This window comes from Streptomyces sp. CNP082, from assembly GCF_059570535.1.
The window spans coordinates 1-57482 of record NZ_JCANSZ010000044.1 but is presented as its reverse complement, the minus strand read 5'-3'; the positions used below and the strand labels follow the sequence as shown (position 1 = coordinate 57482).

46 protein-coding genes and 2 pseudogenes (1 of these 48 running past the window's edge) are annotated in these 57482 nt (G+C 73.6%); 27 read left to right on the top strand and 21 right to left on the bottom strand.

The window, feature by feature from the left end; all coding sequences use genetic code 11:
• On the bottom strand, nt 1–1566 hold the 5' portion of the coding sequence (locus tag B124_RS27940) for an NAD(P)H-dependent oxidoreductase subunit E (RefSeq protein ID WP_496505748.1). It extends 120 nt beyond the left edge of the window; only the first 1566 of its 1686 coding nucleotides appear in the window; it begins with the start codon at nt 1564–1566; its stop codon lies off the left edge, out of view.
• 166 nt (nt 1567–1732) lie between these two features.
• On the opposite strand from B124_RS27940, the gene B124_RS27935 reads away from it, so the two are divergent.
• From B124_RS27935 to B124_RS27925, 3 genes are all read left to right on the top strand, one after another.
• Nucleotides 1733–3583: a glycoside hydrolase family 2 protein gene (locus B124_RS27935; RefSeq protein WP_496505747.1), complete on the top strand. Its 1851-nt coding sequence runs from the start codon at nt 1733–1735 to the stop codon at nt 3581–3583.
• 127 nt (nt 3584–3710) lie between these two features.
• Entirely contained in the window at nt 3711–3905 is a 195-nt protein-coding gene (locus B124_RS27930; protein ID WP_496505746.1) for a hypothetical protein, read from the top strand.
• A gap of 112 nt (nt 3906–4017) precedes the next feature.
• Nucleotides 4018–6342, top strand: coding sequence for a WD40/YVTN/BNR-like repeat-containing protein (locus B124_RS27925; protein WP_496505745.1), 2325 nt, complete (start codon nt 4018–4020; stop codon nt 6340–6342).
• Here the strand turns inward: B124_RS27925 and B124_RS27920 are convergent.
• The gene (locus B124_RS27920; RefSeq protein ID WP_496505744.1) at nt 6318–6962 is read right to left on the bottom strand and encodes a hypothetical protein; all 645 of its coding nucleotides are present in this window, start codon (nt 6960–6962) and stop codon (nt 6318–6320) included. The two genes, B124_RS27925 and B124_RS27920, sit on opposite strands and share 25 nt — an antisense overlap.
• A gap of 105 nt (nt 6963–7067) precedes the next feature.
• Here B124_RS27920 and B124_RS27915 point away from each other — a divergent pair, with 105 nt between their 5' ends.
• Nucleotides 7068–7577: a GNAT family N-acetyltransferase gene (locus B124_RS27915; RefSeq protein WP_496505743.1), complete on the top strand. Its 510-nt coding sequence runs from the start codon at nt 7068–7070 to the stop codon at nt 7575–7577.
• A gap of 127 nt (nt 7578–7704) precedes the next feature.
• On the opposite strand, the pseudogene B124_RS27910 reads toward B124_RS27915, so the two are convergent.
• A pseudogene (locus tag B124_RS27910) lies at nt 7705–8354 on the bottom strand (phenylacetate--CoA ligase family protein); the annotation flags it as partial.
• A gap of 95 nt (nt 8355–8449) precedes the next feature.
• Nucleotides 8450–8959 carry a hydroxyphenylacetyl-CoA thioesterase PaaI gene (gene paaI, locus B124_RS27905; RefSeq protein WP_496505742.1) on the bottom strand — a complete coding sequence of 170 codons (510 nt, stop codon included), beginning with the start codon at nt 8957–8959 and terminating at the stop codon, nt 8450–8452.
• A 98-nt stretch (nt 8960–9057) separates the two neighbouring features.
• On the opposite strand from paaI, the gene B124_RS27900 reads away from it, so the two are divergent.
• From B124_RS27900 to B124_RS27880, 5 genes are all read left to right on the top strand, one after another.
• Nucleotides 9058–9960, top strand: coding sequence for a 3-hydroxyacyl-CoA dehydrogenase family protein (locus B124_RS27900; protein ID WP_496505741.1), 903 nt, complete (start codon nt 9058–9060; stop codon nt 9958–9960).
• 230 nt (nt 9961–10190) lie between these two features.
• Nucleotides 10191–11816 carry a DMT family transporter gene (locus B124_RS27895; protein WP_496505740.1) on the top strand — a complete coding sequence of 542 codons (1626 nt, stop codon included), beginning with the start codon at nt 10191–10193 and terminating at the stop codon, nt 11814–11816.
• Nucleotides 11713–12624 carry a glutaminyl-peptide cyclotransferase gene (locus B124_RS27890; protein ID WP_496505739.1) on the top strand — a complete coding sequence of 304 codons (912 nt, stop codon included), beginning with the start codon at nt 11713–11715 and terminating at the stop codon, nt 12622–12624. Before B124_RS27895 ends, B124_RS27890 begins: the two co-directional genes overlap by 104 nt.
• A gap of 136 nt (nt 12625–12760) precedes the next feature.
• Nucleotides 12761–13117 carry a YciI family protein gene (locus B124_RS27885; protein ID WP_496505738.1) on the top strand — a complete coding sequence of 119 codons (357 nt, stop codon included), beginning with the start codon at nt 12761–12763 and terminating at the stop codon, nt 13115–13117.
• A gap of 73 nt (nt 13118–13190) precedes the next feature.
• Nucleotides 13191–14528, top strand: a complete 1338-nt coding sequence (locus B124_RS27880; RefSeq protein WP_496505737.1) for an RNA polymerase sigma factor — start codon at nt 13191–13193, stop codon at nt 14526–14528.
• A gap of 148 nt (nt 14529–14676) precedes the next feature.
• Here the strand turns inward: B124_RS27880 and B124_RS27875 are convergent, their stop codons facing one another.
• The 3 genes from B124_RS27875 to B124_RS27865 all read right to left on the bottom strand — a co-directional run bounded on the left by B124_RS27875 (nt 14677) and on the right by B124_RS27865 (nt 18292).
• Nucleotides 14677–15876 carry a S8 family peptidase gene (locus B124_RS27875; RefSeq protein WP_496505736.1) on the bottom strand — a complete coding sequence of 400 codons (1200 nt, stop codon included), beginning with the start codon at nt 15874–15876 and terminating at the stop codon, nt 14677–14679.
• A 129-nt stretch (nt 15877–16005) separates the two neighbouring features.
• Nucleotides 16006–17130, bottom strand: coding sequence for a helix-turn-helix transcriptional regulator (locus B124_RS27870; protein ID WP_496505735.1), 1125 nt, complete (start codon nt 17128–17130; stop codon nt 16006–16008).
• Between the two features lie 145 nt (nt 17131–17275).
• Entirely contained in the window at nt 17276–18292 is a 1017-nt protein-coding gene (locus B124_RS27865) for a sigma-70 family RNA polymerase sigma factor (RefSeq protein WP_496505734.1), read from the bottom strand.
• Between the two features lie 142 nt (nt 18293–18434).
• On the opposite strand from B124_RS27865, the gene B124_RS27860 reads away from it, so the two are divergent.
• The gene (locus tag B124_RS27860) at nt 18435–19439 is read left to right on the top strand and encodes a DUF6528 family protein (RefSeq protein WP_496505733.1); all 1005 of its coding nucleotides are present in this window, start codon (nt 18435–18437) and stop codon (nt 19437–19439) included.
• A gap of 159 nt (nt 19440–19598) precedes the next feature.
• Here B124_RS27860 and B124_RS27855 read toward each other — a convergent pair whose 3' ends face one another.
• Entirely contained in the window at nt 19599–20369 is a 771-nt protein-coding gene (locus tag B124_RS27855; protein WP_496505732.1) for a MerR family transcriptional regulator, read from the bottom strand.
• Between the two features lie 178 nt (nt 20370–20547).
• Here B124_RS27855 and B124_RS27850 point away from each other — a divergent pair, with 178 nt between their 5' ends.
• From B124_RS27850 to B124_RS27840, 3 genes are read left to right on the top strand one after another with little or no spacing between them, the layout of a single operon-like run.
• A complete protein-coding gene (locus B124_RS27850; protein WP_496505731.1) occupies nt 20548–22170 on the top strand; it encodes a flavin-containing monooxygenase in 1623 nt (540 codons plus the stop codon).
• Nucleotides 22167–23231 carry an alpha/beta fold hydrolase gene (locus B124_RS27845; RefSeq protein WP_496505730.1) on the top strand — a complete coding sequence of 355 codons (1065 nt, stop codon included), beginning with the start codon at nt 22167–22169 and terminating at the stop codon, nt 23229–23231. Before B124_RS27850 ends, B124_RS27845 begins: the two co-directional genes overlap by 4 nt.
• Nucleotides 23228–24136: an SDR family oxidoreductase gene (locus B124_RS27840; RefSeq protein ID WP_496505729.1), complete on the top strand. Its 909-nt coding sequence runs from the start codon at nt 23228–23230 to the stop codon at nt 24134–24136. The genes B124_RS27845 and B124_RS27840 overlap by 4 nt, the downstream gene beginning before the upstream one ends.
• A gap of 75 nt (nt 24137–24211) precedes the next feature.
• Here the strand turns inward: B124_RS27840 and B124_RS27835 are convergent, their stop codons facing one another.
• Entirely contained in the window at nt 24212–24406 is a 195-nt protein-coding gene (locus B124_RS27835; protein WP_496505728.1) for a hypothetical protein, read from the bottom strand.
• Between the two features lie 86 nt (nt 24407–24492).
• Nucleotides 24493–27963 (bottom strand): S41 family peptidase, encoded by a 3471-nt coding sequence (locus B124_RS27830; RefSeq protein ID WP_496505727.1) that lies wholly within the window; start codon nt 27961–27963, stop codon nt 24493–24495.
• Between the two features lie 279 nt (nt 27964–28242).
• Here B124_RS27830 and B124_RS27825 point away from each other — a divergent pair, with 279 nt between their 5' ends.
• Nucleotides 28243–28995: an MOSC domain-containing protein gene (locus tag B124_RS27825; RefSeq protein ID WP_496505726.1), complete on the top strand. Its 753-nt coding sequence runs from the start codon at nt 28243–28245 to the stop codon at nt 28993–28995.
• A gap of 31 nt (nt 28996–29026) precedes the next feature.
• On the opposite strand, the gene B124_RS27820 is transcribed toward B124_RS27825, so the two are convergent.
• The gene (locus B124_RS27820) at nt 29027–30250 is read right to left on the bottom strand and encodes a hypothetical protein (protein ID WP_496505725.1); all 1224 of its coding nucleotides are present in this window, start codon (nt 30248–30250) and stop codon (nt 29027–29029) included.
• 319 nt (nt 30251–30569) lie between these two features.
• Between B124_RS27820 and B124_RS27815 the strand changes: the two genes are divergently transcribed.
• Complete coding sequence (locus B124_RS27815; RefSeq protein ID WP_496505724.1) at nt 30570–31757, top strand: PQQ-dependent sugar dehydrogenase; 1188 nt, start codon at nt 30570–30572, stop codon at nt 31755–31757.
• A 136-nt stretch (nt 31758–31893) separates the two neighbouring features.
• On the opposite strand, the gene B124_RS27810 is transcribed toward B124_RS27815, so the two are convergent.
• The 4 genes from B124_RS27810 to B124_RS27795 all read right to left on the bottom strand — a co-directional run bounded on the left by B124_RS27810 (nt 31894) and on the right by B124_RS27795 (nt 36935).
• A complete protein-coding gene (locus tag B124_RS27810) occupies nt 31894–32745 on the bottom strand; it encodes an EamA family transporter (RefSeq protein ID WP_496505723.1) in 852 nt (283 codons plus the stop codon).
• Nucleotides 32742–33236, bottom strand: a complete 495-nt coding sequence (locus B124_RS27805) for a YbaK/EbsC family protein (protein ID WP_496505722.1) — start codon at nt 33234–33236, stop codon at nt 32742–32744. The genes B124_RS27810 and B124_RS27805 overlap by 4 nt, the downstream gene beginning before the upstream one ends.
• A 95-nt stretch (nt 33237–33331) precedes the next feature.
• Nucleotides 33332–35056: a penicillin-binding transpeptidase domain-containing protein gene (locus B124_RS27800; RefSeq protein ID WP_496505721.1), complete on the bottom strand. Its 1725-nt coding sequence runs from the start codon at nt 35054–35056 to the stop codon at nt 33332–33334.
• Nucleotides 35057–35153: 97 nt separating this feature from the next.
• Nucleotides 35154–36935, bottom strand: coding sequence for a dolichyl-phosphate-mannose--protein mannosyltransferase (locus B124_RS27795; RefSeq protein ID WP_496505720.1), 1782 nt, complete (start codon nt 36933–36935; stop codon nt 35154–35156).
• Nucleotides 36936–37171: 236 nt separating this feature from the next.
• On the opposite strand from B124_RS27795, the gene rsmI reads away from it, so the two are divergent.
• The 7 genes from rsmI (at nt 37172) to B124_RS27760 (ending at nt 45655) form a co-directional block, all read left to right on the top strand.
• The gene (rsmI, locus tag B124_RS27790) at nt 37172–38029 is read left to right on the top strand and encodes a 16S rRNA (cytidine(1402)-2'-O)-methyltransferase (RefSeq protein ID WP_496505755.1); all 858 of its coding nucleotides are present in this window, start codon (nt 37172–37174) and stop codon (nt 38027–38029) included.
• A 121-nt stretch (nt 38030–38150) separates the two neighbouring features.
• Nucleotides 38151–38414, top strand: a complete 264-nt coding sequence (locus B124_RS27785) for a hypothetical protein (protein WP_496505719.1) — start codon at nt 38151–38153, stop codon at nt 38412–38414.
• Between the two features lie 113 nt (nt 38415–38527).
• Nucleotides 38528–39379, top strand: coding sequence for a TatD family hydrolase (locus B124_RS27780; protein WP_496505718.1), 852 nt, complete (start codon nt 38528–38530; stop codon nt 39377–39379).
• A 40-nt stretch (nt 39380–39419) separates the two neighbouring features.
• Nucleotides 39420–40313 carry a 16S rRNA (adenine(1518)-N(6)/adenine(1519)-N(6))-dimethyltransferase RsmA gene (rsmA, locus tag B124_RS27775; RefSeq protein WP_496505717.1) on the top strand — a complete coding sequence of 298 codons (894 nt, stop codon included), beginning with the start codon at nt 39420–39422 and terminating at the stop codon, nt 40311–40313.
• Nucleotides 40310–41263, top strand: a complete 954-nt coding sequence (locus tag B124_RS27770) for a 4-(cytidine 5'-diphospho)-2-C-methyl-D-erythritol kinase (protein ID WP_496505716.1) — start codon at nt 40310–40312, stop codon at nt 41261–41263. The genes rsmA and B124_RS27770 overlap by 4 nt, the downstream gene beginning before the upstream one ends.
• 654 nt (nt 41264–41917) lie before the next feature.
• Nucleotides 41918–43765: an ABC-F family ATP-binding cassette domain-containing protein gene (locus tag B124_RS27765; protein ID WP_496505715.1), complete on the top strand. Its 1848-nt coding sequence runs from the start codon at nt 41918–41920 to the stop codon at nt 43763–43765.
• 123 nt (nt 43766–43888) lie between these two features.
• On the top strand, nt 43889–45655 hold the full coding sequence (locus tag B124_RS27760; protein ID WP_496505714.1) for an outer membrane protein assembly factor BamB family protein: 1767 nt from the start codon (nt 43889–43891) through the stop codon (nt 45653–45655).
• Between the two features lie 1876 nt (nt 45656–47531).
• Here B124_RS27760 and B124_RS27755 read toward each other — a convergent pair.
• Entirely contained in the window at nt 47532–47972 is a 441-nt protein-coding gene (locus B124_RS27755) for an ATP-binding protein (protein ID WP_496505713.1), read from the bottom strand.
• Nucleotides 47973–48223: 251 nt separating this feature from the next.
• Here B124_RS27755 and B124_RS27750 point away from each other — a divergent pair, with 251 nt between their 5' ends.
• Together B124_RS27750 and B124_RS27745 are read left to right on the top strand one after the other, a co-directional pair.
• Entirely contained in the window at nt 48224–49111 is an 888-nt protein-coding gene (locus B124_RS27750; RefSeq protein WP_496505754.1) for a helix-turn-helix domain-containing protein, read from the top strand.
• Nucleotides 49098–49307 carry a DUF397 domain-containing protein gene (locus B124_RS27745; protein WP_496505712.1) on the top strand — a complete coding sequence of 70 codons (210 nt, stop codon included), beginning with the start codon at nt 49098–49100 and terminating at the stop codon, nt 49305–49307. Before B124_RS27750 ends, B124_RS27745 begins: the two co-directional genes overlap by 14 nt.
• Before the next feature lie 52 nt (nt 49308–49359).
• Here B124_RS27745 and galK read toward each other — a convergent pair whose 3' ends face one another.
• The 3 genes from galK to galT form a co-directional block, all read right to left on the bottom strand.
• Nucleotides 49360–50646, bottom strand: coding sequence for a galactokinase (gene galK / locus B124_RS27740; RefSeq protein ID WP_496505753.1), 1287 nt, complete (start codon nt 50644–50646; stop codon nt 49360–49362).
• Between the two features lie 35 nt (nt 50647–50681).
• On the bottom strand, nt 50682–51713 hold the full coding sequence (gene galE / locus B124_RS27735; protein WP_496505711.1) for a UDP-glucose 4-epimerase GalE: 1032 nt from the start codon (nt 51711–51713) through the stop codon (nt 50682–50684).
• Nucleotides 51714–51948: 235 nt separating this feature from the next.
• Nucleotides 51949–53037, bottom strand: coding sequence for a galactose-1-phosphate uridylyltransferase (galT, locus tag B124_RS27730; RefSeq protein WP_496505710.1), 1089 nt, complete (start codon nt 53035–53037; stop codon nt 51949–51951).
• 266 nt (nt 53038–53303) lie between these two features.
• Between galT and B124_RS27725 the strand changes: the two genes are divergently transcribed.
• Together B124_RS27725 and B124_RS27720 are read left to right on the top strand one after the other, a co-directional pair.
• Nucleotides 53304–54974 (top strand): sodium:solute symporter family protein, encoded by a 1671-nt coding sequence (locus tag B124_RS27725; protein ID WP_496505709.1) that lies wholly within the window; start codon nt 53304–53306, stop codon nt 54972–54974.
• 12 nt (nt 54975–54986) lie between these two features.
• Nucleotides 54987–55397, top strand: coding sequence for a hypothetical protein (locus tag B124_RS27720; protein WP_496505708.1), 411 nt, complete (start codon nt 54987–54989; stop codon nt 55395–55397).
• Nucleotides 55398–55507: 110 nt separating this feature from the next.
• Here B124_RS27720 and B124_RS27715 read toward each other — a convergent pair whose 3' ends face one another.
• Entirely contained in the window at nt 55508–56203 is a 696-nt protein-coding gene (locus B124_RS27715) for a response regulator transcription factor (RefSeq protein WP_496505707.1), read from the bottom strand.
• A gap of 359 nt (nt 56204–56562) precedes the next feature.
• Here B124_RS27715 and B124_RS27710 point away from each other — a divergent pair, with 359 nt between their 5' ends.
• On the top strand, nt 56563–57327 hold the full coding sequence (locus B124_RS27710; RefSeq protein ID WP_496505706.1) for a LuxR C-terminal-related transcriptional regulator: 765 nt from the start codon (nt 56563–56565) through the stop codon (nt 57325–57327).
• A 15-nt stretch (nt 57328–57342) separates the two neighbouring features.
• Here B124_RS27710 and B124_RS27705 read toward each other — a convergent pair.
• A pseudogene (locus B124_RS27705) lies at nt 57343–57482 on the bottom strand (IS5/IS1182 family transposase); the annotation flags it as partial.

Genomic DNA, 57482 nt, shown 5'->3' with positions numbered 1-57482 from the left:
CCACTCCCCTGCGGGCGGGACGCCCGCGGCGGCCAGCTCCAGCCCGCGGTGCGCGCCCACGCGGCACGGCGAGCAGGCGCCGCAGCTCTCTGCTGCCGCGAACTGCCAGATGTGCCGCAGCACTTCCTCCGGGGCCACGCGGCCGTCGAAGGCGACGAGCCCGGCGTGGCCGAGTGCGGCGCCACGGGCCGCGAGGCCGGCGGCGGACAGGGGCACGTCCAGGTCGTCCGGGCCGAGGAAGCCGCCGAGCGGCCCGCCGACCTGCACCGCGGCCGGCAGGCCGCCGTCCTTGAGGCCGCCGCCCAGCTCGGTGACGATCCGCAGCAGCGGCGTGCCGAGTTCGACCTCGTACGCGCCCGGGCGGGCAAACCGCTCCGACAGGCACACCAGCTTCGTCCCGGTCTCGCCCGGCACCCCGCGACGGGCGTACGCCTCCCCGCCGCGGGCGACGATCCACGGGACGGCCGCCAGGGTCTCGACGTTGTTCACCACCGTCGGCGCGTCCCACAGGCCGCGCTCGGTCGGATACGGCGGACGCGGCCGGGCGCAGCCCCGGTCCCCTTCCAGACCCGCGATCAGCGCCGTCTCCTCGCCCGCGACGTACGATCCGGCGCCCCGGGCCACCGTGACGTGCAGGGTGACGTCCGTCCCGTGCACGGACGGGCCGAAGTGCCCGTCGGCGTAGCCCCGTTCGACTGCCGCCCGCATCCGCGCCAGTGCGTACGGATACTCCGAGCGCACCAGCACCACGCCCCGCTCGGCCCCGCAGGCGAAGCAGGCCAGCGCCAGGCCCTCCAGCACCCGCTCCGGGTCCGTCTCCAGCAGCAGCCGGTCGGCGTAGGACCCGGGGTCGCCCTCGTCGCCGTTGGCCACCACCACGTTGCCGGGTGCCCGCCCTGCCGCCTGCCACTTCGCGGCGACCTCGAACCCCGCGCCCCCGCGGCCCCGCAGCCCGGAGGCGGCCACCCGCGTACGGACCTCGCCGGCGGCGCCGGCGGTGACGGTCCGCGGCCACACCCGCCACGGCGGCTCGCCGGCCACCGCACCGGCCAGCACCACGGGGTCGCCGGTGTCGTCGGCCGCCGGGATCTCCGGCGCCCGGGCGGGCGCACCTCCGGTGAGCTGGCGGGCGAGGGACGGGCCGGTGCAGGGGGTGTCGCCGTCGAGCGCGGCGGGGCCCGCGTAGCAGTACCCCAGACAGCGGACGGACTGCAGCGACGTCCCCCCGTCCGGCGAGACCCCGCCGGCACGCACGCCCAGCGCCTGCTCCGTCTCGGCGAGATGGCGGCCGGCCCGGGCGGCGAAGCACGCCGTCGCCGTGCAGACGCGCACGTGCCGGCGGCCGTGCGGGGCGGCGAGGTCCTCGTAGTACGTCGCAGGGCCGAGCCCGGCGGCGGCGGGCAGCCCGCTGCCCGTGGCGACGGCCGGGGCCCAGGCCCCGGGGTCCTGCGCCGTACCGGCCCTGGTCGCGGCCAGGGACTCCAGCAGCCGGTGTCCCGGCCGTCCGCGGCGGCCGGCCAGTGCGCGGAAGGCGTCGAAGCGGTCCGCGGGACCCGTGGGAACCATGCCCTCATCCTGGCGTCGGCCGCAAAGTCCCGCAATCGTGACAAAAGGTGCCGATGGTGGTGCGGCGGCCGGCTCCGGGTGTGGTTTACAACGTTGCATCTTGGTGTTGTGATGGCTCGGACGCCCTTCGTCCGCCCCGACGTCCCCGCCCAGGAGCCCCTTCGCCATGCCCGATTCGTACGTCCCCGCCCCCGCACCCGCGGGGACTCCCCGGCCCGAGTACCCCCGGCCCAGCTTCGTCCGTACGGACTGGCTCAACCTCAACGGCACCTGGCAGTTCGCCCGCGACCCCGGTGACAGCGGGCTGGAACGCGGGCTCGCCGGGGCCGAGCTGCCCGAGCGCATCGTCGTGCCGTTCTGCCCCGAGTCGGAGCTGTCCGGGATCGGGGACACCGACTTCCACCACGCCGTCTGGTACCGCCGCACCGTGCGGATACCCGGCGCGTGGGCCGGGCGGCGGGTCCTGCTGCACTTCGGGGCCGTGGACCACGACGCCACCGTGTGGGTCAACGGGCGCGAAGTCGTCCGGCACAGCGGGGGGTTCACGCCGTTCAGCGCCGACCTCGGCGACGTCGTACAGGCCGGTGAGGACGCCGTCGTCGTCGTACGGGCGCGGGACGCGGCGCGGGGCCCGCAGGCGCGGGGGAAGCAGTCGACCGCGTACGGCAACCACGCCTGCTTCTACACCCGCACCACCGGAATCTGGCAGACCGTCTGGCTGGAGCCCGTCGCGGACACGCACTTCAAGCGGCCCCGCATCACCCCCGACCTGGCCGCCGGCTGCTTCCACCTCGAAGTCCCCCTCGCCGGCCGCCGCACCGGGCACCGCGTCCGCGCAGAACTGCGCGACGCGCACGGCGTCGTCGCCGAGGCGGACGCCGCGGCGGACTTCGACCTCGCGCCGCGCCTCGTCCTGCCCGTACCCGACGGCCGGCGCCGCCCCTGGTCCCCCGAGGACCCGCACCTGTACGAGCTGACGCTGGAACTCACCGGCCCCGACGGCACGGTGACCGACCGCGCCGTCTGCACCGCCGGCCTGCGCGCGGTCACGATCGACGGGAAGCGGATCCTGCTCAACGGCAGGCCCGTCTTCCAGCGGCTCGTGCTCGACCAGGGCTGGTACCCCGACGGCCTCATGACCGCCCCCGACGACGCCGCCCTCGTCCGCGACATCGAACTCTCCCTCGCCGCCGGCTTCAACGGCGCCCGGCTGCACCAGAAGGTCTTCGAGGAGCGCTTCCTGCACCACGCCGACCGCCTCGGCTACCTGGTCTGGGGCGAGTTCGGCGACTGGGGCGCCAGCACCGGCGGCCCCGTCGGGCCCGGCAACCAGCAGCCCACCGCCGGCTTCGTCGCCCAGTGGCTGGAGGCCGTCGAACGCGACTACTCCCACCCCGCCCTCATCGGCTGGTGCCCGCTCAACGAGACCCGGCAGGAGCTGACCGACCGGCAGAGCGTGCTCGACGACGTCACCCGCGCCATGTTCCTCGCCACCAAGGCCGCCGACACCTCCCGGCCCGTACTCGACGCCTCCGGCTACGCCCACCGCGTACCGGAGACCGACGTGTACGACGCGCACTGCTACGAGCAGGACCCGGCGGTCTTCGGCGAGCTGATGGCGGGTCTGCGCGCCGGCACGCCCTTCGTCAACCCGCAGGACGAGGCGGCGGGCAGCACCTGGTCGCTGCCGTACGGCGGGCAGCCCTACTTCTGCAGCGAGTTCGGCGGCATCTGGTGGAACCCGCAGGACGCCGCGGCGGCGGGGGCGGACCGGCGGGTGTCGTGGGGATACGGCCGGCGCCCGCGCGACGAGGAGGAGTTCCACGAGCGGTTCGCCGGTCTTACGGGGGTGCTGCTGGGGGATCCGGACATGTTCGGGTACTGCTACACGCAGTTGACGGACGTCTTCCAGGAGCAGAACGGGATCTACCGGTTCGACCGGTCGCGGAAGCTGGACGTGGAGCGGGTACGGGCCGCGCAACTGCGGGCGGCGGCGTTCGAGGCCGAGAAGGGATAGGGCGCGGCCCGGGGCGTACGAACCGGAGGGAACTCCCGGGTGCGTACGGCCCGTTGGGACGGATGTTCGCAGCGTTGCTTCAGGTGCGCCCACCCCGACCGGTTACCGTCACGGAAGGCCCCCAACCATGGCTCCGAACCGCTCCCGACTCTCCCGCCGCCTGCTGCTCGGCGCCGCCGCCGGCGCGACGCTCACGGCCGCGACGGCGGCCGGCTCCGCCTCCGCCTCGGCCCCCGCCGACCGCGGCTCCGGCTGGCGCTTCACCTCTCCGCAGGAGCCGGACACCACCTTCAGCGCGGTGGCGGTCCCGCTGTCGAATTAGTTCGATTCTGTACGCATCTTGACCTCTCTCCGGCGGCGCCGCCATTCTGGGAGCGCTCTCGGGAGCGCTCCCACGCGGCGCCGCAGCCAACCCGTGGAGAGGACCCCCCAACGTGCGCAGGATCAGACTCGCCGGATCGCTCGCGCTCGCCGTCGGCCTGCTCGTCACCGGGCCAGCCGCAGCCGAGCCGTTCTCCGCAGCCGGACACCGCCCCGAGAACGCCGCGGCCGTCACCGCCGACACCGCCGCTGCCGTCCCGTACGACTGGCGCAACGCCCGTATCGACGGCGGCGGCTTCGTCCCCGGCATCGTCTTCAACCGCACCGAGCCCGACCTCGCCTACGCCCGCACCGACATCGGCGGCGCCTACCGCTGGCAGCAGTCCAGCAAGTCGTGGACCCCCCTCCTCGACTCCGTCGGCTGGGACGACTGGGGCCACACCGGCGTCGCCAGCATCGCCTCCGACCCCGTAGAGCCGGACAACGTCTACGCCGCCGTCGGCACGTACACCAACGACTGGGACCCCGGCAACGGCGCCGTCCTCCGCTCCGCCGACCGCGGCGCCACCTGGAGCAAGGCCGACCTGCCCTTCAAGCTCGGCGGCAACATGCCCGGCCGCGGCATGGGCGAGCGCCTCGCCGTCGACCCGCACGACAACGACGTGCTCTACCTGGGCGCACCCAGCGGCCACGGCCTGTGGCGCTCCACCGACGCCGGCGCCACCTGGGCCGAGGTGACCGCCTTCCCCAACCCCGGCAACTACGTCGAGAACCCGGACGACTCCAGCGGCTACGCCTCCGACAACCAGGGCGTCGTCTGGGTCACCTTCGACGAGTCCACCGGCTCCGCCGGCAGCCCCACCGGCACCGTCTACGTCGGCGTCGCCGACCTGGAGAACTCCGTCTACCGCTCCACCGACGCCGGCGCCACGTGGGAGCGCCTGCCGGGCCAGCCCACCGGCCACCTCGCCCACAAGGGCGTCCTCGACGCCGAGAACGGCTACCTCTACCTCGCGTACAGCGACAAGGGCGGGCCGTACGACGGCGGCACCGGCAAGGTCTGGCGCTACGCCACCGCCACCGGCGAGTGGCTCGACATCAGCCCCGCCCCCGCGGCCGACACCTACTTCGGCTACAGCGGCCTGTCCGTCGACCGCCAGCACCCCGGCACCGTCATGGTCACCGGCTACAGCTCCTGGTGGCCCGACACCCAGATCTTCCGCACCACCGACAGCGGCGCAAGCTGGACCCGGGCCTGGGACTACACCTCGTACCCCGACCGCGAGAACCGCTTCACCATGGACGTCTCCTCCACCCCCTGGCTGTCCTGGGGCGCCAACCCGCAGCCGCCCGAGCAGACCCCCAAGCTCGGCTGGATGACGGAGGCGCTGGAGATCGACCCGTTCGACTCCGACCGCATGATGTACGGAACGGGCGCCACGATCTACGGCACCGAAAACCTCACCGCCTGGGACACGGGCGCGAAGTTCACCGTCACACCGATGGTCCGCGGCCTGGAGGAGACCGCGGTCCTGGACCTGATCTCACCGCCCTCCGGGGCCCCGCTGCTCAGCGCGCTCGGCGACATCGGCGGCTTCCGGCACACCGACCTGACCCAGGTGCCGGACCTGATGTACACCCAGCCCAACTTCACTACCACGACCAGCCTCGACTACGCAGAGACCCGCCCCGATACCGTCGTACGCACCGGAAACGCCGACACCGGCCCGCACGTCGCGTTCTCCACCGACAACGGCGCGAACTGGTTCGCCGGCCAGGACCCGGGCGGCGTCACCGGCGGCGGCACGGTCGCGGCGGCGGCCGACGGCAGCCGGTTCGTATGGAGCCCGCAGGGCGCCGGCGTCCACACCACCACCGGCTTCGGCACCTCCTGGACCGCCGCCACCGGCATCCCCGCGGGCGCCACCGTGGAGGCCGACCGCGTCGACCCGCAGACGTTCTACGGCTTCGCCGCCGGCACGTTCTACGTCAGCACCGACGGCGGCGCGACGTTCACCGCCCAGCCGTCGGCCGGCCTGCCCGCCGCGGGCAACGTGCGCTTCAAGGCCGTCCCCGGCCGCGAGGGCAACGTCTGGCTCGCCGGCGGCAGCGGCGACACGTATGGCCTGTGGCACTCCACCGACGCGGGCGCGACCTTCACCGCCGTCCCCGGCGTCGACGAAGCCGACACGATCGGCTTCGGCAAGGCCGCGCCGGGCGCGACGTACCAGGCGCTCTACACGAGCGCCAAGATCGACGGCGTACGCGGCATCTTCCGCTCCACCGACGCCGGCGCCACCTGGGAGCGCATCAACGACGACGCCCACCAGTGGGGCCGGACCGGCGAGGCCATCACCGGAGACCCGCGGGTCTTCGGCCGGGTGTACGTGTCGACCAACGGACGGGGGGTCGTCTACGGCGACGCCTCCTCGAAGTAGGCGTCGAGGGCCGACTCCAGGCCGGCCGCCCACTCCTTGAGCGTCGCCTTGTCCGGGGCCTCCACCTCGGCCGGGCAGATGCCGCGGCTGTCGTGGACGCTGAGGACGAGGCGGCGGCCGAACCGGGAGGTCTTGTACTCGACGGCGCCGATCTCCGGCCACGTGAACTCGGCCTCGGTGTCGTCGAGCTGGAAGCGGACGCCGGTGCCGTCCACGATCACGGAGCCGCGGCGGTCGGCGGCCTCGAAGACGGGGCCGTCGCCGGCCGCGGACTTCCCGTCCGCGGCTTCGTCCGCGTCCTTGTCCTTACCGCCGTCGCCGTCGCCGTCGCCGTCCGCGGAGTCAGCGGCGGCTTCCCCGGCCTCTTCGGCCTCTTCGGCGTCTGCGCCGTCTGCGCCGTCCGCGCCGTCTGCGCCGTCCGCGCCGTCTGCGCCGTCCGCGCCGTCTGCGCCGTCCGCGGTGTCCGCGGTGTCCGCGCCGGGTTCGATCTTCTCGTCGGTCGTTGGTGCTTCGTCGTTCTCCTTCTCGTCCAGCGGCGACGATACGAGGCCGGGCAGAGCGGCCGGGTCCGTCGCGGCGGCGTTCACGGGCGTGACGTTGAGACCTTTGTTCTGCTCCACGGTCCCAAAGTATGGCTGCTGGCCCCCCTCGCGGTCTCCGGGTCCGGCCACCTGCACCGGGATGCCCGGTTCGGCACCCGGCGGCGGCTTCGTACCATTGCCGCCATGGAGATCGTCACCGTGCCCTACGACCACCCCGACGCGGTCATGCTCAACGACCGGGTCCAGATCGAGTACGCCGAGCGGTACGGCGAGGGGGACCACACGGTGATGGACCCGCTGCAGTTCACGCCCCCGCAGGGGCTCTACCTGCTCGCGTACGACGCCGACGGCACCCCGCTGGCCACGGGCGGCTGGCGGGCCATGGACGCGACGCCGGAGGGGCACCGCGCCGGCGACGCGGAGCTGAAGCGGATGTACGTGGTCCCGGAGGCCCGGGGGCGCGGGCTGGCCCGGCGGATACTCGCGGCGCTGGAGGAGAGCGCGCGGGCCGCGGGGCGGATACGTATGGTGCTGGAGACGGGCATGAAGCAGCCGGAGGCGATAGGTCTCTACCGGTCCGAGGGATACGAGCCGACGGAGAAGTTCGGCTACTACCGCTTCGAGCCGGACAGCCGCTGCTTCGCGAAGCCGCTGCGGGCGGTGTGGGTCGGCCAGCAGCGGGAGGGCGGGTAGACGCAGGGCGCCGCAGCGCGCTGAGCGGAGGCGGCCCCCCGCGCTACGGGCCACACCCCCGGCCGGTACGCCGGCGCGGCCTTCCCGCCCGTACGGCCGCACGCCCCGCCCCGCGTCCCGGTGCCCCCAACCGCTCCTCGATCTCGTGGCGCATCTCCTCCGTCCACGGCTCGGCGCCGAAGATGCCGACGCGCAGCGAGCTGGTGCGCGGGTCGATGCCCTGGCGCTCGAACTCGTCGATGATCGTGAGCATGCAGGAGGGCGTGACCATGATGACCTCGGGCTCGAAGTCCCGGATGAGCCGCACCTGCCGCGCGGTCATCCCGCCGGAGGCGGGGATGACGGTGCAGCCGAGGCGCTCGGCGCCGTAGTGGGCGCCGAGGCCGCCGGTGAACAGGCCGTAGCCGTACGCGACATGCACCCGGTGGCCAGGCCGCCCGCCCGCGGCGCGGATGGAGCGGGCGACGAGTCCTGACCAGGTGTCGAGGTCGGCCGCCGTGTAGCCGACGACGGTGGGCTGGCCGGTGGTGCCGCTGGAGGCGTGCAGGCGGCGGACGTCGGCGACGGTGACCGCGAACATGCCGAAGGGGTAGTCCTCGCGGAGGTCGTCCTTGGTGGTGAAGGGGAAGCGGGCGAGGTCGGCAGGGTGCGGCAGTCGTCGGGGGTGACGCCGGCGGCGTCGAACCTGCGGCGGTAGAGGGGGACGTTGTCGTAGGCGTGGCGGAGCGTGGCGCGGAGGCGGTCGAGCTGGTACGCGCGGAGTTCGCCGGGGGACATGCGCTCGCCGGCGTCGAGCAGGGGGGTTCCTGCGTCGGTCGCCGTATCGGCCGTGCCCGTCGCCGTATCGGTTGGCGTGCCGGTCGTCGCGTCGCTCACGCTTGTCCCTCCGCGCCGTTCTCGTCGCCCGCGCCCGCCGTGCCGGTCCCGCGGTGCCCGCCGTGTGCTCCGTTCGGCCCGTACGCCCCCGCCACCGGGTCGCGGACGATACGGCTCCGGCCCCGGAACTCCGCGATCACCTCGTCGCCGCGCAGCACGCTCACGTCGTAGACCCCGTTCCGCCCGAAGCGCACCCGTTCCTCGGCCCGCGCCACCAGCACGTCCCCGACGTGCGCGGGCGCGGCGTACGTGATGTCCGCGCTCGCCGCGACGGCGACCCCGCGGCTGTTGCACGCGCAGGCGAAGGCGGTGTCGGCGAGGAGGAAGACGTAGCCGCCGTGGGCGATGCCGTGGCCGTTGGCCATCTCCGCCGTGATCGCCATCCGCAGCGTCGCGGCGCCCGGCACGGCCTCCAGCAGCTCGATGCCGTGGCGCCGGGCGGCGGCGTCGGCCGCGAACACCGTCGTGCCGTCGTGCGGCCTCGTGCCGTCGTGCGGCGAGGTCATGCGCTGCACCGCCTGACTCCCCTTGTGGCCCGACCGATCATTCGGTTAGCTTGCGGAGCGGCCGGATCCCAGTCAAGAGGTACGACAGGACGTACGAGATGACGGAGCACAGCACTGCGCCGGACGCCCCTCGCGCGCCCCGCGCGCCCCGCGCCATGGCGGTCGTCGGCGGCGGCCGGATGGGCGCCGGGATCGCGCAGTCGTTCGCGACCGCCGGGTCGCAGGTCGTGATCGTGGAGAGCGGCGCGGACGCGGCGGCGGCAGCGGTGGAGCGGATCGCCGGCGCGCTGCGGCGGGCCGCGGAGCGGGGCCGGCTGGCGGCGGGGGCGGACCCGCGGGAGGTGCTGTCGCGGGTGCGGGCCGTCGCGTCGGTCGCGGAGCTGCCGGCGGAGGCGGGTCTTGAGCTGGTCGTGGAGGCGGTGCCGGAGGACGCGGGGCTGAAGGCGCGGGTGCTGGCCGACGCCGAGCGGGCGGTGGGGCCGGACGCGGTGCTCGCGACGAACACCAGCTCGCTGTCCGTCGCCGAGCTGGCCGCCGCCCTGGGCCGGCCGGGGCGGTTCCTGGGGATGCACTTCTTCAACCCCGTACCCGCCTCGGAGCTGGTGGAGCTGGTCACCGCGCCGGAGACCGGCCCCGAGGCGCTGGCCGCGGCGCGCGGCTGGGTGCGGACGCTGGGCAAGACGGCGGTGGTCGTACGGGACTCGCCCGGCTTCGCCAGCAGCAGGCTCGGGGTGGCCCTGGGTCTTGAGGCGATCCGCATGGCGGAGGAGGGGGTGGCGGCGCCCGCGGACATCGACACCGCGATGGAGCTGGGCTACCGGCACCCGATGGGCCCGCTGCGCCTGACGGACCTGGTCGGGCTCGACGTGCGGCTGGCCATCGCCGAGCACCTGTGCCGGACGCTGGGGGAGCGGTTCGCGCCGCCGGAGCTGCTGCGGGCGAAGGTGGCGCGGGGTGAGCTGGGGCGTAAGACGGGGCAGGGCTTCTACGCCTGGCCGTGAGGCGCGCTCCCCGTACGGCCCGCGCGGGCCGTACGGGCTCCTCCGGTCCGTAGCGCATAGGGCGCGGGCGTGCCCGGCGGGGCGGCGCCCCGGGCGGACGGCGGTCCGGACCGGCGCGGGAAATGCGACCCGGGAGGGGTTCCCCCGCGGGGGCGTACTGCTCCGGCAGTACGACGCAGAGCATCCGCCAGGATGACGACTTTCGCCACCGATCGCGGGATCGTTGCTATATGAGCCCACTCATGCTGTCGGTGCTGCTTTCGCTGGTGTCAGCGGTGGCGTACGCCGGCGCCGCCCTCGTCCAGGAGCGTGTCGCGGCCACCACGACCGACGCCGACGGCGCGGCCGGGGCGTTCGCGCCGCTGCACCGCGGGAGCTGGTGGGCCTCCGTCGTGCTCAACGCCTCGGGCGCGCTGCTGCACGTGGTGGCGCTCGCGTACGGGCCGCTGAGCCTGGTCCAGCCGCTGGGCGCCCTGACCATCGTCTTCGCGCTGCCGATGGCGGCGGTGTTCCTCGGCCGCCGCGCCGGGCGGGCCGCCTGGCGCGGGGCGCTGCTGTCGACGGTGGGGCTCGTGGTGCTGCTGATGCTGGTGGGTCCCGTGGAATCCGGGGAGCTGGGCGGTACGACGGCGGTGGCGCTGGCCGTGGCGACGGTGAGCGTGCTGGCCGTGCTGACCCTGGCGGGCATCCGGATCCGGCACGCGGCGGCCCGCAGCGTGACGCTGGCGGTGGGCTCGGGCGCGGCGTTCGGCATGGCGTCGGTGTTCACCAAGGACGTCACCGCGGACTACACCGATCCGCTGGCGATCGGCATGATCGCGATCCTCGCCCCGGCCGGGCTGCTGCTGGCGCAGGCGGCGTACCGCGGTGCGGGGCTGTCGGCGCCGCTGGCGACGCTGACCGTGGTCAACCCCGTGATAGCGGCGGCGGTCGGCGTCACCGCGCTGGGCGAGACCGTGCGGTACGGGCTGGTGGGCGCCCTGCTCGCCGTCGGGGCGGGCGCGGTCGCCGCGGCGGGTCTGGTGGAGCTGACGGTGCAGGCGCACCGCGCGCCGGCGGACGGGGAGCCCGCTGCCGGGCCCGCTCCGGCGCCGGAGGGCGTGGCAGCGGCGCCGGTCACCGGCAAGGTGCCCGCACCCGCCGTGTCGCCGGAGGTGCGCACCCTGGCCGAGCCGGCCGCCCCGGTCCCGGACGAGCCCGGGGTGCCGCCCGGCTCCGTACCCGCGCCCACGCCCGCGTACCACGCGGGAGTGGCAGCGGCGGCGGCGCTCTACGAGACCGCCCCGGCCGCGGAGTCCGGGACGGACGTACGCGGGACGGAGACGCGCGGGACGGATGTGCCCGGCCCGGACGTGTCGACGGCGGACGTCTCCGGGACGGACGCGTCCGAAACCGGTCGTGCCGCCGCCACGCGCGCCGAGACCCGGGGAGCCGGGCCCCGTACCTCCGAGACCCCCGATACCTCCCCCGCCCCGGCGCCCGAGCCCGCGGCCCCGGAGCCGGAGGCTCCCGCCGCCACGGGCCCGTCTCCCGCGCTGACGGCGCTCATCGTCGCCGGTGCGGTGGCCTCCGGCGGCGCCGCGCTGACGCCGCACCACGTCGGCTGCTCCCGCTTATCCGCCCTGCCCGGCCCGCGCCGGGCCATGGCGCCAGGGACGGCCGCCCCCGCAGCGCCTGCCGGCGGTACCCCCGACGGCGACACCGAAGCCGCCCCGTATCCGTGCTGCGCGGAGGCTGTGCCATGGTGGCCCCATGCGTCGCATCACCGTGACCGCCTCCGCACTCCTCGCCGCGGTACTGGCCGCGTGCTCGACGGGGGACCCCGAGGCGGCCAATGGGGGTACCCCCGCCAGTGAGGGCGTAGCCGGTGGGGGAGGGGGTACCCCCACCAGTGAGGGCGTAGCCGGCGGGGCAAGGACCAGCCCGAGCCCGGCGCCCACGGATCAGGGCGTCCAGGAGCTGCGGGTGCGGGTGCTGGAGCGCCTGCCGCATGACCCCGAGGCGTTCACGCAGGGCCTGGAGCTGCGCGGGGACGTCCTCTACGAGGGCACGGGCCTGGCCGGCAGCTCCTCCGTACGCCGCGGCCCCGTCGGCGGCGAGCCCGTCGTCCGCCGCGACCTGCCCGCCCCGCTCTTCGGCGAGGGCCTGACGCTCGTCGGCCCCCGGCTCTGGCAGCTCACCTGGCAGAACGGCATCGCCATCGAGCGCGACGCGGACACCCTTGAGGAGCTGCGCCGCGTGCGCTACGCCGGCGAAGGCTGGGGCCTGTGCCTGGACCGTACAGGCGGCGGCGCCGGCGGCCGGCTCGTCATGAGCGACGGCAGCTCCCAGCTCGCGTTCCGCGACCCCGAGACGTTCGAGCTGACCGGCCGGGTGGACGTCACCCGCGACGGCGTACCCGTCGACCAGCTCAACGAGCTGGAGTGCACCCCCGACGGCAGCGTCTACGCGAACGTCTACCAGACCGACACCCTGGTCCGCGTCGACCCGGACACCGGCGCCGTCACCGCCGGCATCGACGCGTCGGGGCTGCTCAAGCCCGCCGAGCTGCGGGCCGGGGCGCTCCAGCTCAACGGCGTCGCCGCCGTCCCCGGCGGGGACGAGTTCCTGCTCACGGGCAAGTACTGGCCGCGGATGTTCCGGGTCGAGTTCGTGCCGCGGTGAGGCCGCGCTGAGGCTGCGGAAAAAAATTCGCGCGGATGTCGATCCGGCAGGGTGCCGTTCGACGCATGGGCAGAAGGACGGCACCCGGCCGCCCGCGACGAGAACGACGTGAACGACGAGAACGAGGAGACGCGCGATGCGCTACATGATGCTGATCGAGCCGGACCTGGAGCGCAGCCCCGAGGACGGCATGCCCAGCCAGGAGATCATGGACGAGATGGGCAAGCTGCTGGAGGAGATGACCAAGGCCGGCGTGCTGCTCGACACCGCCGGGCTGAAGCCCGCGGAGGAGGCCGTGCGGGTCACCTCCGACCGCGGGAAGCTGTCCGTGGTCGACGGGCCCTTCACCGAGTCCAAGGAGATGGTCGGCGGCTATCTGATCGCCCAGGTCGCGTCGAAGGAGGAGGCCCAGGAGTGGGCCAACCGCTTCCTGAAGGTGCACGGCGAGGAGTGGGTCATCACCCTTGAGCTGCGGGAGATCATGGAGCCGTAGCGGGTCGCGACGGCCCAGGTCAGGGCCGTTGCGAGTTGCCTTCGGCCGGGGCGGGCTGTTCTGATGTGGGGCTGTGACGGCTTCGCAGGACGCCCGCGCCCGGCGGGAGGACCCACCCGAGCCGCCCGCCGCCGCGCGGGGGGCGGTCGACCGCGCCGTGGCCGCGGTCTGGCGGATCGAGTCGGCGCGGATCATCGCCGGCGTGGCCCGTATCGTGCGCGATGTCGGCGTGGCGGAGGAACTGGCGCAGGACGCGCTGGTCGCCGCCCTGGAGCAGTGGCCTGCGGCGGGCGTGCCCGACAACCCCGGCGCGTGGCTGACGTCCGCGGCCAAGCGGCGGGCCATCGACCTCGTGCGCCGCAAGGAGCGCTACGCGCGCAAGCTGGCGGAGATCGGCCACGACCTGGAGAGCCGCCCCCCGGAGGGCGAGGCGCAGCTCGCCGCGGTCCTCGACGACGACATCGAGGACGACCTGCTGCGGCTGGTGTTCACGGCCTGCCATCCCGTGCTGTCCACGCCCGCGCGGGTGGCGCTCACGCTGCGGCTGCTCGGCGGGCTGACGACGGACGAGATCGCGCGGGCGTTCCTGGTTGCGGAGCCGACGGTGGCGCAGCGCATCGTACGGGCCAAGCGGACGCTGGCGAAGGCGGAGGTGCCGTTCGAGCAGCCGCAGGGGCCGGAGCGGGTGGAGCGGCTGGCGTCGGTGCTGGAGGTCATCTATCTGGTCTTCAACGAGGGGTATTCGGCGACCGCCGGCGACGACTGGATGCGCCCGGGGCTGTGCGAGGACGCGCTGCGGCTGGTGCGGGTGCTGGCGGGGCTGATGCCGCAGGAGCCGGAGGTGCACGGGCTGGCGGCGCTGCTGGAGATCCAGGCGTCGCGGGCGGGGGCGCGCACGGGGCCCGACGGCGAGCCGGTGCTGCTGCTGGAGCAGCACCGCGGGCGGTGGGACCACCTGCTGATCCGCCGCGGGTTCGCGGCGCTGGCACGGGCGCAGTCGCTGGTCGCCGCCGGGGCGCCGGGGCCCGGGCCGTATGCGCTGCAGGCGGCGATCGCCGCCTGCCACGCGCGGGCGCCGCGGGCCGAGGACACCGACTGGGAGCAGATCGTCCGGCTGTACGAGGCGCTGGCGCGGACGGCGCCGTCGCCGGTGGTGGAGCTGAACCGGGCGGTGGCGGTGTCCATGGCGTACGGGCCTGAGGACGCGCTGCGGATCGTCGACGGGCTCGCGGACGAGCCGGCGCTGAAGGACTACCACCTGCTGCCGAGCGTGCGCGGCGACCTGCTGCGGCGGCTGGGGCGGGCGGCGGAGGCGCGGGAGGAGTTCGCGCGGGCGGCGGAGCTGACGCGCAACGCGCAGGAGCGCACGCTGCTCCAGACCCGGGCGGAGTCCTCGCCGGACGGGACGTAGCCCCGGCTGTCTCCGCGGCGTCCGGCGCTCCACTGGAACGGATCCGCGTAAGCCCCGTACGGAAACGAACGACAACCGCCGCCCGGTGTGTGGGGCACCGGGCGGCGGTTGCGGTTCAGGCAGTGCTCGTGCGCTGGTCCGTGCGCGGTTACTCGACGACGTTGAGGAGCAGGTTCGGCGAGCCCGGCCCCGGGCTGCCGACGACGTCCTGGGACGCGCCCTCGGTCAGGGCCTGGGCGACCGCGTCCGGGGTGGCGTCGGGGTTGGCGCCGAGGTAGACGGCCGCGGCACCCGCCGCGTGCGGCGAGGCCATCGACGTGCCCGACATCTCCGCCTCGCCGCCGCCCATGGCGGCGCCGACGATGTCGACACCGGGCGCGTACAGGTCGAGGACGTCGCCGTAGTTGGAGAAGTACGCCTGCGCGTCCGTGTCGTCGGTCGCGCCGACCGTGATGGCCTCCGGCACCCGGGCCGGGGACGCGTTGCCGGCGTCGTCGCTCTCGTTGCCCGCGGCGACCGCGTAGGTGATCCCGGCCGCGATCGAGTTCTGCACCGCCGTGTCGAGCGCCTCGTCCACCGTGCCGCCCAGCGACATGTTGGCGACGGAGGGGCTCGTGGCGTTCTCGGTCACCCAGTCGATGCCGGCGACGACCTGCTCGGTGGTGCCCGAGCCGTTGTCGTCCAGCACCCGGACGGCCACGATGTCGGCCTGCTTGGCGACGCCGTACATGTCCCCGGCGACCGTCGAGGCGACGTGCGTGCCGTGCCCGTGTCCGTCGGTGGCGTCGTCGTCGTTGTCGATGGTGTCGATGCCGCTCGTGGCCCGGCCGCCGAAGTCCTCGTGCGCCATGTCGACGCCCGTGTCGATCACGTACGCCGTGACGCCCTCGCCCGCGGTGTCCGGGTAGACGTACTTGTCGTCGAGGTTCAGCTCCGGGGTGTCGATACGGTCCAGGCCCCAGGAGGGCGGGTCGATCTGCTCGCCGACCGCCTCGTGCTTCTGGTTGGCGTAGACCTTGTCGACGGCCGGGTCGGCGGCCAGCTCCCTGGCCTCCTGCTCGGTCATCTTCACAGAGTAGCCGTTCAGGGCCGCGGTGAAGGTCCGCTTCACCGTGCCGCCGTGCTCGGCGAGCACCGACTTGCCCTCCGCCGCCGCCGACTTCACGTTCACGGCCGACTTCTTCATCGTGACGATGTAGGTGCCCTTGACGGCCGTGGCGGAGCCGGCACCGACGATCCGGCCTTCTGCCGGGGCGGCGTTCGCGGGAAGCGCCACAACCGTGCCGATCGCCGCCGCGGCCACCGCCGACGCTATCCCGACGGCAACCTTCTTGCGCATCACTGCCATTGCGGGGTTCCTCCTCGTGGGGGGTGCACTGTGGGGGGTGCGCTGTGGGGCGCGATCGGAAGCACAACACGTGGGATCCCAGCGGGACAAGGGAACCGGGAATGCCGCATATCCCTCGTCAGATGCCATTCACCGCAGTTCGGCCGCGTCCGACCGGTCGTTCGTACGGATCTGGACGTCGCCCCCGGAACCGCCGGGTCCGCCGGCCGGACCGCCGTCCTCCGCACGGCTGTTGTCCGACGGCTGGACCACCCAGCCGAGGCTTGCCGCGTGCATCCCGAGCTGGAACCGCGTCGCGGCCCCGAGCCGCTCCATCAGGCCGTGCAGCCGGCGCTGGAACGTCCGGTAGCTGATCCCGAGCTGACGGGCCATCACCTGATCGGTCATCCCCGTGACGAGCAGCGTCAACAGCTTCGCCTCGTCCGGCGAGGGGCCGTCCGGAGCACCCGGCGGGCGGCCCGTGAGGTAGTCCGAGATCGGCAGCGCCCGCGCCCACAGCACCTCGAAGAACGCGCACAGCACCTCCAGCAGCCCGGAGGGGTGCACCACCACGCTGCTGGCCATCTCGTGCGGCGCGGCGCGCAGGGGGATCAGCGCGAGGCGGTCGTCCGAGATCAGCAGCTTCGTCGGCGTGTCCGCCATCACCCGGGCGTCCTCGCCGAGTTCGGCCGCGGCCTCGATCTCGGTGTCCAGGCGGCGCGCGTGAGCCAGCCCCGCGGTGTCGTAGATGGTCCGGTAGCCGATACCGCGCCGCAGCGTCTGCTTCTGCGAGGGCATCATCCCGGTCTTCGGATCCAGCCGGTCCGGGTCGCCGTTCGCGTACGGCGGCCGGTCGATGCCCCGGATCTGCTGACGGGCGCTGTGCTGGAGCTGTTCGACCTGGCGAATCACCGCCACCCGCCCTGTCACGATCTCGACCAGGTCCAGCGGATCGCCGCCCGCCGTGCTGGCCCGGAACCGGGCGGCGAGCAACTGGATATGACGGCGCGTACGGTGGATCTGCTCCTCCCGCGCGCGCAGCAGCGACTCGAAGGCGACCTCGGGCGCCACCGGCAGATAGCGCTCCTCTCGCCGCCCCCGCTCGGCGGCGTACCGCCCCACCAGGTTGAGCTGTTCGAGCGCGGTCAGCGCGGCCCGCACCCGGGTCGCGCTCAGCGCGAGTCCCGAACGCAGCTCGGACACGGTGACGGCGCCGTCCACCAGCGCCTCGTAGACCTGCTGTTGGACAGGGTCGAGATCAAGGGCCTCCCACATGCTGCGCATCCTGAGCGCAGTGGCGAGTTCACGTCAATGACCGAAGCGTGCCACGGCCATGATCGCGAATGTGGGTGATGGATCCATCACCCTGTGTGCCTGAGGTGAGGGCTGGGCGGGCCGGTGATCGCCCGCCGGACGGAACCTACTCCTCCAGCGTGATCGGGAGGCCGAAGAGCGGGAACAGCCGGTCCACGCCCAGGAAGTTGTTGAGCCCGGTGACCTTGCCGTCCTCGATCTCCAGGACCTGGATCGCCCAGCCGCGGTAGCCGCCGTTCCCGGGATCCGGGTGGTACTGCGCAAAGGCCGGCATGCCGTTCGCCGAGCAGGGGACCAGGCGGGAGCCGCGGCAGACCGAGCCGGTGCCGAGGAACCAAGTGCGCACGTCCTCCTGGCCCCGGAGCCACAGCGGCAGCGGGGGCATGGAGAGGATGACGTCCTCACGCATGAGCGCCGTGAGCGCATCCAGGTCGTACCGCTCGAAGGCGTCCACATACCGCTCGAGGAAGCGCTGCTGTTCCGCGTCCAGCGGCTTGGCCGGCTCGGAGTCGGCCGGCGCCTCGGTGGCCAGGGTGGCGCGGGCGCGCTGCAGCGCGCTGTTCACCGAGGCCACGGAGGTCTCCAGCAGCTCCGCGACCTCGCTCGCCTTCCACGCGAACACCTCCCGCAATATGAGCACCACGCGCTGGCGCGGGGGGAGATGCTGCAGCGCGGCGACGAAGGCCAGACGCACGGAGTCGCGCTGGGACGCCACCTCGGCGGGGTCGCCGCCCTCGGGGAGCACCTTCGCGTCCGGCATCGGCTCCAGCCACGTGACCTCCGGGAGGGCCCCGCCGAGGGCGGCCTCCGGGGGCGTGGCGGCCGAGCCGGGGGAGGACAGGTCCATCGGGCGGGCGCGGCGCTGCGGGCTGCCGTGCATGTCGAAGCAGACATTCGTGGCGATGCGGTACAGCCACGAGCGCATCGACGCGCGGCCCTCGAAGCGCTCGAAGCCCTTCCAGGCGCGCACCATCGTCTCCTGCACCGCGTCCTCCGCCTCGAAGGCGGAGCCGAGCATGCGGTAGCAGTACCCGGTCAGTTCGATGCGGTGGGACTCCAGGCGCTTCTCCACCGGCTCTTCTGCGGCGGGCTCCGCCACGGGGTGTCTGGTCACGTTTGCCATCGTACGGGCGGGCACTGACAGCGGTCGTGGGTCACGAAGATGCACAGAATTCAACGGCCAGTCGTCACAAGGTCTTACATATAGTCACCTGTCGTGGCACTGTGCGGATGTTGTTGATCAGAGCAACCGGACAGGAGTGCCCATGAGCGGTAGACCTACCCGTCGTACGGCCCTGCTCACCGCGCTCGGCGCGGGCGCAGCAGTCACCCTTCCCGCCGCCGCCGCGCACGCGGCCGGCGGAAAGCCCGCTCCGCCCGTCGCCGTCACCGACCAGAAGTCCCGCCGCGTCCTCATCCTCGACTCCCGCCTGCCGTGGGACTCGCCGGACGCCGTGCAGTGGGCCTTCTCGCCGGACGGCGACGAGAGGTACGCCGACCTGGCGCCGGAGGCGAGCTGGACGTACGTCGACGAGGCCAAGGCCCGCCGCCGCGAGGGCCGTACGTACCTGCTCACCACCGCCTCCTTCGGGTTCGCGGCCGTCGTCGAGGTGCCCACCGGCCGCCGCTACTGGGCCGGTGCCCTCGCCGGTGGTACGGACACGGTCAACCCGCACAGCATCGAGCTGCTCCCGGACGGCAACGTCGCCGTCGCCGGCAGCACCGGCAGCACCATCCGCCTCTACACCGCCTCGCAGGGCCCGGCCAGCGACACGTACGCCGAGTACCGCTTCGCCGACGCCCACGGGCTGCAGTGGGACGACACCCGCGGCGTGCTGTGGGCGATCGGCCATGACGAACTGATCGCGCTGAAGGTCGGCGGCACCCCCGCCGCGCCCACGCTCACCCGCGTCGACGCCGTCGCCCTGCCGCACCCGGAGGGCGTCTCGGCCAGCGGGCACGACCTCAGCCTGGTCGTGAGCAGCCCCGGCCGGATGTGGATCACCACGGGCTACGGCGTGTACCAGTACGACACCGCCACGCGGGAGTTCCGCGAGGACTACGCCGGCGCCGCGCAGATCAGCCGGCGCAGCGTGAAGGCCGTCACCGACGTGCGGGGCAGCGGCCGGGTCGCCACGACCGTGCCGGAGCCCGGCCTGGAGAAGACGTGGTGGACGACGACGGTGTCGACGCACAACCCGGAGGGCGCCCTCAAGCTCCCGGACAGCGGGATCTACAAGGCCCGTTGGTGGCAGTCGGAACCCCGCTGAACCCCGCCGGACCCCGGTGACGGGGCCCGGTCACCCCGCGCCGGCGGCCCCGCACCGGACCTGACCTCCGGTGAGGTGACGCCGGCGCCCTGAACGCCGGGGTCCTGAAGCCGGTGCTCTGAAGCCGGTGCCCCGAACGCCGGTGCCGGCCCGGCCGGTTCAGTCCCCCGGCTCCTCGGCGGTGGACCCGGCGCGCGTGCGCATCCACTCCTCGAACTCCTTGCGCACCCGCCGGTCCATCGCCATGGCCACCTCCGCCTCCAGCACCTCCATCGACACCGGCCGCAGTTGCTCCAGCGCGTCCGTCAGCCGCTCCACCTGCTCACCTGTCAGCTCGTCCGCGGGTGTCTCCAAGACGTCGGCCAGCACGTGGACGCGTATGAGCGCGGTGAACAGCTCGGCGAGGTCGTCGGCGTGCGCGCGCACCTCGCGGGCGGCGGCGAGCACGGCGGTCAGCGGCACGCCCTTGGCCACCAGCTTCGACGAGGTCTCCAGCAGCCGCCTGCTGACGTGGATGAACTCCTCGCCTTCCACGGCGACATAGCCCATGTCGATGGACGTCGCCAGGTTCTCCGGGGAGATCTCGCCGGCGAACCGGTCGGCCAGCTCCTCCGGCGTGACGCGCACCGGGGTCTCCTCCGACCACGGCTTGGTCAGCGTCTCCTGCAAGCCCAGGAGTTCGGCGGCGCCCCGCACGTCACGCCCGCTCTCGAAGGCGGAGATCAACTCCGCTATGCCGCCGAGGGTGTGGCCGCGGTCCAGCAGCGCGGCGATCGTCCGCAGCCGGGACAGGTGGCCCTCCCCGTACCAGGCGATACGGCCCTCGCGGCGCGGCGGCGGGAGGAGTTTGCGCTCGCGGTAGAAGCGCAGGGTGCGGACGGTGATGCCGGCGCGCTCGGCCAGCTCCTCCGTCCGGTATTCGCGTCCCACCGTCTGTCCCCTCCGCTGGTCTTGACCACCAAGGGTAGGACCTCCCGCCGACACCCCGCCCCCGGGCGGAAATCGATCACGCCGCCCCCCTACCCATCGGTAAGAGCACGTCCTACGCTCTCATTGTGCCAGTAAACGCTGGCGCAATCGCGACTCCACTGCTGGGAGGACGACGGCGATGACGCGCGAACACGTCAGGGTGGCGGTGATCGGCTCCGGCTTCGGCGGTCTCGGTGCCGCCGTACGGCTGCGCCGGGAGGGGATCACGGACTTCGTCGTGCTGGAGCGCGCGAGCGCGCTCGGCGGCACCTGGCGGGACAACAGCTACCCGGGCTGTGCCTGCGACGTCCCCTCCCACCTCTACTCGTTCTCCTTCGCGCCCAACGCCGAGTGGCCGCGCACCTTCTCCGGCCAGGAGCACATCTGGGACTACCTGGAGCAGGTCGCCGACGTCTTCGGCGTACGGCAGCACATCCGCTTCGACCACGAGGTGCGCAGCGTCCGCTGGGACGACGACGAGCTGTACTGGGAGATCGACACCGCGCACGGCGAACTCACCGCCGACGTCGTGGTCTCCGCCACCGGCCCGCTGTCCGACCCCAAGGTCCCGGACATCCCCGGCCTCGACACGTTCCCCGGCACGGTCTTCCACTCCGCGCGCTGGGACCACGACGTGCCGCTGGGCGGCAAGCGCGTCGCCATGGTCGGCACCGGCGCCTCCGCCATCCAGATCGTGCCGTCCATCCAGCCCGAGGTCTCCCGGCTCACCGTCTTCCAGCGCACTCCGCCGTGGGTGCTGCCGCGTGTGGACCGCGCCATCAGCGGCCCCGAGCGGTGGCTGCACGCGCGCGTACCCGCTACGACCAAGCTGCGCCGCGGCATCCTGTGGGGCCTCCGCGAACTTCAGGTGCAGGCGTTCACCAAACATCCCGACGAGCTGGGATTCGTGGAGAGCATGGCGAAGCGGAACCTGGCCCGGGCCGTCAAGGACCCCGAGCTGCGCCGCAAGCTCGTCCCCGACTACCGCATCGGCTGCAAGCGGATCCTGCTGTCCAGCGACTACTATCCGGCGCTCGCCCAGCCCAACGTCGACCTGGTCGCCTCCGGTCTGCGTGAGGTGCGCGGCTCGACCCTCGTGGCCGCCGACGGCACCGAGACCGAGGCCGACGCGATCATCTTCGGCACCGGCTTCCACGTCACCGACATGCCCGTCGCCGACCGCATCAAGGGCCGCGACGGCACGACGCTCGCGGAGGCGTGGAGCGGCGGGATGGAGGCGCTGCGCGGCGCCAGCGCGGCCGGCTTCCCGAACCTGCTGACGATCATCGGCCCCAACACCGGCCTCGGGAACAGTTCGATGATCCTCATCATCGAGGCGCAGTTGAACTACATGGCCGACTTCGTACGCAGCCTGGACCGACTGGACCGCCGCGGCGGCCGGGTCGCGCTCGACGCGCGGCCGTCCGCGGTGCGGAACTGGAACGCGCGGGTGCAGGAGCGGATGAAGCGCACGGTGTGGAACACCGGGGGCTGTGACAGCTGGTACCTGGACGCCAACGGGCGCAACACGACCGTGTGGCCGGGCACGACGACCGAGTTCCGGAGGGTGACGAGGAAGGTGCACGCGGACGAGTACGAGGTGCTGCGCACCGGGGAGGGGGCGCTGCGCACCGGGGAAGGTGGGCTGCGCACCGGGGAAGGTGGGCTGCGCACCGGGGAAGGGGCGCGAAGCGCCGGAGGAGGGGCGTTGCGCGTCCCGAAACCCGCCGGCGCGCGCCGGGACGAGGGGGTTGTCCGATGACCCGGCGCACGCACGTCACGACCGGCCCGTACGCCCCGCCCGTACCCCGGCGCGAGCTGGCCGCCCGCTCCGCCGACGGCACCCGGCTCCACGTCGAGGAGCACGGCCCGCAGGACGCGCCCGCCGTCGTCCTCGCGCACGGCTGGTGCTGCTCGACGGCCTTCTGGGCGCCGGTCGTCCGGCAGCTCGCGCCCGGCCACCGCGTCATCGTGTACGACCAGCGCGGCCACGGCCGCAGCGCCGCCGGCGACTGCGGCTCGTACCACACCGACACCCTCGCCGACGACCTCGGCGCCGTGCTCGACGCGGTGCTGGCGCCCGGCGAGAAGGCCGTGATCGGCGGTCACTCCATGGGCGGCATGACGCTGATGGCCGCCGCGGGGCGGCCGTACCTGCGCGAGCGGGCCGCCGCCGTGCTGCTGTGCAGCACGGGCAGCGCGGGGCTGGTGCCCGAGGCGCGGGTGGTGCCGCTGCGGGCCCGGGCGCTGCGCTCCGCGGTGCAGCGCGCGCTGCTGGTCTCCCGGCTGCCGATGGGGCCGGTGACGCCGCTGTCGAAGAAGGTGCTGGCATCGGCGATCGTGGGCCGCGGCGCCACCCCGGCGCAGATCGAGGCGAGCGCCCGTATCGTCTTCGCCACCCCGCGCAAGGCGCGGGGTGCGTGGGGGCGGGTGCTGGCGGCGCTCGACCTGGACGCCGAGGTGCCGCGGATGCCGGTGCCGGCCGCGGTGGTGCACGGCGGCGCCGACCGGCTCACGCCGGTGTGGCTGGCGCGGCGGATCGTCGAGCTGCTGCCGGACGGCGCGGAGTTCACCGAGCTGGACGGCCTGGGGCACATGACGCCGATCGAGGCGCCCTACGCGGTGGCGGAGGTGCTGCGCGGGCTCGTACGCGACCACCTGGCGGGCACGCCGGCGGGGGCGCAGGCTGAAGGGGACGGCGGCACGGCCGCCGGGACCGCCGGGACCGCCGGGACACCTGCCCAGACGACTGCCGAGACTGCCGATACGGCTGCCGGGCCGGCCGCTGCGGCGGCCACCGAGAAGGAGGAGGCGGGCGCATGAGCCGCCGGCGCGGACTTGAGGGCAAGACCGTCGTCGTCACCGGCGCCGCCCGCGGCGTCGGCGCGCTGCTGGCGCGCCGGCTGGCGGCGCGCGGGGCGCGGCTCGCGCTGGTCGGGCTGGAGCCGGACGAGCTGAAGAAGGTCGCCGACTCGCTGCCGGGCGACGCCGCCCACTGGCATGCGGACGTCACCGACCACGAGGCGATGGCGGGCACCGCCACCGAGGTCGAGGAGCACTTCGGCGGCGTCGACGTCGTCGTCGCCAACGCGGGCGTCGCCACCGGCGGCCCGTTCCTCGACTCCGACACCCGCTCCTTCGACCGCGTCATCGAGGTCAACCTGCTGGGCAGCGTCGCCACCGCCCGCGCCTTCCTGCCGGCGCTGGTCCGCGCGGGCGGCTACCACCTCCAGATCGCCTCGCTCGCCGCGCTGGCGCCCGCGCCGATGATGGCCGCGTACTGCGCGTCGAAGTCCGGCGTGGAGGCGTTCGCGCACTGCCTGCGCGGCGAGGTCGGCCACCAGGGCGTGGACGTCGGCGTCGGCTATCTGAGCTGGACCGACACCGACATGGTGCGCGGCGCCGACGAGGACGACGTGCTGCGGGACATGCGCGGGCGGCTGCCGTGGCCGTCGAACAAGACGTATCCGCTGGCGCCCGCCGTCGAGCGGCTGGTCGCGGGCATCGAGCGGCGCTCGCCGCACGTCTACGGGCAGTGGTGGCTGCGCGGCATGCAGTCGGTGCGCGGCGCGCTGCCGTCGGTCGTCAGCGGGCCGGTGGCGCGGCGGGAGATGCGGAAGCTGGCGCCGCGGCTCGCGGCGACGCGGGCGGCGCGCGGCGGGCTGGTCGGCGCGGGCGGCGCGGCGGACGAGCGGACGCGGTCGCTGCGGGAGACGCGGGACGCGTAGCGCGGCGCGGGACCACGGCGAAGGGGCGCACCCGCGCGGGAGCGCGCCCCTCGTACGTGGCTCAGCCAGGCCGTGTCAGGGCCGCTCCGCGTCGCCGCGGCCTTCCTGCATACGGTCACGGTCCTGCTCCGCGCCCTCCTGGGCGCGCTGCGACTTGTCCTGGCCGGACTCCTGCCCGCGCTCGCGGCTCTGCTGCGCCTTCTGCGCGGCTTCCTTGGCCTTCTCCGCCGCCTCGCCGGCCATGTCCTTCGCCTTGTCGAATGCGCCCATTCTTGTCACTCCTAGTGAGAGAGGGTTTCGGGCTCTCATCAGGCTTACATGGATGGGCGAATGCCGCATTTCGGGGCCAAGTGCCGTTACGCATCCTGCCTCTTCCGGGTCCCGTCCGCGCGCCGCGTGCGCGGCGGCAACGGCGGCCGGCTGCGGTCCGGCACGTCCGTGAAGTCCGGCGGCACCGCCGGCGGGTGCTCGCGCAGCAGGTCCAGGGCGGTGGCCACCGCGACGTTCAGCTCGGAGGTCCGGCCCTCCGCCCAGTCCAGCGGCGTGCGTTCGGCGACCACGTCGGGCGGGACGCCGGCGTTCTCCACGCCCCAGCCGTACTCGTCGAACCAGGCCGCGTTCATCGGCACCGTGATCACCGTGCCGTCGGCCAGCCGGTGCCGGCCCGTCATCCCGACCACCCCGCCCCACGTCCGCAACCCCACCACCGGGCCGAGGCCGAGCAGCTTGAACGCCGCCGTGATCATGTCGCCGTCCGACGACGTGGCCTCGTCGGCCAGCGCCACCATCGGCCCGCGGGGCGCGGTCGAGGTGTACGAGACGGGCTGGGCGTTGCGCGTCAGGTCCCAGCCCAGGATCGAGCGGGTCAGCTTCTCCAGCACCAGCTCGCTGATGTGCCCGCCCGCGTTGCCCCTGACGTCCACGATCAGCGACTCGCGGTTCATCTCCATCCGCACGTCCCTGTTGAACTGCGCCCAGCCGCTGGCGACCAGGTCCGGGATGTGCAGGTAGCCGCAGCGCCCGCCGCTCAGCTCGTGCACCACCGCGCGGCGGGCCGCCACCCAGTCCTGGTAGCGCAGCGGCCGGTCGTCGATGAGCGGCACCACGGCCACCCGGCGCAGCCTCCCGCCGCCGCCCTCAAGCGCGAACGTCAGCTCCACCGACGTGCCCCCCGCCCCGTCCAGCAGCGGGTACGGGCCGGTGACCGGGTCGACCGCGCGGCCGTCGACGTGGGTGAGCACCGAGCCGTCCGGGATGCCGGTGCCGGCCAGCGGGGACCGGGCGCGGGTGTCGGAGGAGTCGCCGGGCAGGATGCGGGCCAGCGCCCAGCCGCGGCCGTCGCGGGTGCGGACGAAGTTCACACCGAGGAAGCCGATAGGGCGCTGGTAGTGCGGCGGGCCCTCGTTGCGGCGGGCGGGGGTGACGTACGCGTGCGACGTGCCCAGTTCGCCCAGCACCTCGCGCAGCAGGTCGGCGAACTCGTCCGGCGAGGCCACGCGGTCCAGCAGCGGCCGGTACTGCGCCAGCACCGCGTCCCAGTCGACGCCGCACATGTGCGGCTCCCAGAAGTACGCCCGGATGATCCGGCCGGCCTCGGCGTACGCCTGGTGCCACTCGGCTACCGGGTCCGCGGTGTGCAGGACCCGCCGCAGGTCGATGTAGACGGTGGTGTCCGGGTCGGCCCGGTCGGTCGCCGGGATCGCGCGCAGCGAGCCGCCGTCGTTGGCCACCAGCCGGCTGCCGTTGCCGCTCACGGCGATCTCCGTCACCAGCGACGTCAGCTCGGTGAGCCGGGCGGTGGAGATGTCGAAGTGCTCCAGCGTCGGGCGGCCGGAGGTGTCCGCCGGGTTGGCGAACGTCTCGCCGAGCGCGCCCGAGATCGGCCAGCGCAGCCACACCAGCCCGCCGCGCGCGACGGGCACCAGCGAGGAGTACTTCGACGCCGGCACCGGGATCGGCGTCACCCGGCTCTCCAGCCCCTCCGGCTCGACCAGCACGGTGGAGCCGGGGCCGGTCGCCTCCGCCGCGGCCGGCCCGACGGGGTCCATCCCGCCGGCCGCGGGCCGGCCCTCGGCGGAGAGCGCGAACGGCGACGGCGTCGCGGAGTGCAGCGGCACGAGGTAGGGGCGGGAGCCCAGCGGGAACGACAGGTCTCCGGTGTGCACGTCGTACACCGGGTCGAAGCCGCGCCAGGACAGGAACGCCAGATAGCGCCCGTCACGCGTGAACACCGGCTCCTCGTCCTCGAACCGGCCGTCCGTCACGTCCACGATCGTCCGGTCCGCGATCCGGGCGATCTTGATCTGCCGCAGCGAGCGGCCGATGCCCGGGTGCGCCCAGGCGAGCCATTTCGAGTCCGGCGAGAACGACAGGTCGCGTACGGGCCCGTTGACCGACCGGATCAGCTCGGTGACCTGGCAGTCGCCCGCCGCCTCCGCCGGCGACAGCTCCTCCGCGGCCCGTACCGCCTCCGCGAACTCCTCCGCCACCTCCGCCGACATCCGCTCGTCCGCGCGCACCCGCTCCGGCACCCGCACCAGCAGCAGCCGGCCGTCGTGCGAGGCGATCGCGATCTGCCGCCCGTCCGGCGACGGCACCAGCGCCAGCACCCGGCCCAGCCGTCCCGCCGCCAGCCGCAGCGGCTCGCCCACGGCGCCGGTGCGCGGCAGGTCGGCGATCTCGATGGCGTCGTCGCCGGCTGCGTCCGTGACGTACGCGACGCGGTTGGTGTCGCCCAGCATCCTCGGCAGCCTGATCCGCACGCCGGGGGTGTCGGTGATGGTGCGCGCCGGGCCGTCGCGGTGGGTCAGCCAGTACAGCGCGCCGCGCACCGCGATTGCACTGGCGCGCCCGGTGGTGTCGACGGTCAGCCCCTGGACGTTGTTCTGCGCGGCCACCTGGTACGGCCGCCGCCCGACCCGCGGGCTGCCGAGCCGCACGTCGAGGCGGCGCGGCTGGCCCGCGGGGCTGAAGTCCTCGGCGAGCCACAGCTCGCCGGCGCACTGGTAGACCACCCGGAGGCCGTCCGTGGCGGCGTTCCTGGCGTAGAACTCGGCGTGGTCGCTGTGCCGGCGCAGGTCCGTGCCGTCGGGGAGGCAGGAGTAGAGGTTGCCCACGCCCTCGTGGTCGGAGAGGAAGGCGATCCGGACGGCGGCGGGCGGGCCGACGAACATCACGCACTCCACGTGTCCGCCGAGGTCCGCGAGCAGCCGATGGCCGTGCAGGTAGATGCGGCCGGTGGCCCCGCCGCGGTAGCGCTTCCAGGCGGCGGGCTCGTGCGGCGGGCGGCCGGTGAGCAGCAGCGTCCTGCGGGAGCCGGCCAGCTCGGCGACGGCGATGTCGTCGACGGGGCCCCAGGGCAGCCGGCGCCCGGGGGAGCCGTCGGTCGGCACCAGATAGGACCAGGTCTGGTACGACAGCGGCTGGCCCTGCGAGGACACCGCGAGGATCTGCGCCGCACCGTCCTCGCCGGCGCCCGGCGGCGTCCAGCCGCACACCCGGGTGTCCGGGCTGCCCCAGTACGTCAGCCGCCGGGCCCCGCCGCCCTCCGCGGACACGACGTGGATCTCGGCGTCGAGGCTGTGCCAACTGGTGAACGCGATGGACCGCCCGTCCGGCGAGAACCGCGGGTGACCGACGCGGGTGCGGTCGACGGTCAGCCGCCACCCCCGTTCGGGCTTGGCGCCGGGGGCCGGCAGCGGGGTCACCCACAGGTCGTCCTCGGCGGCGAAGCAGAGGAGGTCGCCGTGCAGGTGGGGGAAGCGGAGGTAGGGCAGGCCGGGGGCGGGCGCGGCGGTGCTGTCGGAACCGGCTGTCACAATCTCCATATTTCGCGGCGTAAGGGGACACGGCAAGTCGGGCGGAGGCCGTCGCGGGCCGGGCCGCCGCCGCTCTGGCCGGGAGGGGCCGGGGCACCGGGCGGGCCGGGGCGCCGGCCGCCGGGCGGGCCGGGCGCCGGGTGCGGGGCGGGCCGGGCGCCGGGTGCGGGGCGGGCCGGGCGCGGGCCGCGGGGCGGGCGCCGTCGCGCAGGCCGGGGCGCGCCGGCCACCGCCTGCCGCCTGGAAATCCCCTTCGGCCGGGCCCGTAGCGGGCATAGGGTCCGAAGCATGCCCGAACTCCCTCCCGTGATACCGGCTCCGTCGCTCTCCCCCGAACCCTCCGACGCCACCGTCGCCGTGCTCCGGCGCTTCCCGGTCAAGTCCATGCTCGGCGAACGGCTGCCGGAGCTCGTCATCGACGAGCGCGGCACGGTCGGCGACCGCCTCTGGGCCGTCACCTACGGCGACGGCAAGTTCGGCAGCGGCAAGAACTCCCGCCGCTTCCGCCGCACCGAGGGCCTGCTCCACTTCTCCGCCTCCTACGCCCCCGCCCGCGACGGCGCCACCGGCCGCCCGCACGTCGTCACCCCCGACGGGTCCGACCTGCGCGACGACGCCCACCTCGCCGAGCTGCTCGGCGTGGACGTACGGCTGGCCCGCGAGGGCGCCGTCTCGCACTTCGACGAGTGCGGCGTGACGCTGATCGGCACCGCCTCCCTGCATGCGCTCGGCCATCTCCTCGGCGATACCGAACCGGCCGACGCCCACCGCTTCCGCAAGAACATCCTTCTGCACACCGAAGACCCGTGGATCGAGGAGGACTGGGTGGGCCGGGAGGTGGCCGTGGGCGACGAGGTGCGGCTGCGGATCACCAAGCGCGTGAAGCGCTGTGTGATGACGACCATGGCGCAGCGCGACCTGCCGGAGGACCGCCGGGTCCTCAAGACGCTCACCGCCGACCGCGGGATGTGCATCGGCGTGGGCGCCGAGGTCCTGACCCCCGGCACCGTACGCCCCGGCGACACGGTACGTCCGGTCTGACCGGCGCCGGCGCCGGTCAGACCGCCCCTGATCAGCCCGCCGGCGGGGGAGCCGCGGGCGGCGGACCAGCCGGCGGCGCTATCGGCGGGGGCGCGGCCGGAGCCGGCGGCGCGGCTATGGCCGGCGCCTGCGGTGCCGCGTCGTACGGCTGCGGCTGCTGCAGGAACTGCGGTGCGGGCTGTCCCGTCGGCTGCGGCAGTACGCCACCGCCCGCCACCGGCGACCCGGACGCCCCCGCCGCCGTCTCCGGTGCGCGCAGCATCATCGCGATCACCGTGACGGCTATCAGCGAGCCGCCGACATAGGTGGCCAGCACGAGCCAGCCCTCCGTGTCCTTCGTGTACTCGTCCCAGCCGAGAACGGGAACCCTGTTCCCCTCGGGAACCTCGTTCGGGTAGTCGGTGATCGTCATGCCGATCATGCGGCGGACGTAGATGTAGAGGTAGACGCTGAGGACCGTGATCGCCGCGCCGCGCGCCGCCGGCCTGCGCATCAGCGCCAGCACGCCCACCACCAGCAGCGCGCCCGCGAGCACCGCCTCCCAGTACTCCGTGGTGCCCGCGAGCACCGGGAACTGCGATTCGCCGGCGTCCACCAGCCCCTTGAAGTACGCCCCGGCGTCGGCCCCGTCCCGGGTCAGCATGCGCACGATCCAGCCGACGAGCGCGAGCCCGAGCACCAGCGTCAGCCCACCGGCCGTCAGATAGACCTGGGACCCCCGCACCGGCGCCGCCGCCGTCCCCGCGGCCGGCCGGTCGCCCGCCCGCAGCATCAGCACGACCACCGCCGCCGAGTACAGCAGGACGACGGACCAACTGCTGATGATCGCGACCTCGAGGTCGTTGCCCCCGATGTACCACTGCCGGAACTGGTCGCTCGTCGCCAGGCCGATCAGCTCGCGCGCCGCGGTCAACAGCATCACGAGCCCGCACAGCAGCGCGGCCCCCCGCCCCGCCCGCCGGTTCATCGCCACGACCAGCCCCGCCACCAGCAGCGCCGCCGTGAACGCCCACACGTACGGGTTGAACAGCTCGGGCTCCAGCAGAACGCGCGGGTCGTACAGCGCCCTGAGGAAGTCGCCGACCCCGGTGCTCACATGGTCGAAGTCGTAGGAGAGCCAGACGACCACGAGGCGGCCCAGGACCGTGAGCAGCACCGCCACGGCCAGATATGCGCCCAGGTGCCGCGGCGCATGCCGGTCCGACGCTGTCCCGGGCTGCCGTTTTGCCCCTTGACCGAGCACTGTCATGGTCATCCCCCGTTGTCCGTCTTGCAGAGATTCCATCGTGCGGGGGATCGTCCGCGGAGAAAACCCCTGTGGATAACCCCTGTTGCGTACTTGTCACCGTTGCGGACCGGCCGGCTGCGCGGCCGGCGGCACCCGCACACCCCCGGCCGCCGCCACATCCGGTGCTACCGTTTCCGTAGTGGGGCATTCCGCAGGCATGGAGCACGCCTGCAGGGGCCTGGGTCCCGCGCCAGATCCGGCATCTCGGTACGTGGTATGACCGCCCCCCCACATGCGGAAGGAGGTTGGGGACGGGACCTCCACGGGCACCCGCCCCCGGCTACCCATGAATCGCAGAAAATTATCGGCAGTCGTCGCTCTGGGGCTCGCGTTGACGTTGTCCGCGGGCCTGGCGCCGGCGGCTGCCTCAGCGTCACAGGCCCCGGCGTCACCAGCCGGATCACAGCAGGTCCAGGTAGCGCTGACCCAGGTCGCGACCGCGGCGGCGCCCACCGCCGGCGCCGCCGGGCCTGACGGCACGGTGTGGATCGGCGAACGCGCCGGTGCCGTACGGGTGCTCGACGACCAGGGGCTGAGTGAACCGGTCATCGACATCACCGGCGAGACCACCACCGACGGCGAACGCGGGATCGCCGACATCGAGTTCAACCCCGACTTCACCCGCTTCTACCTGTCCTACACCGACATCGACGGCCACAGCACCATCGACGAGTTCGACGTGGCCGACGGCGAGGTGCAGGCGGACACCCGGCGCACCGTCTTCTTCCAGGAACAGCCGGGCCCCGCGCACAACTCCGGCCACATCGCGTTCGGCCCCGACGGGATGTTCTACATCTCCCTCGGCGACGGCGACTTCTCCCTGGAAGGCGACCCGTACGGCAACGGCCAGAACCTCGGCACCCTGCTGGGCAAGGTGCTGCGCGTCGACCTGGACGCCGGCGACCCGTACGGGATTCCGGCCGGCAACCCGTTCGTCGACGTCCCGGGCGCCCGCGGCGAGATCTGGGCCTACGGCCTGCGCAACCCGTGGCAGTTCTCCTTCGACGCCGCAACCGGCGACATGTGGATCGGCGACGTGGGCCACCTGGAGCGCGAAGAGATCAACCTCGCCCCCGCCGCCACCGGCGGCCAGAACTACGGCTGGCCCCTCATGGAGGCCACCCGGCCGCACCAGGGCACGGAACCGGACGACCACGCCCCGCCCGTGCACGAGTGGCAGCACGGCCTGACCGGCGCCTGCGACTCGGTCACGGCCGGCTACGCCTACCGCGGCGAGGAGATCCCGGACCTCCAGGGCGCGTTCGTGTTCGCCGACTACTGCAGCGGCGGTCTGCAAGCCCTGCAGACGGAGAACGGCCAGGTGACCGAGGTGCTCGACCTCGGCGCCAACGCCGGCTGGGTGAGCACGTTCGTGCAGACGCGCGACAACGAGCTGTACGTGATCGACATGGGCGGCTTCGGCGGCGGCGGAGGCACGCCCCAGGGCGCCGTCTACCGCATCGGTCCCGCCTAGCAGCACCCGCGCAGGTGCCGCGGTCCGCCGTCACCGGCGGCGAACCGCGGCGAACCGCGGCGAACCGCGACACACCTGCGGACCGCGGCGAACCGCGGCAAACCTCCGGGGCGTACGAGCCCCGCCACCGGCCCCGCTACCCCGGCAGCAGCACCAGCGCGATCCCCGCCACCATCAGGCACGCCCCCGCGATCCGCGGCGCGCCGAAGCGCTCCTTGAGGAACACCGCCCCGATGGCAGCCCCCACCACGATGCTCGACTCCCGCAGCGCCGCTATCGGCGCCAGCGGGGCGCGCGTCTGCGCCCAGAGCACCAGCCCGTACGCCGTGATGGAGATCGCCCCGCCCAGCAGCCCGCGCACCGCCACCGGCCGCAGTTCGCGCACCGTCCCCGGCCCGCGCCGCACCAGCGCCGCCAGCGGGATCCACGGGCCCATCAGCAGCACCAGCCACGCCGTGTAGCCCATCGCGCTGCCGGAGTCGCGGACGCCGACGCCGTCGACGATCGTGTACGCCGCGATGGACAGGCCCGTCGCGAACGCCGCGGCCAGGGCCGGCCAGTGCGGCCGGGTGTCCGCGCCGCGCAGTCCCCACAGGGCGATGCCGCTCAGCCCCGCGCACGCCACGGCGACGCCCGCCGTCTGCCACAGGCCCAGCCGCTCGTCGAGGAAGAGATGCGCGACCGCCGCGACGACCAGCGGGGCCGTGCCGCGGGCTATCGGGTAGACCTGCCCGAAGTCGCCCAGTTTGAACGACTGCATGAGCAGCGTCATGTACACGAGGTGGAGGCCGACCGACGACAGCAGCCACGGCCAGGCTCCGGCCGCCGGGAACGGCACGAAGAACACCGCGGTCCCCGCGATCGCCACGTCGCCCACGCCGATGAGCGCGAAGACCACCAACTGGTCCTTCACACCGTGGGCGATGGCGTTCCACGAGGCGTGCATCACGGCGGCCAGCAGGACCGCCGCGGCTATGAGGGGGGTCACTCCCCGGGCTCGCGCACCTCGGACACGTCGGTGACCCGCGCGCCCGCGTGCGCGACGAGGTCTTTGGGGGCGAGGGGGAACACGGTGTGCGGGTCGCCGGCGGCGGCCCAGACCTCGCCGTGGTCGAGGAGCCCGCGGTCGGCGAGCACCGTCATCCGCGTCACGTGCCCGAAGGGCGGTACGCCGCCGATGGCGTACCCCGTGGCCTCGCGCACCATCGCCGCGTCCGCCCGGCGCACGCCCCCGGCGCCCAACTCGGCGCGTACGCGCTCGGTGTCCACGCGGGAGGCGCCGTCCATCAGGACGAGCACCGGTACGCCGTCCGCGGCGAAGATCAGGGACTTGACGATCTGGCTCAGCTCGCAGCCGATGGCCTCCGCCGCCTGCGCGGCCGTGCGGGTGGCGTCGGGGAAGCGGCGTACCGGGACGGTCAGGCCGAGTTCGGCGAGGGCGGCGGCGAAAAGCGGGTGTGCGGCGTCGGCTGTCGTCATGGAGGCGACGTTAACCCCCGGTGTCCGGGCCGTGCGAACCCATTCCGCCCCCCGGGACCCGGCGCCGTCCGCGACCGGGCCCCGGTCCGTACGCCTCAGCCGCCGTGCGCCGCCAGCACGTCCCGCACCAGCGGGCCCGCGAACTCCCCGCCGTGCCCGATGTTCGGCACCGTGGCCGCCGCCGCCAGGTCACCGCGGTACGCGGTGAACCAGGCGTCCGTCTCCTCCTGCCCGCCCATCTCCGCCGAGCCCGTCTTCGCGCCCACCTGCCCGGTCAGCCCGCTCATCGCGCCCGCCGCCGTCCCGTACGACGCCGTCGCCTCCATCAGCTCCCGCAGCGACTGCGCCGTCTCGGGCTCCATCGTCCGCGGCGCGGTCGCGAACTGCCGCCCGTCGAACTCCTGCGGCACCAGATACGGCTGCTTGAAGACGCCGGCCTTCGCGGTCGCCGACACCGACGCCATCGTCAGCGGGTTCATCCGTACGCCGCCCTGGCCGATCAGCGACAGCGCCATCTCGACACCGGACTGCACCGGCACCGCGCCGTCGAACGTGCGCACACCCGTCTGCCAGTTGAGCCCGATGCCGAAGACGTCCCGGGCCTGCTTCGTCAGGTCGTCGTTCTCCAGCTCCTCGGCCATCGAGATGAACGCGGTGTTGCAGGAGGCGGTGAAGGACTCCGCGAACGTGCCGCCCTCGATGGTGAAGGAGTTGTCGCCGACGTTCTCGAACTCCCAGCCGCCGTACGCCTTGTACCGCGGGCACGGGTGCGGCTCGTCGGGCGCGGCCAGCCCCTTGTCCATGAGCATCGAGGCCGTGATGACCTTCATCGTCGAGCCGGGCGGCAGCGAGCCCTGCAGCGCGGTGTTGAGGCCGCCCGGGACCTGGTTGGCGACCGCGAGCACCTCGCCGGTGCTGGGCTTCAGCGCCACCAGCGCCGCGCCGCCGTGCTTGGCGACGGCCGCCTCCGCGGTCTTCTGGACGTCCGCGTCCAGCGTCGTCTTCAGCTTGCCGTGTTTGGGCTTGGCGAGCACCAGAAGCGTCTCGGGCGTGGCCGCCTTGTCGTCGTCCTTCCCCTTGCCCTTCTGCTTGCCGGCCGGCTCCGTCCAGACCCTGACGCCCGCCCTGCCGCCGGCCTTGGCGCCGTAGCGCTCGCTCAGGTCGGTGATGAGGGGCGCGAGCGAGGGGTACTTCCCGGGGCCGAGCCTGGCCCCGTTGCGGTCGAAGACCTTGATCGGCGGGGCCTCGGTCGACCCCGTGCGCAGCCGCTCGCCCTCAGCGAGCTTGGGGTGTATGAGGGAGGGATCCCAGGCGATCTCGACCTCCCCCGTCTTCTCGTCCCGTACGGCCTCCAGCGCCGAGCTGTACGCCCAGGGCTTGACGGTGTCCTCGAAGGTCACCTCGGCATCGACGCTGAACGGCACCTTCGTGCCGGACGGCCGGCCGGGCGTCAGCTTGACCTGCTCGACGCCCGCGTCCTTGCGGTACGACGTGAGGCCGGCGAGCGCCGCCTTTCTGTCGTCCGTCATCCCGGCGGCGATCTCGGTCCTGCCGCCGGCCCAGGCGGCCAGGAACTCGTCGGCGGCCCTGCCGGCCTCCTTGGGGCTGGGCGGCCCGGTCTTCACCGGATCGGATGAGGCCGGCGCCGACAGCGCGCTGCCGCTGTTCTCGGCCTTGTCGTCCTCCAGGAAGCTGTACGCGCCGAACCCCGCCGCGCCGACGACCGCGGCACCGGCTCCGACGATCACTGCGATCCGGGTGCGCGTCAGTCCCGCCGACGCACCTGTTCGGGCGCGTCTGCGCCGGTGGCTGCCCGCCATCTGCCGTGCTCCCTCTGCGCGCCCCGAGACCATAACGACCCTGCGTCAAGCACATTAAGCCACCTGCCGCACCGGCGCCCACCCGTGGTGACCAGGCTCAGACCCAACTGGGCAGCCACATGCGCGCTTCCCAGGCGTCGCGCGTGAGGGTCTCGCCCGTGTAGATCGGCCAGAAATAAATGAAGTTCCACAGCACGAGGAGGACGAGCACGCCCGCCGCGACCACGCCCGCCGCTCTGCGCCATTCGGTGGGCTGGCCGAGGCCGGTGCCGGTGCCGGGGCCGGTGCCCGGGCCGTCCGCGGACGTGCCCGCGCCCGCGAGGGCGGCGCCTCCGGCGCGGGCCATCGCGCCCAGCATCATCGTCACTGCCAGGCACAGGTACGGGACGAAGACGACGGCATAGAAGAGGAAGATCGTGCGCTCCTGGTAGAAGAGCCACGGCACCCAGCCGGCCGCCGCCGCGCACAGGATCGCGCCCGCGCGCCAGTCGCGGCGCAGGCCCCAGCGGTAGAGCGCGTAGACCACGGCCGCGACACCCAGCCACCACAGCAGCGGGGTGCCCAGCGCCAGGACCTCGCGGGCGCAGTTCTCCGTCTCGTCGGCGGGGCAGCCGGGATTGTTCGGGTCGCCGGGCCGCGGGTCGTCCCAGAAGTACGACACGGGCCGGCCCGCTACGGGCCAGCTCCACGGGTTGGAGTCGTAGGTGTGGCCGGACGTGAGGCCGACATGGAAGTCGTAGACCACCGAGTGGTAGTGCCACAGGCTGCGCACGGCGTCCGGGATGAACGGGAACGCGGTGTCCCGGTCTTCGGCCCAGCCGCGGAAGTAGCCCTTGTCGGAGGCGAACCAGCCGGTCCACGAGGCGACGTAGACGGCCACGGCCACGGGCACCGTCGAGAAGAACGCCGGCACGACGTCGAGGCGCAGCACGCGCGCGTACGGGCGGCGGCATCCGGCCGTACGGCGTGCGCCCGCGTCCCACGCCACCGTCAGCAGGCCGAACGCGGCGAGGATGAACAGCGCGTTCCACTTGGTGCCCAGCGCGAGCCCCATGCAGACGCCGGCGGCGAGCCGCCACGGCCGCGCCCCCAGCCGCAGCCCGGAGGCCACCGCGTCGTCCGGCCGCCCCGCGGGCAGCGCGGTGGCCAGTCGTGCACGCGCGCGGTCCCGGTCGACGAGCAGACAGCCGAACGCGGCCAGCACCCAGAACATGAGCACCAGGTCGAGCAGCGCGGTGCGGCTCATCACGAAGTGCAGCCCGTCCACCGCCATCAGCAGCCCCGCCAGACAGCCGAGCAGCGTGGAGCGGAACAGCCGGCGGCCGATGCGGCACAGCATGAGCACCGACAGCGTGCCCAGCAGGGCGACGACGACGCGCCAGCCGAAGGGGTCCAGGCCGAACGCCCACTCACCCAGCCCGATCATCCACTTGCCGACGGGCGGGTGCACGACATAGCCGGGGTCGTCGCTGAGCGGGATGACCTGCGGGTCGTCGAGGATCTTCTCGTTGGCGTCCTTGGGCCACGTGCCCTCGTAGCCGAACTGCAGCAGCGACCAGGCGTCCTTCGCGTAGTACGTCTCGTCGAATATCACCGCGCGCGGACTGCTCAGGTTCACGAACCGCAGCACGCCGGCGAAGAGCGCCACGAGCAGCGGCCCGCCCCACGCGCCCAGCCGCGCCACCCGCGCCGCCGTCGCCGCCGGCACGCCGGCCACCTGCAACAGCCGCGCCCCGGAGCGCCGGTACGGCGGCACCAGCCGCTCCGTGACACCGGGCTCGCGCCGGGGCACGTACCCGAACGCGCGCAGCCGCCGCTGCCACGCCGGGGCGGGCGCGGACCGGCTCTGCGCGGGCTGCGTCACGGTGTCACTGGTCACGGGGGCCCATCCTAGGCGCGCCCGCGCCGGGGGCGGCCGGACCGATCCGGACCGGCCAGAAGGCCCCGTACGGCCGGTACCGACCGTGACAAGCGCAGCCCTGCTCGCGCCGTCCGGCGCCTCGCGGCCCGCTGCTCCCGCGCGCGAGGGGTCGTCTGCGGACGTGGCAGGATGAACCGTCGCCGAAGGCGCCCGTGGCTGTGACGCAACATGGTGAAGATGCAGGTGAGATGACGGTGAGCGGACTCCTCGTGCTGGCAGGCACGCCCATCGGCGACCCGGCGGACGCCCCGCCGCGGCTGGCCAGCGAGCTGGCCGCCGCCGATGTCATCGCCGCCGAGGACACCCGCCGGCTGCGCCGGCTGACGCAGGCGCTCGGGGTGCAGCCGAGCGCCCGCGTCGTGTCGTACTTCGAGGGCAACGAGAGCGCCCGTACCCCCGACCTCGTCGAGGAACTGGCCGCAGGCGCGCGCGTGCTGCTGGTCACCGACGCCGGCATGCCCTCCGTCTCCGACCCCGGCTACCGCCTCGTCGCCGCCGCCGTGCGGCGCGGCATCACCGTCACCGCCGCGCCCGGCCCGTCCGCGGTGCTGGCGGCGCTCGCGGTCTCGGCGCTGCCGGTGGACCGGTTCTGCTTCGAGGGCTTCCTGCCGCGCAAGCCGGGGGAGCGGCTGGCGCGGCTGCGCGAGGCGGCGGACGAGCGGCGCACCCTGGTGTACTTCGAGGCCCCGCACCGGCTCGCCGACAGCCTCGCGGCGATGGCCGGCGTCTTCGGCGCCGACCGCAGGGCCGCCGTGTGCCGGGAGCTGACCAAGACGTACGAGGAGGTCAGGCGCGGCCCGCTGGCGGAGCTGGCGGACTGGGCGGCCGGCGGCGTGCGCGGCGAGGTCACGGTGGTGGTGGAGGGCGCCCCCGCGGCGGCCCGCGAGCGGCCGGACGCCACGGAGCTGGTCCGCCGGGTCACCGTCCGTGAGGAGGCGGGGGAGAGGCGCAAGGAGGCCATCGCGGCGGTCGCCCGGGACGCCGGGGTACCCAAGCGCGAGGTGTTTGATGCGGTGGTGGCGGCGAAAAACTCGGCAAACAACTCAGAGTAGCCGGACCAAAACTCCTTCAATTGTCGGTATGGGCGGCTGCGGGCTGCGCCGAATGGGTGTCCACTGGAATAGGGGATGCCTTTCGGCGACTTGTCCCTCATATGGACAAGAGGAGCTGTCGATGTCCGAGCCCGAGCCAGTGACCGAGTCATATGCCTTTGCCTGCATGATGTGCGGGCACGGCTGGGAACAGAGCTACGAGATCCACCACCACGTCGATGCGAAGGGCCGGCCCTTCGTCACGTACCACACCGGCGGGGAGCGGGTTCCCTCGCCGCTGACCCGGCCCACGTGCCTGAACTGCGGCGAGCACGTCGTACGCATCATGCGCGCCGGCCAGGTCCGGTCCGTGGAGGCGGTGCGGCAGCGCTCACGCCGCGACTGACCCCGGCGGGACCCCGCCCGGCCTGCGCGTTCACCGCCCCGCACGGCGGTGCCGGCAGCGGTGCCGGCAGCGGTCCGGCAGGGTTGTCGTACCCGGCCAGTAGAGTCCCCGGCATGGCTCAGCACACCACCGGCGGCGCGGACGCCCCGTCCGCGCCGCCGCCGCCCGACCCGCTCGGCCACCCCGCGGCGGATTCGCACACCCACCTCGACATGCAGTCCGGCACGGTCGCCGAGGCGGTGGCGCAGGCCGCCCGCGTGGGCGTCACCACGCTCATCCAGGTGGGCTGCGACCTGGAGCGCTCCCGCTGGTCCGCGGAGACCGCCGCCGCGCACGACGCGGTGTGGGCGACGGTCGCCCTGCACCCCAACGAGGCCCCGCGGCTCGGCGCCGGGCTGGACGCCGCCCTCGACGAGATCGACGCGCTCGCGGCGCTGCCGCAGGTCCTCGGCGTCGGCGAGACCGGCCTCGACTACTTCAGGACCGGCCCCGAGGGCGTGGCCGCGCAGCAGCACTCCTTCCGCCGGCATGTCGAGATGGCAAAACGCCGGCAAAAAGCCCTCGTCATTCACGATCGGGAGGCGCACGACGACGTGTTGCGCATTCTTGAGGAAGAGGGGGCGCCGAAGCAGGTGGTATTCCACTGCTATTCCGGGGATGCGGCGATGGCCGAAACCTGCGCCGAGAAGGGCTACTTCATGTCCTTCGCGGGAAACGTGACCTTCAAGAACGCGGGACAGCTGCGCGAGGCGGTCGCCGTCGCGCCCGCGGAGCTGCTGCTCGTCGAGACGGACGCGCCGTTCCTGACGCCGATGCCGTACCGGGGCCGGCCCAACGCGCCGTATCTGATCCCGCTCACGCTGCGGGCCATGGCGGCGGTGCGCGGGGAGGACCCCGACGAGCTGGCGGCGGCGACAGCGGCGAACACCGCCCGCGCGTTCGGCTACGCCGCGAAGACCCCGTAGCACCGCGAGTCCGCCACGCCGGAGGGCATAACCTGGAGCGGTGAGCGCCACCCCCGGCGAGCCGGACCCGCTGCTCGGCCCCGCGGACGTCCGCGAGCTGGCGGCGGCCCTCGGCGTACGCCCCACCAAGCAGCGCGGCCAGAACTTCGTCATCGACCCCAACACCGTCCGCCGCATCGTGCGCGCCGCCGGCGTGCGGCCGGACGACGTCGTGGTCGAGATCGGCCCCGGCCTCGGCTCGCTCACCCTCGCCCTGCTCCAGACGGCGTCCCACGTCACGGCCGTCGAGATCGACGACGCGCTCGCCGCCGCCCTCCCCGCGACCGTACGGGCGCGGCTGCCGCAGCGCGCGGAGCACTTCGCGCTCCTGCACGCCGACGCGCTGCGGATCACCGAGCTGCCGGGCCCGCCGCCGACGGCGCTGGTGGCCAACCTCCCGTACAACGTCGCCGTGCCCGTGCTGCTGCACATGCTGGCCACCTTCCCCGGCATCGAACGCACCCTGGTCATGGTGCAGGCCGAGGTCGCCGACCGGCTCGCCGCCGCCCCGGGGTCGAAGGTCTACGGCGTGCCGTCGCTGAAGGCCGCGTGGTACGCGGACGTCAAGCGGGCCGGCGCCATCGGCCGCACCGTCTTCTGGCCCGCGCCGAACGTCGACTCCGGCCTCGTCTCGCTCACCCGCCGCGAGCCGCCCGCGACCGGCGCCACCAGGACCGAGGTCTTCGCGGCCGTCGACGCCGCCTTCGCCCAGCGCCGCAAGACCCTGCGCGCGGCCCTCACCGGCTGGGCCGGCTCGGCGCCCGCGGCAGAGGCCGCCCTGCGCGCCGCGGGCGTCTCGCCGCAGGCCCGCGGCGAGTCGCTGACCATCGAGGACTTCGCGCGGATCGCGGAGTCCCGGCACCGGACCGCCACCACGAGGAGCAGCACGCCGTGACACCGGGATCGACCCCGCCGCCCGCGTCCGCCGGGGCGCGGAGCGTCACCGTCCGCGTACCCGCGAAGGTCAACGTGCAGCTCGCCGTCGGCCCGCCGCGCCCGGACGGCTTCCACGACCTCGCCAACGTCTTCCTCGCCGTCGGTCTCTACGACGAGATCACCGCCACCGAGGCCGACGGCCTGCGCGTCACCGTCTCGGGCCGCGACGCCGCCGCCGTGCCCACGGACGCCTCGAACCTCGCCGCCCGCGCCGCGCAGTTGCTCGCCGCCCGGCACGGGCGGGAGCCGGACGTGCACCTGCACATCGCGAAGGACATCCCGGTCGCCGGCGGCATGGCCGGCGGCAGCGCGGACGGCGCGGGCGCGTTGCTGGCCTGCGACGAACTGTGGGGCACCGGGACGGGCACCGGCGAACTGCTGCGGATCTCGGCGGAGTTGGGCAGCGACGTGCCGTTCAGCCTGGTCGGCGGGGCGGCGCTGGGGCGCGGCCGGGGTGAGCGGCTGACGACGCTGTCGGCGAAGGGCCCGCTGTCCTGGGTCTTCGCGGTGGCCGACGGCGGCCTGTCGACGCCGGAGGTCTACGCGGAGTTCGACCGCCTGGCGGCGGACCGCCCCGTACCGGACCCGGACCCGTCCCCGGCGGTGCTGGACGCCCTGGGCTCCGGCGACCCGACGGCCCTGGCCGCGGCACTGACGGCCATCGCCGGCGGCAACGACCTCCAACCCGCCGCCCTCTCCCTCCGCCCCTCCCTGACCGCCACCCTCACGGCCGGCACCACGGCGGGCGCCCTGGCAGCCCTGCTCTCGGGCTCGGGCCCGACATGCGCGTTCCTGGCGGCGGACGAGCAGTCGGCGGCGTCCATCGCCGCGGCCCTGGAGTCGTCGGCCACGTGCCGCGAGGCCCGGGTGGCCCAGGCCCCGGCGCGAGGCGCGACGGTGGTGGGCTGAGCCGCCGGCGCGGCTGGGTGGGCTTTCTGTACGGGTGCGGCTGGAGTGCCGGTTCTGTTCGGGGTCGGGCGGGTGCTGATCCGTGCGGGTCGGACGGAGCGCCAGCACGGTGACGGGTGACCGGGGGCGGAGCCCCGGGCACGGGAGCGGGTACGGCCCGCCTCATGTACGGGCGCGGCGGCGGGTCGCCGCGCGCAAGCGCAGCGGGGGCACGGGGGCGGAGCCCCGATCCGGGCGCGTGAGCGCACGGCCCCGGCGCGGAGGGCCGGGGCCCCGATCCGGGTGCGGGCCGCGTCCGGTTCGCGGCGCGGCACCGGTGTCCATGTCCGCCGTCTGCACCCGTGCGCCAGCGCCGCAGGGGTACGAGGGCAGAGCCCTCGACCCCGGCGCGCCAGCGCGCAGCCGGGGCCCGGGGCCGGGGCCCCGGCCCCGGGAAGGGGCATCCGCGTCCGCGTGCCAGCGCGCTCCGGGGGTACGGGGGCGGAGCCCACGAATCGGGCGCGTGAGCGCGCCACGGGGGCCGGGGGCCGGCCACCGGGTCGGGGAGGGGCGGGGTGGGGGAAAGGCCGCGGGTACCGGCCCGCCGCGCGCGAACTACGCTGGAAGCCGTCCGCCGAGGCCCCCCCCGACCCCCGCGAGGAGCACCGCACCGCCATGGCCGCCGCCAACCTGGTCAACCTGGAAGCCGTCGACAAGGTCTACGGCACCCGCGCCCTCCTCGACGGCATCTCCCTCGGCGTCGCCGAAGGCGACCGCATCGGCGTCGTCGGCCGCAACGGCGACGGCAAGACCACCCTCGTCCGCCTCCTCGCCAAGCTCGAAGACCCCGACGCCGGCCGCGTCACCCACACCGGCGGCCTCCGCCTCGGCGTCCTCACCCAGGGCGACACCCTCGACCCCGCCGCCACCGTGCGCCACGAGGTCGTCGGCGACATGGCCGACCACGAGTGGGCCGGCGACGCCCGCGTCCGCGACGTGCTCACCGGCCTCTTCGGCGGCCTCGACCTGCCCGGCTTCGAGCACGGCCTCGACACCGTCATCGGCCCGCTCTCCGGCGGCGAGCGCCGCCGCATCGCGCTGGCCAAGCTGCTCATCGGCACGCCCGGCCTCATCGTCCTGGACGAGCCGACCAACCACCTCGACGTCGAGGGCATCGCCTGGCTCGCCGAGCACCTGCGCACCCGCCGCGCCGCGCTCGTCGTCGTCACCCACGACCGCTGGTTCCTCGACCAGGTCTGCACCCGCATGTGGGACGTCCAGCGCGGCGCCGTCCACGAGTACGACGGCGGCTACTCCGACTACGTCTTCGCCCGCGCCGAGCGCGCCCGTATCGCCGCCACCGAGGAGGCCAGGCGGCAGAACCTCGTCCGCAAGGAGCTGGCCTGGCTGCGCCGCGGCGCCCCGGCCCGTACCAGCAAGCCCCGGTTCCGTATCGAGGCCGCCAACGCGCTCATCGCCGACGTGCCGCCGCCCCGCGACTCCGCGGAGCTGATGAAGTTCGCGAACTCCCGCCTCGGCAAGACGGTCTTCGACCTGGAGGACGTCACGGTACGGGCCGGGGCCGGCGAGGACGGCAGGGTGCTGCTCAAGGGCCTGACCTGGCAGCTCGGCCCCGGCGACCGCGTCGGCCTCCTCGGCGTCAACGGCGCGGGCAAGACCTCCCTGCTGCGTACGCTCGCGGACGCCGCCCGCTCCGGGGGCGAGCGGCAGCCGGCCGCCGGGCGGATCGTCACCGGCAGGACCGTGCGGCTCGCGTACCTCTCGCAGGAGGTCACGGAGCTGGATCCGCAGTGGCGGCTGCTGGAGTCGGTCGAGCGGGTGCGGCAGCGGGTGGACCTCGGCAAGGGGCGGGAGATGACCGCCTCGCAGTTGTGCGAGCAGTTCGGCTTCGGGCGCGAGAAGCAGTGGACGCCGGTGGGTGATCTGTCCGGCGGTGAGCGGCGGCGGCTGCAGTTGCTGCGGCTGCTGATGGACGAGCCGAACGTGCTGTTCCTCGACGAGCCGACCAACGACCTGGACATCGAGACCCTCACCCAGCTCGAAGACCTGCTGGACGGCTGGCCGGGGACGCTGGTGGTCATCAGCCACGACCGGTACTTCATCGAGCGGACGACGGACACGGTGCACGCGCTGCTGGGCGACGGGGCGCTGCGGATGCTGCCGGGCGGCATCGAGGAGTACCTGCGCCGGCGGGCGGGTATCCGCGAAGCCCAGTCGGCGCAGTCGGCGCAGGCGGCGCCGTCCGCGGAGCCGGGGGAGTCGGGCGGCCGGCCGATGTCCGCGGCGGACGCGCGGGCGGCGAAGAAGGAGCTCCAGCGCATCGAGCGGCAGTTGGACCGGATCAGCGGCAAGGAGAGCGAGCTGCACGCCGCGATCGCCGAGCACGCGACGGACTTCGCGCGGGTGGCGGAGCTGGACGCGCAACTGCGCGAGCTGGCGGCCGAGCGCGAGGGACTGGAGCTGCGCTGGCTGGAGTTGGCGGAGGCGGCGGAGGAGGGCTGAGCAGGCGGGCGGCGGGCGGCTTCGCGGTCTGTCCACAGGCCGGCGGCGGCTGTCACCCGCGGGTGGTAGAAATAAGTCACGAGACCGTAGCTCGTACGCACATTCATCCGGGGGGACAGGGAAATGCCGCAGCCGCCACCGCCGCCGTCCGGCGGTTTCGGGCCACCGCCGCCCGAGGACCCGCAGCAGCCGGGCTACGGATATCCGCAGACCCCGCCGCAGACCCCGCCGCAGACGCCGCCGCCGGCGGCACCGGCCGGCGGCTTCGGCGCACCGCAGGAGCCCCCGCCGCAGCCCCAGTACGGCTATCCGCCGGCGCAGCCCCAGGCCCAGCCCCAACCCCCGCAGCAGCCGCCGACCCCGGCCCCGGTCCCCGCCCCGGTCCCGCAGCAGTCGCAGGAGCAGCAGCACTACAGCTTCCCGCAGCCGGTCCTGCCGCACTCCGGCGGCTATCCCCAGGCGCATGTCCCGGGCTTGTCCGCGAAGCCTGCGGCGCAGAAGGCCGTCCCGGTCTGGACGGTCATCGCGGCGGTGGTGGCGATTCTCGTGGTCGCCAGTGGCACGGGCTGGTTCCTCACCCGCGACGACGGTGAGGCACAGGCCGGCGGGGGCGGTGGCGGCGGCGGTCCCAAGAAGCCCGTCAGCCAGAGCAAGCCCGCCAGCACCAAGGGCGAGTTGCTGTTCGGCGTCCCGTACCCGCAGGTCGAAGAGGGCGCGACGTGGCCCGCCGCGGGCCAGTGGGCGACCGAGAAGATCTACGCCAAGGGCGAGCTGAACGCCGTGAAGGGCTACGACACCTCGACCGGCAAGGAGAAGTGGGAGCTGCCCACCGACGGCCTGGTCTGCGCCGGCTCGCGGGCGGTCACCGACGACGGCAAGGCCGCCATGCTGGTGCAGGACGGCAAGGTCTCCGGCCCCGACGACGGGTACGCACCGTGCTCCGAGGTCGTGGTCTTCGACGTCAACTCCGGCGAAGAGCTGTGGCAGCAGCACGTCGCGAGCGCCGACGAGAACGTGCGGTTCGACCATGTGACCATCGCCGACGGCACCGTCATCGCCTCCGGCCTCTCCGGCTCCGCGGCGTTCCCCCTCGCCGGCGGCGACCCGGTCTGGCAGACCAAGCCCACCACCGAGTGCAAGGACCACGACTACGCCAGCGACGGGACGAACCTGCTCAGCCTGGTCTTCTGCGGCTCGCTTAACGAGGACATGCAGGTCCAGAAGGTCGACCCGGCCACCGGCGGCATCTACTGGTCGTACGACGTGCCGGACGGGGTGCAGAGCGTGCAGGTGCTCTCCGTCGAGCCGCCGGTGATCACGATCGGCGCGGGCAAGACCACCGAGACCGACATCTTCGCCCTCGACGAGGGCGAGTTGCGCTCCAAGATATCCCTGGGTACGGAGACGGCGGGCCCGCGCTACAAGCCCGGCTGCGACTACTCCGGCGGCGCCGAGTCCTGCACGACGGTGGCGGTCGACGGCGACACGATGTACCTGCCGTCGCGCGAGCACCAGGGCAAGAGCGACTACGGCGACACGAACGAGATCGTCGCCTTCGACCTCGCCACGGGCAAGCCGACGCACAAGTACGACGCCGGCGAGAAGCGGACGATGGTCCCGCTGCGGATGGAAGACGGCAAGCTCATCGCGTACCGGAAGGGCACGTACGACTCGGGCGGCGAGATTATCGCGATAGACCCGGCCTCCGCCAAGGAGGAGACCTGGCTCCGGCTGCCGAACGCCACGGCGGAGTCCGAGAGGACGATGACCTACAGCGACGACCTGCCGCACATATTCGCGCACGGCCGGTTCTACCTGGCGCAGGACCTCATCAGCGACCGCGACGACGTGGAGTACTTCGCCCTCGCCTTCGGCAGCAAGGACGAGTGAAGGCTTCCCTGCCTGAAGGCGGGAGTTCCCGCCCGGCCTTTGGCCGGGCGCCGCTTGCACGGATTTGACCTTCGGCCAGGACGCCTCACGAGTGCGGACGGCCGTGTCCCACGGCGTGGTGTAGGCGACGCGTACCCTGCGCGCGGCTGTCCCGAGTCCGAACGCCGGCTTCGCGCTGTGCGCGGCAAAGGAGCCGCTGCCCGCGATGGACGTGCCGGCTACGGTCGCGGGTGAGCCTGGCGGCCGGGGCCACGATCCGCGGAGCCATGGCGCCGGGTCCGCTGCACCACCCCGCGGGACGCCATCGTGCGGACCGGCGGTGCACCGCGAGTGATGGCCTGTCTGCGGAACCTGGCCATCGGCGCGCTCCGCCTGGCCGGATGAGACAACATCGCCGAGGGCCTACGCCGTCGCGGGCGGTCGGAGCCCGTCAAGGCTTTGTACGCAGATAACTTCATCGAAGGGGGATTGCATTGAGCAGCCACCGGAGGTGTAGGGGACGACGCGCACCCGAGCGCGGCTGGCGGCAAAGGGGTCGCTGCCCGCGGCGGGAGTGCCGGCTGCGGTCGTGGCCGAGCGCACGGCGGGGCCTCGATCCGCGGAGTCGTGGTGTGGGGTCCGCTGCACCACGTCGCGGGACGCCAGCGCAGGCCCGGCCGACGAAGGTCCGGCCGGGGCCGCGGTGCCGGGCGGGTCCGACGAAGGTCCAGCCGGGGGCGTGGAGTCGGGCGGGTGGTGCCGGGCGGCCCGGGACCAGGGACGTGTCCGACGCCTCCCGCGGTTGAAGCCCGCCGCATCCCCCGCCCCGGCGAACGCCGCCGTGACAAACACGTGGCAACCCGCCCTCAAAACCGGGTCAAATCGCCTACGTAACCCGAGTTTTGCTCAACGAGACGCATCCCACCGCCCGAGAGCGGGGTGCCGGCGGCGCGAGGGCCGGGCGGGAGTCCGTGGCGCGGCCCCCGTCGGGCTTCAGGTCCCGCTTCGGGGTCGGTGGTTCTGGATCGGCGCCGGCCTCGTCGTAGCCCGGTGTGCTTCTGGGTGCTGGCGGGCGTGCGAGGTGGGCCCCATGCTCCAAAACCCACGTCAACCCAGCGAACACCGACGCCGCCATACCCCGACACCTCACCCCGGAACCGGAGAACCCCACCGCCAGCCGCCCCACCCCGCACCGGCCCCCCACCCCGCACGGCCAGCGGCACGTCTCGCCGGGCCTACCCCGCACCATGCCACTGCCCTGGCGGCCGGCGGCATGGCTCGCCGGGCCTGCCGCGTGCCGGTCACCGGGCCTGCCGCGTGCCGGGCTGCCGCCCGCGGCTGCCGTGGTCGGCCGGCGTTGTCGGTGGGGCCGCATACCCTTGGGTGGGTGTGAGGGGGGATGTGGGCGGGGCTTCGGTCGCAGGGGGGTGGGCGCGTCCCCGGGCCGCCCGGCACCGCGACCCCGGGCGGGCCCTTGTCGGCCGGGCCTGCGGTGGCGTCCTGCGACGTGGTGTGGCGGACCCGGCACCACGACTCCGCAGATCGTGGCCCCGCCGCCGCGCTCGCCGGCGACTGCAGCCGGCGCTTCCGCCGCGCGCAGCGGCCCCCTTGCCGCGCACAGCGGTGCCGCGCACAGCGGGAAGCCGGATGGCGTCCCGCGGGGTGGTGTAGTGCACCCGGCGCCATGGCTCCGCGGATCGTGGCCCCGGCCGCTGGGCTCGCCCGCGACCGTGGCCGGCACGTCCATCGCGGGCAGCGGCTCCTTGCCGCGCACAGCGCGAAGCCGGCGCTCGGACTCGGAACGGCCGCGCTCAGGATGCGTGTCGCCTACACCACACCGTGGGACACGACCGGAGTTCGCGTAGCGACACACGGTAACCCCTCGTAGGCCCTGCCTTCAGCATGGCGGGATGTCGAACTCGGCGTAGACGAGCTTGCCGATCCCGTTCCGTGGACGCACGCCCCAGCGGTCGGAGAGAGCGGCGACGACGCGTAGGCCGCGGCCGGACTCGTCGGCTTCTGCGGCGCTGCGGGGCTGGGGTGCGGCTGAGCCGGCGTCGTGGACCTCGACGATCAGGGCGGTCTCGGACAGTGACAGGCGTACGAGGAAGAGCCGCCCAGGTCGGCCGCCGTGCAGCAGGGCGTTGGTGCACATCTCGGAGACGCAGACGCGGACGTCGTCCGCGTCGACGGGGGCGGACCAGTCGGCGAGGACCCGGGTGGTGAACAGGCGGGCCCGCCTGACCGACGCCCTGCTGTGCACGAACGTGGCTGAGCGGACGAGCGGGCCGGGTTCCGGGCGGGGTGGCGCCGGGGCGGTGTCGTTCTTCGCGGGCATGCGTGGGGGCCCCTTCCGTGGTCGCGAGCTTGGGAATTGATCGCCAAGCACTCGCCGATGCGTGGCAGTCTGGCTACGCACAGCGACAGGTCTTCAGCGTGGTGGGGCAGTTTCGGGCGCTGCAAGACTTCGCGAAGGAACCCACTCGCGTGAGTCGTCGAACATATGACTTGTCTTGTGTGGCGGGGACGGCGTTGCTTTCATCGCGGATATGAGAGTCCGTCAGACAGGGCTCGGAGCTGGGGGAGATGATGAGGGAGAAGGTCAACGGCTCGACCGTGCCGCGACGCCAACTCGGCCGCTACCTGCGCGACTTACGGAACCAGGCGCGGCTGACCGTGCGGGCCGCCGCGCGTGAGTTCGAGTGGTCCGAGGCCAAGATGTGGCGCATCGAGACCGGACAAGGCCCGATGCGCAGCCTGGACGTCAAGGCGATGTGCACGGTTTATGGCGCTTCGCCAGAGATGACCGAGGCCCTGATGGGCCTGGCGAAGGAGACCAAGGCGCGCGGCTGGTGGCATGCGTACGGCGACGCAATCCCGGAGGGATTCGACGTGTACGTGGGCCTGGAGGACGCTGCGTGGAGAGCGTCCAACTATGAGAGCGACCTTGTACCGGGTCTGCTCCAGACCGCGGGATACGCGAGCGCCATCACGCGGATGCACCTGCCGGACATCAGCGAGGAGGACCTCGACGGCCGGGTTCGGCTGCGCATCGACAGGCAGGCGCTGCTGACCCGGGCCACGAGGCCGCTGGAGTTCGAGGTGGCGCTGAGCGAGGCGGTCCTGCGGCGGCCGATCGGCGGGCGCGAGGTGATGACAGAGCAGCTCGCGCATCTGGTCTATGTCGCTGAACGCCCGAACGTCACCATCCGGGTCGTGCCGTTCGCCGCGGGGATGCACCCCGGGGTTCTCACCGGGGCGTTCGTACTGCTGCGTTTCCCGCTCAACGGCGACGGCAGCGAGTCAGAGCCGCCCACGGTCTACGCTGACGGCTACACGGGGGGTCTGTACCTCGACAAGCCGCACGAGATCGAACAGTACGACCGGGCGTTCCGGGGAATCTGGGAAGTAGCACACGATGAGCAGGCGTCGAAGCGGCTGCTGGCCGAAGTGGCAGGGAGTTATGAGAAAGGGTGAGCTGCACAGCGCAGCGTGGTTCAAGTCCAGCTACAGCAACGGGAACGGCAACTGCGTCGAGGTGGCGTTCTGCCACGACGCCGTTGCCATGCGGGACAGTAAGCAGCACGGCACCGGTCCCGTCCTGACCGCGACCCCCGAGGCGTGGCAGGCTTTCGTCGCCGGTGTGGCCCGCGGGGAGTTCCGCGAGCCGTAGAGCTGTCCGTGCTGGCCCCGCCCGCCGTGCACCGGCGGGCGGGGCAGCCGCGTCACACCAGGCGACGCGCGCCCGCGCCCGGAACCGCGGTGAAGATCCGCGGCGGGCGGAAGTCCGCCGCGGCGAAGGCCGACTCGACGGCCTTGCCGACCGTGTCCGCCGCGTCCGTCTCGGCCAGCACGATCGCCGAGCCGCCGAAGCCGCCGCCGGTCAGGCGCGCGCCGAGCGCGCCCGCGGCGACCGACGACTCGACGACCACGTCGAGTTCGCGGCACGAGACGCGGAAGTCGTCGCGCAGCGAGGCGTGTCCGGCGAGCAGCACGGGGCCGATGTCGCGGGGGCGGCCCGCGTCGAGCAGCGCGATGCACTCCTCGACGCGGCGGTCCTCGGTGACGACGTGCCGGACGAGCGGGCGCACCGCCGGGTCCGTCAGCCGGGCCAGCGCGGCGTCCAGCTCCGCGTGCGGCACGTCCCGCAGCGCCGGCACGCCCAGCGCCCGCGCCGCCGCCTCACAGCCCGCCCGCCGCTCGGCGTACTCGCCGTCGCCCAGGGCGTGTTTGACCCGGGTGTCGACGACGAGCAGCGTGAGCCCCGCGGCGGCGAGGTCGAAGGGCACGGCGCGCTGGGTGAGGTCGCGGGTGTCGAGGTAGAGCACGTGCCCCGCGGTGCAGCACGCGGACGCCATCTGGTCCATGATTCCGCTGGGTACGCCGACGAAGTCGTTCTCGGCGTGCTGGCTGACCTTCGCCAACCCTACGGGGTCGAGGCCGAGGCCGTACAGGTCGCTGAGCGCCAGCGCCGTGGAGACCTCCAGCGCCGCCGACGAGGACAGCCCGGCTCCGGTGGGGACCGTGCTGTCGTAGTGGAGGTCGGCGCCGCCGAAGTCCGCGAAAGCGGGGACGGTGCGGCGCAGTGCCCACACCACGCCCGCCGGGTACGCGGCCCAGCCGCCGCGGTCGCCGCCGACGGATGGGGGTACCGCCCGCCCGAGCTTTTCGAGGCGCGGGGGAGGGTCGATGCGGTCGACGGCCAGTTCCACCAGGCGGGCCTCGCCGTCGCCCGAGTGCAGCCGCAGCACGCCGTCGTCGCGGCGCCGGGCGGCGGCGAGGGTGGTGTGCGGCAGGGCGAGCGGCATGACGAAGCCGTCGTTGTAGTCGGTGTGTTCGCCGATCAGGTTGACGCGGCCGGGTGCGGCCCACACTCCGGCGGGCCGCTGCCCGTACAGCTCGGCGAAGGCCGCGGCGGTTGCTTCCGCGCGCGTGGCGTCCGTGCCTGAACCCTCCGTGCCCGAGCCGTCCGCACCCGTCCCGTCGGCACCCGTCCCGTCCGCGGCCGTCATCTCCGCCGTGCCCCCCGCCGTTTCCTCAGCCGTCATCAGTCCGCACCGCCTTCCCCCGCGACCCGCCGTGCGAAGTCCCAGGCGTCCGACACGATCCCCGCCAGCTCCGTACGTGACGGGCTCCAGCCCAACTGCTCCTTCGCCGCCTCCGCCGACGCCACCAGCACCGCCGGATCCCCCGCTCGCCGCGGCGCGACCACCTCGGGCACGGGGTGCCCCGTCACCCGGCGGACCGTTTCGATGACCTCGCGCACGGAGAACCCCGCGCCGTTGCCGAGGTTGCAGACGCGGTGCTCGCCGGGGCGTACCGCGTCGAGCGCGAGCAGATGCGCCTCGGCGAGGTCCGCTACGTGGATGTAGTCGCGGATGCAGGTGCCGTCCGGGGTGGGGTAGTCGTCTCCGAAGACGGAGATCGACGCGCGCCGCCCCAGGGCCACCTGGAGCACCAGCGGGATGAGGTGCGACTCGGGGTCGTGCCGCTCGCCGTACGGGCCCCCGCCCTGCTCCGGCAGGTACGCGCCGGCGACGTTGAAGTAGCGCAGCGACGCGGCGGCCAGCCCGTGGGCGTGGCACTCCGCGCCGATCATCTGGTCGACGGCGAGCTTGGAGGCCCCGTACGGGTTCGTCGGCGCGGTGACGGCGTCCTCGGTGATCGGCACGGACTCCGGCTCGCCGTAGGTGGCGGCGGTGGAGGAGAACACCAGCCGCCGCACGCCCGCGTCGCGCATGGCGGCCAGCAGCTCCAGCGTGCCGCCGACGTTGTTGCGCCAGTACTTCTCCGGGTGCGCGACGGACTCGCCGACCTGCGAGCAGGCGGCGAAGTGCAGCACGCCGTCGTACGAGGAGTCCAGCCACTTCGCGGCGTGCTGGATCCGGTCCTCGACGAACTCGGCGCCCTCCGGCACCCCGACGCGGAACCCGGTCGACAGGTCGTCGACCACCGTCACCTTGTGCCCGGCGGCGAGCAGGTGCGCCGCGACGACGCTCCCCACGTACCCGGCCCCGCCGGTCACCAGATACTTCCCGCCACTCTCGCTGCGTTCGCCCCCGGTTACGTCATGGCTCACGTGCTCGCTACCTCTCGCAGTCGCTTGGCCGCCCGCTCCGGCGGCACGTCGGTGACAAGGGCGTCCGTTGAGGACGTCGAGGACTCCGGGCCCGCCAGGTACGCCAGCGTGGAGACAGCGCCCTGCGGGCCGCAGCGGGACGGGGCGCGTGGACCGGGTGGTGCGGCTGCGGCGCTACGGGCAGGGAGGGTGCCCCGAACCCGGCCACCGCACGTCCGGTCGCCGTCGGCAGACATCACGCGCTCGCTACCTCTCGCAGTCGCTCGGCCGCCCGCTCCGGCGGCACATCCGTGATGAAGGCGTCCATCGCGGACTCGGATCCGGCCAGGTACTTCAGCTTGCCCGGGCTCCGCCGGATCGTGAACAGCTCCAGGTGCAGAGCGTAGTCATCGCGGCCCGCCGCCCGCACCGGCGCCTGGTGCCACGCCGAGATATACGGGGTCGGAGACTCGCCGGGGCCGAAGATCCGGTCGAATCTGCGCAGGAGTTCGAGGTAGACCGCGGGGAACTCCGCCCGCGCGGCGTCGTCCAGCGCCGGCAGGTCGGGCACGCGCCGCCGCGGGTAGAGGTGGACCTCGTACGGCCAGTGCGCGGCGTGCGGCACGAACGCCACCCAGTGCGCCCCCTCCAGCACCACCCGCGTCCCCGCCGCGGTCTCGGCGGCGACGACGGTGTCGAAGAGGTTCCCGCCCGTCTGCGCCCGGTGCTCCTCGGCGGACCGCATCATCTGCGCGGTACGGGGCGTGACGTACGGGTACGCGTAGATCTGCCCGTGCGGGTGGCCGAGGGTGACGCCGATCTCCTCGCCGCGGTTCTCGAAGCAGAAGACCTGCTCGACGCCGGGGTGTTCGGCCAGCTCCGCGGAGCGGTCGGTCCAGGCGTCCAGCACCAGCCCCGCCTGGCCGGGGGAGAGGCCGGCGAACGAGGCGTCGTGGTCGGAGGTGAAGCAGACGACCTCGCAGCGCCCCGCGCCCGGCGTGCTGAGGAACGGCGGCTCGCCCGTCACCGGTCCCGGGCCGCCGGTCAGCGAGGGGAAGCGGTTCTCGAAGACGGCGACCTCGTAGTCGTCGGCGGGGATCTCGGTCATCCGCCCGTTCCGGGACGGGCACAGCGGGCACTGGTCGGCAGGTGGGCGGTACGTACGGGCCTGGCGGTGTGAGGCGATGACCACCCACTCACCGCGCAGCGGGTCGAAGCGCGCCTCCGAGGCGGTGCGCGTCGCCTCCAGGGGGCGGCGGTCGGCCGCATCCCGGACGGCGTCGTCACGCGCGTCGAAGTAGATCAGCTCGCGCCCGTCCGCGAGCCGGGTGTGCGTCTTCTTCACTGGAGCCTCTTCCTCGGCTCTGGCCTGCCCTGCCCGCCGATCGTCATGGTCAGGTTCTGCTTCAACACAATCGAACACAATGAACCACAAGCCAACAGGGGAGTCAACGCCGGAGAGTCGCTCGCCTTGAATTGCGCCTTTATCGGACATTCTGGGTGCAATATCAAACGGCTATGCAAACAGTCACAACAGAAGCTTTCGGAATCCAACGTCACCCGTCTGGCTTCGCCTTCTGAACGCACCACGCACGGAAGCGGACCCCGCACATGCACCCACTCGCGGCAGAGCTGCGGCTCGACACCAACGCGCTCGACTACGTGATCATGGCCATGTACTTCGCCGTCGTGCTCGGCATCGGTTTCCTGGCCCGGCGAAGCGTCAAGACCAGCCTGGACTTCTTCCTCTCCGGCCGGTCCATGCCCGCCTGGATCACCGGCCTGGCGTTCATCTCCGCCAACCTCGGCGCCACCGAGATCCTCGGCATGGCCGCCAACAGCGCCCAGTACGGCGTCTACACCACGCACTGGTACTGGATCGGCGCCATCCCGGCCATGGTCTTCCTGGGCCTGGTGATGATGCCCTTCTACTACGGCTCGAAGGTCCGCTCGGTGCCGGAGTTCCTGCTGCACCGCTACGACCGCGGCGCGCACCTGCTCAGTTCGGTGCTCTTCTCCTTCGCCGCCGTGCTCATCGCCGGCGTCAACCTCTACGCCATGGCCATCGTCGTCGAGGCGCTGCTCGGCTGGCCGGAGTGGGTCGCCATCGTCGTCTCCGCCGCCGTCGTGCTGGTGTACATCACCCTCGGCGGGCTGTCGTCGGCCGTCTACAACGAGGTCCTGCAGTTCTTCGTCATCATCGCCGCCCTGCTGCCCCTGACGATTCTCGCGCTCAAGCGGGTCGACGGCTGGGACGGCCTCAGCGACACCCTGACCGAGTCCCGCGGCGGCGACTTCATGACCGCCTGGGGCGGCACCGGCATCGGCAGCGACAACCCGCTCGGCGCCAACTGGCTGACCATCGTGCTCGGTCTGGGCTTCGTCCTCAGCTTCGGCTACTGGACGACCAACTTCGCCGAGGTGCAGCGCGCGCTGTCCGCCAAGAACCTCTCCGCCGCCCAGCGCACGCCGCTCATCGGCGCGTATCCGAAGATCTTCATCGTCTTCCTGGTGATGATCCCCGGCCTGGTCGCGGCGGCCCTGGTGCCCGGGATCGGCGGGTCCGGCTCGGACCTGACGTACAACGACTCGATCCCGTACCTCATGGAGCAACTGCTGCCCAACGGCGTGCTGGGCGTGGCCGTCACGGGCCTGCTGGCGGCGTTCATGGCGGGCATGGCGGCCAACGTGTCGTCGTTCAACACCGTCTTCACCACCGACATCTGGGAGCCGTACGTCAAGCGCGGCCAGTCGGACGCGTACTACCTGCGCTTCGGGCGGATCATCACCGCGATCGGGGTGGCGGCCAGCGTCGGCACGGCGTTCATCGCGTCCAGCTTCAGCAACATCATGTCCTACCTGCAGACGCTGTTCTCCTTCTTCAACGTGCCCATGTTCGTGGTCTTCATCATCGGCATGTTCTGGAAGCGCGCCTCCGCCAAGGCCGGCTTCTGGGGGCTGCTCGTCGGCACGGCCGCCGCGATGATCAACTACTTCTGGATCTACAAGCAGGGCGTCATCAGCATCCCCAGCGACCAGGGCGCCAACTTCGTCTCCGCGATCGTCGGCTTCGCCGCCGGCGCGGTCGCGATGCTGGTCGTCACGCCGTTCACCCGGCCCCAGTCCCCCGAGCAGCTCGCCGGCCTCGTCTACGGGACCCGCTCCCCGGGCATGTCCGAGCCCGCCGCGGTGGGAGACGACGCCTGGTACCGCAGACCGGCGCTGCTGGGCTGGGGCGCGATCGTCCTGGCCGCCCTGAGCTACGTCCCCTTCTCCTTCTAGGAGCGCACCACCATGAGCGACCCCCACGAGCGCCCGGACGGCCCTCATGACCCGGATGACCCGGCCGACCCGGACGACCCGGACCACCGCACCCCGGACACCGGGGAACTGGCGGAGACGGTCGAGGAGCTGGAGCGCAAGTCGGCGACGGCCAGCAGGCTGTTCGACGTACGGCGGCTGATCGGCGGCCTGTTCGTCGCGTACGGGCTGATCCTCGTGATCGTCGGCGCCTTCGACGACGACGCGGAGATCGCCAAGGCGGAGGACGTGCGCATCAACCTGTGGACGGGTCTGGGGATGCTGGCGCTCGGGCTGTTCTTCCTGATCTGGCAGTTGCTGCGGCCGGTGCGACCGCCGTCGGCGGAGGAGCTGGCGGCGGCGATGGACGGGAACGGCCCCCGGGGCCGGCCGGACGGCCACTGACCCGTACGCCCGTACGCCGTACGCCCGACGCACGCACGCCCGCACGTATGCCCGCCGCCCGCCCGTCCCCGTACGCGACTGTCCGAAAGCCGTGCCCCCGCACCGGGACGCTACGCCCCCGCGCCGCCGTCCGCCGCCGGCCGGGCGGCGGCACGGTCCAGCAGCCCCGTACGGGCCGCGAGCGCCGCCGCTTCAAGCCGTGAACCCACCCCGAGCTTCATCAGCACCCGCTGCACATGCGTACGGGCGGTGCTCGCGGCTATGCGCATCCCCTGCGCGATCAACTGCGTGTCCTCGCCCTCCGCCACCCGCACCAGCACCTCGACTTCCCGCGGGGTCAGTAACTGAAGCAGCCGCGTGCCCTCGTCGTCCGGCTCCGCCGCCGGGTTCAGCAGCTCCGTGAACGCGCTCTGTAACAACTGGGGAGCCACCGCCGCCTCGCCGGCGCGCGCCTTGACCAGCGCGCGCTCCACGCCCTCGATGCGCTCGTCGTGCCGTACGTACCCGGAGGCACCCGCGGCGAACGCCGCCGCGATGCCGCGCGGGTTCGGCACCGGGCCGAGCACCACCACCGCGATCTGCGGACGCTCCCGTTTGATCCGCAGCACCGGGTCGAACGCCCCGGGCGCGGCCGGGGCCGCCGTGCCCAGCAGGCACACCTCAGGTCCTCTGCTCACCACCAGCTCCGCGGCGCCCGCCGTGGGCGCAGCCGCGGCCAGCACCCGGTGCCCGCGCAGCTTCAGCGCGGACGCGAGAGCCTCGGCGAGCAGGCGGTGCTCATCGACCACGATCAGCCGAACGGCCATCTCGCCCTCCCCCCGGGGGTCTACTGCCCCGGCAAGGTACAGCCTTACCGCTCCCGGGCCCGCTGGAACTCCGGAATCCGTCACCAACGGGGCCGTATCCGGCCGGTTTCTACTCCCTGTGGCTCACTCGCCACGGAAAGTTGGCCGTTGGGCTTCCCCTGACGGTCCCTGGCCCTACGCTGTGGGGCAGCGCCGGTGGGGGCCGGTGCCGTTCAGGGGGCGAGAGACGTGGGTACGGCGCACGGGGCGGGGTAGCTATGGGACGCGGCGGCGGCCCGCAGCTCAGGCAGGCGCGCCACGCCCAGGCGCCGTGTTCCGTATTCCGCGAGTTCTGACTAGTCCGCGACATGGGGGTGTCCGTGGTTCGGATCCGGGTCCTGGTGGCCGATGCCCACCGCGTGTTCGCCGAGTCGCTGGCCGCGGCGCTGGCAGCCGAGCCGGATGTCGACGTGCTGCCGGCCGGCAGCGGGCAGGCCGCGCTGCGCTCGCTGGAGCGGGCCGCGGCGGAGGGCCGGCGGTTCGACGTGTTCCTCGTCGACGCCGACCTCGACCGGGACGTGCCCGCGGGCGCCCCGGTGCCCGCGCAGGCGGTCGCGGGGAACGGTTCCGCGGCCGGCGCGCCGGGCGGGATCTCGCTCACCGCGCGCGTCCGCTCGGCCCATCCGCAGACGCGCACGGTCGTCCTCGCGGCCCGCGACGACCCGGCACGGGCGGCGGCTGCGCTGCAGGCCGGGGCGTTCGGCTGGGTCGCCAAGGACAGCTCGCTGTCCCGGCTGCTGGCGGTGATACGGGGCGTGCTGCGCGGCGAGACGCATCTGCCGCCCGCGCTGCTCACGGGCGTGCTGCGGGAGCTGACGGCGGCCCGGGAACACCGCACGGAAAGCGAGCAGTTGGTCGAGTCGCTGACCCCGCGGGAGCACGAGGTGCTGCGCTGCATGGTTGCGGGCCTGGGCCGCAAGGCGGTCGCCGAGCGGCTGTACCTGTCGCCCCACACGGTCCGTACGCACATGCAGAACGTGCTGGGCAAGCTGGGCGTGCACTCGACGCTGGCCGCGGTCGCCCTGGCCCGCCGCGCGGGCGTGGGCCCGGTCGACCTGGGCGAACCGGCCCGGGTAGGCGGCTAGGTTCTGTTTCTCGGATCATGTGCGGAGCCAGATGGCCAGGGCTGCGACGGTGATGGTCCCGAGGTAGACGTAGGCGCGTTTGTCGTAGCGGGTGGCCACGGCCCGGTGGTTCTTGAGGCGATTGATCGCCCGCTCGACGACGTTGCGCTTCTTGT

Bases quoted from the DNA above. Each gene is read 5' to 3' on its own strand.
- B124_RS27765 (WP_496505715.1), top strand. From the start codon at position 41,918: ATGGCCGCCGCCAACCTGGTCAACCTGGAAGCCGTCGACAAGGTCTAC.
- B124_RS27785 (WP_496505719.1), top strand. From the start codon at position 38,151: ATGTCCGAGCCCGAGCCAGTGACCGAGTCATATGCCTTTGCCTGCATG.
- B124_RS27745 (WP_496505712.1), top strand. From the start codon at position 49,098: ATGAGAAAGGGTGAGCTGCACAGCGCAGCGTGGTTCAAGTCCAGCTAC.
- B124_RS27930 (WP_496505746.1), top strand. From the start codon at position 3,711: ATGGCTCCGAACCGCTCCCGACTCTCCCGCCGCCTGCTGCTCGGCGCC.
- B124_RS27900 (WP_496505741.1), top strand. From the start codon at position 9,058: ATGACGGAGCACAGCACTGCGCCGGACGCCCCTCGCGCGCCCCGCGCG.
- B124_RS27815 (WP_496505724.1), top strand. From the start codon at position 30,570: ATGAATCGCAGAAAATTATCGGCAGTCGTCGCTCTGGGGCTCGCGTTG.
- B124_RS27725 (WP_496505709.1), top strand. From the start codon at position 53,304: ATGCACCCACTCGCGGCAGAGCTGCGGCTCGACACCAACGCGCTCGAC.
- B124_RS27720 (WP_496505708.1), top strand. From the start codon at position 54,987: ATGAGCGACCCCCACGAGCGCCCGGACGGCCCTCATGACCCGGATGAC.
- B124_RS27780 (WP_496505718.1), top strand. From the start codon at position 38,528: ATGGCTCAGCACACCACCGGCGGCGCGGACGCCCCGTCCGCGCCGCCG.
- B124_RS27935 (WP_496505747.1), top strand. From the start codon at position 1,733: ATGCCCGATTCGTACGTCCCCGCCCCCGCACCCGCGGGGACTCCCCGG.
- B124_RS27845 (WP_496505730.1), top strand. From the start codon at position 22,167: ATGACCCGGCGCACGCACGTCACGACCGGCCCGTACGCCCCGCCCGTA.
- B124_RS27850 (WP_496505731.1), top strand. From the start codon at position 20,548: ATGACGCGCGAACACGTCAGGGTGGCGGTGATCGGCTCCGGCTTCGGC.
- galK (WP_496505753.1), bottom strand. From the start codon at position 50,646: ATGACGGCCGCGGACGGGACGGGTGCCGACGGGACGGGTGCGGACGGC.
- B124_RS27870 (WP_496505735.1), bottom strand. From the start codon at position 17,130: ATGTGGGAGGCCCTTGATCTCGACCCTGTCCAACAGCAGGTCTACGAG.
- B124_RS27840 (WP_496505729.1), top strand. From the start codon at position 23,228: ATGAGCCGCCGGCGCGGACTTGAGGGCAAGACCGTCGTCGTCACCGGC.
- B124_RS27865 (WP_496505734.1), bottom strand. From the start codon at position 18,292: ATGGCAAACGTGACCAGACACCCCGTGGCGGAGCCCGCCGCAGAAGAG.
- B124_RS27835 (WP_496505728.1), bottom strand. From the start codon at position 24,406: ATGGGCGCATTCGACAAGGCGAAGGACATGGCCGGCGAGGCGGCGGAG.
- B124_RS27830 (WP_496505727.1), bottom strand. From the start codon at position 27,963: ATGGAGATTGTGACAGCCGGTTCCGACAGCACCGCCGCGCCCGCCCCC.
- B124_RS27800 (WP_496505721.1), bottom strand. From the start codon at position 35,056: ATGGCGGGCAGCCACCGGCGCAGACGCGCCCGAACAGGTGCGTCGGCG.
- B124_RS27755 (WP_496505713.1), bottom strand. From the start codon at position 47,972: ATGCCCGCGAAGAACGACACCGCCCCGGCGCCACCCCGCCCGGAACCC.
- B124_RS27820 (WP_496505725.1), bottom strand. From the start codon at position 30,250: ATGACCATGACAGTGCTCGGTCAAGGGGCAAAACGGCAGCCCGGGACA.
- B124_RS27860 (WP_496505733.1), top strand. From the start codon at position 18,435: ATGAGCGGTAGACCTACCCGTCGTACGGCCCTGCTCACCGCGCTCGGC.
- B124_RS27825 (WP_496505726.1), top strand. From the start codon at position 28,243: ATGCCCGAACTCCCTCCCGTGATACCGGCTCCGTCGCTCTCCCCCGAA.
- B124_RS27915 (WP_496505743.1), top strand. From the start codon at position 7,068: ATGGAGATCGTCACCGTGCCCTACGACCACCCCGACGCGGTCATGCTC.
- B124_RS27875 (WP_496505736.1), bottom strand. From the start codon at position 15,876: ATGGCAGTGATGCGCAAGAAGGTTGCCGTCGGGATAGCGTCGGCGGTG.
- B124_RS27885 (WP_496505738.1), top strand. From the start codon at position 12,761: ATGCGCTACATGATGCTGATCGAGCCGGACCTGGAGCGCAGCCCCGAG.
- B124_RS27805 (WP_496505722.1), bottom strand. From the start codon at position 33,236: ATGACGACAGCCGACGCCGCACACCCGCTTTTCGCCGCCGCCCTCGCC.
- B124_RS27890 (WP_496505739.1), top strand. From the start codon at position 11,713: ATGCGTCGCATCACCGTGACCGCCTCCGCACTCCTCGCCGCGGTACTG.
- B124_RS27715 (WP_496505707.1), bottom strand. From the start codon at position 56,203: ATGGCCGTTCGGCTGATCGTGGTCGATGAGCACCGCCTGCTCGCCGAG.
- paaI (WP_496505742.1), bottom strand. From the start codon at position 8,959: ATGACCTCGCCGCACGACGGCACGAGGCCGCACGACGGCACGACGGTG.
- B124_RS27895 (WP_496505740.1), top strand. From the start codon at position 10,191: ATGAGCCCACTCATGCTGTCGGTGCTGCTTTCGCTGGTGTCAGCGGTG.
- B124_RS27760 (WP_496505714.1), top strand. From the start codon at position 43,889: ATGCCGCAGCCGCCACCGCCGCCGTCCGGCGGTTTCGGGCCACCGCCG.
- B124_RS27750 (WP_496505754.1), top strand. From the start codon at position 48,224: ATGAGGGAGAAGGTCAACGGCTCGACCGTGCCGCGACGCCAACTCGGC.